The sequence below is a fragment of the Dyella sp. A6 genome (assembly GCF_036320485.1).
GTDB lineage: Bacteria > Pseudomonadota > Gammaproteobacteria > Xanthomonadales > Rhodanobacteraceae > Rhodanobacter_A > Rhodanobacter_A aluminiiresistens.
In genome coordinates, this window is sequence record NZ_CP132911.1 from 1,200,639 (window position 1) to 1,258,309 (window position 57,671).

The window sequence follows — 57,671 nt, forward strand, 5'->3', positions numbered from 1 at the left end:
GGGGCGCAGCCTGCTGCAGCGGATCGGCGCGATGTTCACCGACGTGCATACCTGGACCACGCTCTGCTACATGTGGCTGATGCTGCCGCTGGGCATCCTCTATTTCACCCTGACGGTGACGCTGCTTTCGGTGGCGGTGAGTTTCCTGGGCATGCCCTTGCTGATGCTGGTTCACCCGGACTGGCTGCAGGGCCTGTATGTGCACCACATGTTCATGGTGGACTGGGGTTACGGTCCGCACGTGCCGGGCTGGGGCGAGGCCATCGTGATGGGCGTGGTCGGGCTGCTGCTGCTGTTCGGTACGCTGCACCTGGCGCGCGGGCTGGGGCGTCTGCACGGTGCACTCGCCAAGCACATGCTGGTGCCACGGCAGTCTGAAAGCTGAGTCGTGGCGGCGGGTCCGTGCCGCCTCAGACCAGCCCGAGGTCGCCCGGTTTCGCCCGAGGGAACACCTGCTGCAGCTGGTTTGGGTTGAGTCCCCACATCCGTCTGAACATGCCGCCCAGCATGTCGCGGTAGTTGTTCAGCACGGGGTAGTCGCGGTTCTGCAGCAGGTTGGGCTGGTTCACGGCGACCTGTTCGCCGGCCAGACGGCCGCCGCTCACCTTGCCGCCGAGCACCCAGTGCACGGTGCCATGGCCATGGTCGGTGCCGTGGTCGCCGTTTTCGCGGAAGGTGCGGCCGAACTCCGACAGCACCACCACCACGGTGTCGTTCCAGTCGTTGCCCATGGTGTCGGCGAAGGCGGCCAGTCCGGTGCTCAGGTTGTGCAGGTTGTTGGCAAGGCCGCCGCGGGTGTTGCCCTGGTTGACGTGGGTGTCCCAGCCGCCCACGTCGACGAAGGCGAGCCGATACTTGTCGCGCATCAGTGTCGCGATGCGGCGGGTTTCCATGGCGAAGTTGTTCGGGCCCGGCGCTCCGCGGCTGGCCTGGATCATTTCGTCGCGCAGGTCGGCCGACAGCGAGCGCGGCAGCGCCAGGCCGTCGGCGGTGGCGGCGGCCAGCGGCGTGCCCTTGTACATGCTGGCCAGGATTGCCGACTGCCGCGGGTTGAAGCCGGCGCGCGGGTTGGCGCGCAGCGAGATGTTGGGAATGTCGTGGCCGGCACCCTGGAAGCTCAGCGGCAGCTCGTTGGTGAAGGCGATGGCGGGCACACCGGTAAGCACCTTCGACAGCCGCGCAAGGAAACCGGAACGGTAGTTGGTGCCGGCCCCGTCGGGTTCGCCGCGTTCGATATGGTCCTGGGTCTCGAAATGACTGCGGCTGAGGTCGGTGGTGCCGGCGAACGGCACGAAGGCGAGCTGGCGGCGTTGCCACAGCGGCATTAGTGCGTCGCGCACCACCGGATTGAGGCCCCAGTCCGCATTCAGCGCGACCGCGCTTTCGGGGTTGCCGGGATCCGGCCGGGCAATCGCGATGGTCGGGCGTGACGCGTAGTAGAAGTCGCTGCCGCAGGGCACCAGCAGGTTGTTGCAGTCGTAGCCGCCGCGCAGGAAAACCAGCAGGAAGCGCGGTGAGCCGGGCGGCGCGGCGAACAGCCGGCTGGAGAACGAGAGCATGGGGGCGGCAGCGACCGCACCGGCGGCGAACAGGAACTGGCGACGGTTCATGGCGAAACCTCAGCGTTCATTGAAGTCGGGTGACGACAACAGATAGGTGTTCCATTGCTGCGGCGACCGGGCCTGGGCCAGCGCCTTGCGCGTGGCGGCGGACAGGTGCGGAGCGAAGCTGGCGCGGAACAGGGCGGTGTTCTGGATCGTTGGCGGCATGTGCGGCGTCATCGGCGTCATGCGGTCGGGGCTGTTGGTCGGGGCGGGGTCGAACAGTCGGTTGTGACCGCTGCCGATGGCGCGCGCCACCACGAAGCGTTTGGCCATCTGTCCCGAGCCGGACCAGCTTGCCGAGTCGAGCGGCCAGCCGTCCGGCGTGATGCGCCCGTATGGCGCCTCGCCCATCTGGCGTACCCAGTTCACCAGTGGCGCGGCATTGCGGATCGGCTGGCCGTCGTAGGCCAGTCGCATCGACGACACCACGAAGCGGAACGGGTCCTTGAACTTGCGGCCATAATCGGCGGTGACCGCCTTGGAGGTGAACAGCGTGCGCAGCACTGCGGCGATGTCGCCGTCGCTGTGCTGGAAGGTGCGTGCCATGGCGTCGACCAGCGCCGGCGGCGGCTTGTCGGCGACGAAGTACTCGGCCAGCTGCTGCGAAATGAAGTGCGCGCAGGCTGGCTGCCGCACGATCAGGTCGATCGCCTGCTCGATCTCGTCATAGCCGCTGCCGCGGATGGTGTGGCCCAGGAACACCTTGTTGCTGAAATCGTGCTTGTTCGGGTTGAACACGAACATGCCGTCGCGCACGAAGCCGGGGCGCATGCGCCGGCCATGCCAGCCGGGCCGGGCGAACGGCGCGATGCCGGCGCCGGTGAGAATCGCCATCAGTTGCTGCACGTCCTGTTGGGTATAGCCCGAGCCCACGCCAAGCGTGTGCAGCTCCATCAGTTCGCGGGCGTAGTTCTCGTTGGTCTTGCTCTTCACGTTGTGCACGTTGTCCAGATACACCAGCATGGCCGGGCTCTGCAGCACCGCCATCACCAGGTCCTTGAACTTGCCCAGCGCGTGCGGGCGGATCACGCGGTCTTCGTAATCGGTGGCGAACAGCCCGACCGGGCCTTTCGGCGCATAGACACTGAAGTGGTTGAGCCAGAACCAGACCATCTGTTCCTTCAACTGGTTGCCGCCGTAGACGGCGTGCAGCATTTCCACTTCGGCGTCCTGCAGGAACAGCTGGCGACGGGTTTTCAGCAGGGCCTTCTTGGCCGCGTTCTTGGCGTCGCCCGCCGGCATGTCGCGGACCGACTTGAAGCGTCGTCGGAACTCAACCAGCAACTGGTCCGGCGGTGTGTTCACCACGGTGTAGCTGTCGAGCAGGTGGCGGATCGCCGGCGGCAGGCTGTCGTCGTCACCGGCCAGCTGCCGGTCGAGGAAGCGGCGCCGGCCAAGCTGCTCGTAGCGGGCGATGGTCTGGCTGTCCAGGCCGAAGCCGTCGCGGCGCAGCCAGGCCAGGTCGCCCTGGCCCAGTGGCTTGATGTCCTGCGCGCCCGCCGACGTCGCCAGGCCGAGCCCCAGCAGCAGGCCGCACAGCATGTGAAGGGGGCGAACGCGCAACGTGGCGGCAGTGGGCATGGGGCGGTTTCCGGCGGGACCTGCTGCAGCAAACGCCCGTGCCGGGGTTCGGCTGACATGGGGCAGGCGGGCGATGCAACGGATTATGGAACAGTTCACCAAACCCGGCCGGTACCGGTTCCACGTGCGGTGAGGGCGCCGTCGCCGGCCCGCCGGGGTGACGGAACGGCTACCGCTTGCCTACCCTGAGTGCGTGCACCGGACTGATTGCATCACGCAATCAATCAGCATCGATCAGGTTGTCGCCCGATATGATCAGCGTGTGGCCGGCAGCGACTGACCCAAAACAGACACGCATCGATCGAATTGGGGGTGATGCATGGATCGCGAGGGACTGATTGGCCAATTGCTGCGTTACGAGCAGCCACTGCCCCATGTTCTCGCCGGCTTGGCTGCGTATGGCTGGGATTGCGATTGGCCACTTGCAGAATTGAGTTCGTCGCACATCCGTCATGCACTACACCGATACCTCGATGCGGAGCTGTCAGCTGTGCAGGTTGAAGAGTGGGCCAATGCCATCGAGTGTAGAGAGGATATAGCTTACGAGCCGTGTTCGCCGGTGGGGGAGACACTATTCGAACTGGCGAATCCAGAGCTGACCTCGCCACTCAGCCTGGAGCGGGCGGAAGATCTGCTACAGCTACTATCCGCCGATTCATAATGTCTACCTCATGTCTACCTCCGACCCAAAGCTGCCGTTCCAGGGCCGGCCCCTCTGTCCGGCTTTGCGTTCGGTTGTTAGTCGGATGCCGCGCAGATAGGCTTCAGCAAGATCAAGGAGTTGCGTGAATATCTCTTTGCGCAACCTGGGATGTATAACCGGACAGGCTTGTCCGTATATTCAGTGGTTAGGGGTTGCGTGTGAAGGTTGTCGACGAATTGATGCAAACTGCCGTCGCGGATACCGAGCTGCTTCGCAAGCTCGACGCTCAGGGCGATCAGTTCAGTGTCACACGCGACGTTGAGTTTCTCTTGCGTGCACCAACAGCGGACAAGGCAAGAACAGCTGCATCCTTCATCAACGACTACCAATACGGGCTGGCGACACCACAGGACCTCGAAACCTCGCCGAGCGTTCTAGTTATCGTTCGCATGCCTGTCGAGCAGCATATTCTGCAATCGGTGTCAGGATTTATGGCTTGCGTTTGCCAGCTGTTTGGCTTGGAGTACGACGGGTGGGGTTGCGTCGTGCAAGCGGCGGACTCCTAACAACTCGGTCAAGCGGACCGGGTTCCGCGGCCGCTTACCTCAGGCGTTATTGGCCGTCCGCTTCTGGCCGCGTGTGGCCCTTGCGGCCTCGATTGCGGGTGAGCAAGCCGTAGAGTCTTTCATCTCGTTACATTTCTGCGTGCAAAGCCGATTTTTTTGTTTTTTCTTCAAGAAGATTTGTAGGCGAAGACCAAAGAGAGTGAAATTATGTTCACAGGAATGACATATATTCTGACTAGCCTGACCTTGGCGATCTTGATGCCCCTGTTGTTGGCTGGATCCGGTCATCAGGAGATCGGTAAAGTTGCAACTTATCGCTATCCGAGAGGTGTTTGTTGGTTTTTCCTTGGCGCACTTCCGGTCTATGGCGCGATGGGTATTTTTATATATTCGACGATGTCCCCTCAAGATAAATCAAGCATCCCGAATATGGCTACCTTTGGCACAGTATGGATATGCATATTGGGACTGATTGTATTCGCCTACTTTTATTTCAAGCACTATCGCATCCAGATCGATGATCACCTACTCACCCTAAACTCGATACTGGGGAAAAAATTCATTTCGCTTGCGAGCGTTGCTCAAATCGCCGTTCTAAGGGGGCGGGCGACAGATCTTATGCTATTCGGTAGTGACGATCATTTATTGATTAAGATCGGTGGCTCGCTGCAGGACTTCGAATCATTTCTGTCCCAATTGAAGCTTCGGACCCGCTCACCTCAGGTTACGTTGTTCAAATGGGATCGATCTGGCAAGTGGTACGAGGCAATAAACAGCGGCGCCGAACATTGGGTCGATAGCAAAGGGCCGAAACGCTTTCGAGATATGAATAGGCATCTCAAATTTATTCTAATCACTGGCCTTCCGCTTATCGCGATCGCCGCGCTGGTTGCTTGGTTTAACAGTCGAAGTTAAGTGTTTTTCTACGAAATGGACAAGACCATAGGGAGGAGCCAATGCAATTGGTGACAAGATTTGCAGCGACCCTTGCCGTCTGCTATTCCATCGGCGCTTTGGCCACCAATGACCATTTGAGCAAAATTGATATTCTCAGATTGGCCAAAGCCGAAGCCGCGAATTATTGCACTCATGGTGCCCTTGGCCCCTTCCCAAAATTAGGCTCTTTAACCAAAATCGGCTGCGACTACGACGCCAATTTTGATGGCAAGAGCTGGGCTGTGATAGCTCATTCTCTCTATCAGGACAAAGAGGGTCGGCCAGTGCTCGTTCAAGGTGCAGACAGGATCTATGTATTTTTCGTCTCAGGCAAATTGCTCCAGGAGCTGTCTGGCGAGTAGGTCTTACAAAATGGTGCATGATGAGAGTAGGGGATGTCCGCTTCTGGCCGTTTCCGGTCCATGGACCAACGATGATCGAGAGGACGGCTACTGTCACGACCAGTTTGCTCAATTGATCAACTTCGTCGGTGTGTGCACCATGAGCGGTCTGCCTGGAGTCCGATGCATGCCCAAGACCTACGACCGCGCCTATTTCGACAAGTGGTACCGCGATCCCGAACATGCGGTGGGATCGTCGGCGGTGCTGAAGCGCAAGGTGGCGCTGGCGGTGGCGCAGGCCGAGTACTACCTGGGCCGGCCGATCCGCACGGTGCTGGACGTGGGGTGCGGCGAGGCGGTGTGGCGTGCGCCGCTGCGCGCGCTGCGGCCGGGCATCGAATACCGCGGGCTGGATGCCAGCGAATACGTGGTGGCGCGTTACGGCCGCAGCCGCAATGTGGGACTGGCGCGATTCGGCCAGTTGGAACACCTGCGCTTCGAGACCCGCTTCGACCTGATCGTCTGCAGCGACGTGCTGCATTACCTGAAGCCGGCAGAGATCCGTGCGGGACTGGTCGGCATTGCCGAAATGGTCGAGGGTGTGGCGTTCATCGAGGTGTTCACCAGCCGCGATGGCGTGGATGGCGACCTGGAAGGTTTCCATCGACGTGCGCCGGACTGGTACCTGCAGCGTTTTGTCGAAGCTGGCCTGCTGCCGTGCGGCTCGCACTGCTATCTGGCGCCAAGGCTGGACCGGCGCATCGCGGCGCTGGAGCTGGCGCGGCTGCCGCGTTGAGACGCGAGCCGGGCCGTCGAGCGCAGCCTAGACCAGGGTGACCTCGACCCCGGCACCACGCAGTGTCTCGATCATCTCGTCCGGTGCGCTGGCATCGGTGATGACCTGGTGCAGCTGGTTCACGGGCGTGATCACCGAGAGGCTGCGCTGGCCCAGCTTGCTGGCGTCCAGCACCGCAACGGTCTCGCGCGAGACGCGGATCATCAAGGCATTGAGCGAGGCTTCCAGCGGGTCGGGCGTGGTCACGCCCACGGCCGGGTCCAGTCCGTCCACGCCCAGGAACAGGCGGTCGGCCGACAGCTTGCCCAGCGCCTGCTCGGCATCGGGGCCGACCAGCGAGTAGGAGGTCTGGCGCAACATGCCACCCAGCATCATCACCCGCACGTTCGGCAGGCCGGAAAGTTCCAGCGCCACGTTCAGTGCGTTGGTAATCACCGTCAGCGATTCCAGTTTCATCTGGCGGATCTGCCGGGCGATCTCGGCGGTGGTGGAGCCGGAGTCGAGAATGATGGTTTCGCCGTCGCGGATAAGCCGGGCCGCAGCCTGGCCGATGCGCACCTTCTGCGCGTGGCGGCGGGTTTCCTTGATGCTCAGCGGGGTGTCGTTGGAGACCGGCGTATGCACGGGCAGCGCACCGCCGTGAGAGCGGGCGACCAGGCCCTGGCGGGCAAGGGTTTCCAGGTCGGCGCGGATGGTGACGGCGGATGTGCCGAATTCGTTTGCCAGTTCCTCGACAGTGGCGCGTCCTTGCTTTGCTACGAGTTCAGCGATCAGACGCCGACGCTCTTCGACCAGAAGGCGGCGGTGGGGCTCGGCAGTTTTTGTTTGGCTCATGTCTGAATGCGCAGGAGTCGTGCAGCGTTGTCGTGATACACCTTGCGCAAGATGGCGTCCGGCAGATTTAGACCGTAGATCGACCAACGCCCCTGCGGAGGTATCGTTGACGGAGCATAGTCGAAATATTCGTCTTCGGTTTCCAGAAAGCGGAAGTAGATCTCATAAAGTTCGTCGCCGAACAGTTGCTGGGGCACATCGTCGCCCCACGGCGACGGCACCGCGTCGGTGCCGAACAGGATCCGGTCCTGGAAGCGGTCGAAGAAACGCTGGGCGATGCGTGGCTGCCGGCCAAGCTCGCCGATGCGGGCGCTGATGTCGACCAGGGTGTTGGGGTAGCGCTGCAGACAGTCGGTGACCGCGGCCAGGTTTTCCGCGTTGTTGCCCACGTGCAGCAGCACGAAGGTGGTCTGCGGATGGCGCGCGATCATGCGGTTGCGCGCGTCGATCAGCTCCTGGTGGCTGGGGAACTCCGGGCCGTAGAACGACCAGTCCGGGTGCTGCGCCAGTTCCTCGTAACGTTCGTTGTCGCCGTCGGTGGGCAGGAAGAACGCCTCCGGGTCGGACACGTGCAGGAATACCGGCATGCCGTGTGCGGCGCAGGCTTCCCACATTGGGTCGAAGCGACGGTCGTCGACGCCCACCAGCGGGCCTTCGTCGATACGCTCGCGCAGGTACAGGCCCAGCGTCTTCAGCAGTTTCAGTCCGCGGGCGCCGACCTTGTGGGCATGCGCGATCGCGTCGGCCTGGCGCTGCGGGTAGTCCGCTTCGGGGAATGCCGCGAAGGACGGTTCGGTCAGTGTGAGGAAGCGGCCGGGCGCGGCCTGGTCGAACAGCCGGATGCTTTCCTCCAGGCCCTTGCCGACGCCGCCGGTCAGATTGACCAGGGTGCGCACGCCCTTGCGATCCATCACTGGAAGCAGTGCTTCGGGCGTGCTGAACACGGTGATTTCCTCACCCACCGACACGCCGTTGCGCACGTTCTTAGACCAGGTCAGGTGGGCGTGTACGTCGATCACCGGGAAGCGCGGTCGCTCCACCCGGGTCTTCGGCACGTGCAGCATGCTGCGTGGCTTGAAGTCCTTAAGCCGCAGTCCCGCCTTGCCGGCGTCGGGCGCGGTCTGCAGCGGATTCTTGCTGCTGCCCTCGACGCGCACGGTGCCCGCGCCGGTGGGCGGGGCACAGCAGAGGCAGGATTTCTGGTCGGTCATGCTGAAACTACCTGTTCTTGGCGTCTTGCGCCGGACAAAGTACACCGTGGCAAGCCTGGTGTATCGGGAACATGCCGTGCCCTGCGGACGTTCCATCCCCGCCATCCCGGTGCAGGCAGGGATGGCGGGGTGCGGCGGCGCTTCTCAGCGCGGGTACTTCGCCATGATGTCGTGCACCTGCCGGGTCAGCGCCAAGGCCTGGTCGAACGGGCGCAGCCACATGTTGCGACCGAACATCACGCCGCTGGCGCCGGACTGCATGTAGAACTCCACCTTGCGCAGCACCGCCGCGTCGTCGTCGTTCTTCTCGCCGCCGGAAAACAGCACCATGGTGCGACCGGCCGAACGCACCACCCGCGCGCAGCGAGCGGCGGCGTCTTCCTGCAGCGTGTCGTACGGTGCGGGCACGTTGGCCACGCTGTCGTTCGGTTCGTGCAGCTTGACGATGTCGGCACCCAGCTCCAGTGCCACGCGCGCGGCGTAGTCCTGCGCATACAGCGTGTTGGTGCCGCCCTTGGCATTGACAGCGCCACCGCGCGGGTACGACCACAGCACCAGCGGCATGCCGAAGCGTTCGCAGTCGCGGCGCACCTGCTCGAACTGGCGGAATTCGTCATGCTGGCGCGGCGAGCCGACATAGATGGTGTAGCCCACGGCGTCCGCGCCCAGACGCACGGCGTCCTCCACCGAGGCGAACAGCGGCGAGGTGGCCTCGGCGTCGCTGGGTATGTTGGTCTTGCCGTTGAGCTTGAGGATCAGCGGCACGCGGCCGCAATACTCGGTCATGTATTTCTCGGCCAGGCCGATGCCCAACGCGATGGCCGAAAAACCGCCGGCTTCGGCCAGGGCGAACTGGTAGCCGGGATCGACTGCGGGCGGATGGGGAAAGAAATCGGTGGGGCCATGTTCCAGTCCCTGGTCCAGCGGCAGTACAAGCAAGCTGCCGTTGCGCGGACCATGGCCGTACAGCAGGCGCCAAAGGCGGGTGCGCTTGCCGTGCGACAGGGGCCATTTCGAAAATCTTTCGGAAGCTTTCGAAGGGGCTTGTAAGCTTTCTTTCATTTCATATACTCTGCTGGGGTGATCGAATGATTTCACATTCGAGCGAATTGGACAAAATGTCAATAGATGATAAGAAAACGAAAGTTGGTCCGGGACTGACCGATCTGCTTGCCAGTGACGAGGCAGGCCAGCGTGCAGCCGGCTACGCCGACACCTTGCGCGAGATCCTGCAGCAACCGGTGACCTGGTGCGACACGGCGCGCCTGCTGCACGACGATACGCCGCGGGCCGTCCTGGCGCAGGCGCTGGCTGCCACCACCGGTCCGATTGTGCTGACCGGGTCCGGCAGTTCGATGTACATCGGCGAATGTCTCGCCCCGGTACTGCAGGAAGGGCTGGGACGCGAGGCGCGCGCGATTCCTGCGGGAACCCTGCTGACCCACTGGCGTGGCACCTTGCCGCCGCAGCCCGGCCTGCTGATTTCGCTGGCACGTTCGGGCGACAGTCCGGAAAGCGGTGGCGTGGTCGACCGTCTGCTGGCCGAGGCGCCGGAGTGGCGGCACCTGATGATTACCTGCAACGCCAACGGCCACCTGGCCACGGCGTACCGCGACGACCCGCGCGTGAGCGTGCTGGTGCTGGACGCGCGGACCAACGACCGCAGCCTGGTGATGACCAGCAGCTTCAGCAACCTGCTGCTGGCCGGCAGCGGCCTCCCGCCGCACAGCGACACGGTAACGGTGGCCGGACGCGCGGCGGCGGCCACGCAGACCTTGATCGATACCCATGCCGATGCACTGGCGGCGCTGGCACGGCGCGACCTCGGCATGGCCGTCTATCTGGGCAGCGGTGCGGCGCTGGGCGTGGCCCAGGAAAGCGCGCTGAAGATGCTGGAAATGACCGGCGGCCGCGTGCTCACCATGGCCGAGACCTTCCTCGGTCTGCGCCATGGCCCGATGTCCAGCGTGCGCGACAACACGCTGGTGGTGGCGTTCCTGTCGCCGGACCCGCTGGTGCGCGCCTACGAGCACGACCTGCTGCGGGAGTTGTCACGCAAGCAATTGGGCATGGCCAGGCTGATCATCGGCGAAGGCATCCCCGGCGAGCTGGTCGGCCCCGACGACGTGGCCATCGATCTGGCGCTGGGCGGCAGTGCAGTGTCGTCGATGCTGGCGCAGGTGGTCAGTGGGCAACTGCTGGCCTTCTTCCGCTGCCTGCATCTAGGCGGTACCCCCGACGCACCGGCGCAGGGCGTGCTCACCCGGGTCGTGGAAGGCTTCGTGCTGCACGGGGCGCGCGCATGAACGCCGTGGCGGCCGGCAAACGCATCCTGGTCGCGGGCGAGGTCAACGTGGACCTCGTGTTCAAAGGTTGCCGCGCGCTGCCGGAGCCCGGTCAGGAGGTGCTGGCCGAGGACTTCGCGACTACCCCCGGCAGCTCGTCGATGATCTGCGCGATGGGGCTGGCGCGGCTGGGCGATCCGGTCAGCTTCCATGGCCGGCTGGGCATCGACAGCTGGGGCGTGTTCTGCCTCGATGCATTGCGCGATGCAGGCATCGACACGACCACCATGGTTCCGGACCCGTCCCTGCGCACTGGTGTCACCGTGTCGCTGTCCACGCCGCAGGACCGCGCGCTGGTCACCTTCGCAGGTGCCATCGGCGAGCTGCAGGAAAGCGATATAAGCGCGGCCATGCTGGCGCGTGCGGACCACCTTCACGTGTCCTCGTACTACCTGCAGCGTGCACTGCGGCCGGGTTGCCGCGAGCTGTTCGCGCGTGCCCGTGCGGCAGGGCTCAGCACCTCGCTGGATCCGGGTTTCGACCCGGCACAGCAGTGGGGCGCGGACATCATCGAGGTGCTGCATGACGTCGATGTGTTCCTGCCCAACCAGGAGGAACTGTTCGCGATCACGGCCGCGTCCGATCTGTCGACGGCGTTGCACGCGCTCGACAACGGCCGCACCCGCACCGTGGTCAAGCGCGGCCGCGACGGCTGCGCCACCCTGCACGAAGGGAAGTTGCTGGAGATCCCGGCCTGCGCGGTGGACGCGCTGGACAGCACCGGCGCCGGCGACTCCTTCGATGCCGGTTTCCTGCATGCATGGCTGCGCGACATGCCGTTGCGCGACTGCCTGCGCTGGGGCAGCGCCTGCGGCAGCCTGTCCACCCGCGCGGTCGGCGGTACGCCCGGCCAGGCCACGGCCGCCGAGGTCGAAGCCCTGATGGCGCAAACCCCATGATCACGGTCGCCGGCTTCAACACGGCGATCGACCGCCTGATCCAGATCGACACGCTCACGTCCGGTCAGGTCCATCGAGCCAGTGCGGAGCAGGTCTACCCCGGCGGCAAGGGCGTGCATGTGGCGCAGACGATGGCCGCGCTCGGCGAGCGTGTGCAGCTGGTCGGGCTGGTCGATGCCGCGCACCGCAACCTCGTCGGCCGGCGCATGAGCGAGCGTGGCGTGTTGTTCCACGGTGTCGAGGTGGCGGGCGAACTGCGTCACTGCATGGCTTTGCGCGAGCGCGACGGGCGCATGACCGAGATCCTGGGGCAGGGGCCTCAGCTCAGCCCCGACGAGCGCGACCGCCTGCTGCGCGATTTCCAGCGCAGTGTCGACGAAAGCGAACTGGTGATCCTGTCCGGCAGTCTGCCGCGCGGGTTTGCCGCCGATACCTATGCCGCGCTGGTGCGGCTGGCGCAGTCCGCCGGCAAGCGATGCCTGGTCGATGCCAGCGGGGAGCTGCTGCACCACGCACTGGAGGCTCGTCCATTCCTGATCAAGCCGAACCGCGATGAAGTACAGGTGCTGCTTGGTCGCGATATCGATGGCATCGCGGCGGCCGTCGATGCGCTGCGAGAGATCGCCGCGCGCGGCGTGTCGATGCCGGTGCTGAGCCTGGGCGCGGACGGTGCGGTCGGCCTCGACGGCGATGGCGCATGGCACGCCTCGGTCGAACTGGAGCAGGTACGCAACGCGGTGGGCTCGGGCGACTGCTTCCTGGCCGGCATGGCAGTGGCATTGCGCCGCGGCCAGCCGATGCGCGAGGCCCTGCGGCTGGCGGTTGCCTGTGGTGCGGCCAACGCAATGGAGACGGAAACCGGTTACGTGCATCCGGACCGGGTCGAGCACCTGCTCGGCCGGGTCCAGGTGAGGGCGTGGATGCACTGAATCCAGGAGCGGAAAAGCAGATTGCCGACGGCGGAGTGAATTGTCGGTGTTGAACGTCGCGCGCGATGCGGGGAGCGGAGTCGCGGACATCCAGACGTGAATCATACGGTCAGAGGGGAGCATATGAGATTCGGCAAGAACATTCCGCTGCGGCGTACCGGGCTGGCCTCGGCACTCGGTCTGTTGCTGGCATCGACCGCGGCCTATGGCCAGTCGACCACTAGCAGCATCTACGGTCATGTCCCTGTGCAGTCCGGCGAAAGTGTCGTGGTCAGCAACCGTGCCGGCCTGTCGCGCAGCATCCGTGTCGACAGCCAGGGCAAGTACAGCGCGTCGCAGCTTCCGGTCGGCACGTATTCGGTGAGCCTGATGCGTGACGGCAAGGTGGTGCAGCATCGCGACAATGTGCTGCTGCGTGTCGGCGTCGGTGTCGATGTCTCTTTCAGCGAGCAGGCGCCCGCGGCGAGTGCCGCGAACGCGACGCAGCTGTCGGGCGTGACGGTGACCGCCAACTCGCTGCCGCCGATCGACGTCAGCTCGGTGGACTCGCGTACGGTCATCACCGCCGACCAGTTGGCGAAGCTGCCATTGGGGCACACCGCGGAGGCGGCGGCTCTGCTGGCGCCGGCGGCCGCAGCAGGTGCCGGTGGCGCAGCCAGTACCACGGGAGAGCCGCTGGTCAGCTTCGGCGGTTCGTCGGCTACCGAGAACGCGTATTACATCAACGGCTTCAACACCACGGACCCCAACCTTTCGCAGGGCGGCATCACCTTGCCGTACGGGTCCATCGACCAGGAAGAGGTCTACACCGGCGGCTACAGCGCGCAGTACGGACGCAGCGACGGTGGCGTGCTCAACATGATCGGCAAGAGCGGCACCAACGAATGGCACTTCGGTGGGCAGCTGCTGTACGAGCCGTCGGCGCTGCGCTCCAACCAGCGCGATACCTATTATGCGAACGGCCTGCCGCCGACGCCGGTAGCCGGTCGGCTGTACGACCCCAACAGCAAGAACAACCACTGGACGTCGGTGTACGACGCCTATGTCGGCGGACCGCTGATCAAGAACCGGCTGTTCTTCTTCGCCTCGGCAGAGATGACGCGGGAGCAGGGCAACACGGTGGGCAGCGTGAACTCCGGCACCGACACCCACTACAAGAACACGGTTCCCAAGTGGTACGCCAAGGTCAACTGGAACATCACCAACAACAACCTGCTTGAGCTGACGGGTGCATCCGAGAAGTTGGAGACCAGCGGTTCGATCTACAACTACGACTACAACAACCTTGGCGACGGCAGCTTCAAGGCGCTGGCGAACAACACCAAGCACGGCGGCGACATGTGGTCGGCCAAGTTCACCAGCTACATCACCGACAAGCTGACGCTGACGGCGATGTACGGCAGCATGAAGACGCGCAGCTACAGCGAGCCGGGCAATTACGATCCCAACCTGACCTACATCACCGGCTATGTCTCGCAGAATCCCGCGCTGAACGGCGGCACGCCGATCACCAACAACCAGACCGTCAGCGAGATCACCAACCCGGGCATGAACTTCGTGACGACCAATCTGCGGGTCGCACTGACGTACGTGATGGGCGATCACACGATCACGGCGGGTATCGACAACCTGAAAACGGCAGCGAGGGACCAGGACGAGCTGACCTCCGGTCCGGGCTACTACTGGTCGTACGGCTATACCGACCATCCGAACCAGCCGCTGGTCGCCGGCCTGGGCGTGGGCGCGCTGGACAACTACGCCAACGGCTCGAGCGGCTATTACGTCAGCAAGAATATCTTCAATCAGGGCGGCAACCTGTTCTCGAGCGAGCGGGCCGAGTACATCGAGGACCAGTGGCAGTTCAACGACCGGCTGCTGCTCTCGCTGGGTCTGCGCAACGACGGCTTCACCAACACCAATGCCAGCGCAAAGGCCTATATGCGGCAGACGAAGCCGCAGTGGGCACCCCGTCTGGGCTTCAGCTGGGATGTGTTCGGCGACAGTACGTTCAAGGTCTACGGCAACGTCGGGCGCTACTATCTGGGCTCGCCGATTGCCCCGGGCGACCCTGCCAACGGCTATGTCTCGACCCAGCAGTACTTCACCTACAGCGGTATCGCCGCGGACGGTACGCCGACCGGCCTGACCCAGGTTTCCGCACCGGTGTCGGCCGACGGTGCCTACGGCCAGACGCCCGATCCACGCACCATGACGGCGCGCAGCCTCAAGGCGATGGACCAGGACGAGTTCATCCTCGGCTTCACCAAGTCGGCTGGCAAGCACTGGATCTACGGCGCCAAGATCACCCGTCGCATCCTGCGCCACGTGATCGACGACTACTGCGACGCGCAGGCGGTAGTGAACAAGGCGGCATCGGAAGGCATCACCGACGTCAACAATGCCACCTGCTATTACATCAATCCGGGGCAGGCCAATACCTTTGCCGTGCAGGACCCGAGTGGCGCGTTCCACAACGTGACGCTGAGCAATGCCGACATGGGCTTCCCGCATGCGAAGCGCAAGTACTACGGGCTGGAAACCTTCATCGAGCATCCGTTCGACGGACGCTGGTACGGCAAGATCGACTATGTGTTCTCGCGCAGCTACGGCAACAGCGAAGGCCAGGGCCAGTCCAACATCCGCGCGATCGGCGGTACCCAGAACGTCGACTGGGATTTCCCGGCGATCATGGTCAATTCGAACGGGCCGCAGGGCAACGACCACACGAATCAGATCAAGGCCTACGGCTACTACCAGCTCTCACCGGCATGGCTGGTCTCGGCCAACCTGAGCCTGATTTCGGGCGGGCCGAAATACTGCCTTGGCCTGTACGGTGCCAATCCGCTGAACACCGCCACCAACGATCCGGTCGGTTATGGCTCGCTCTATCACTGGTGCAACGGCATGCCGTCTCCGCCGGGGGCGACCGGCCGCCTGCCGTGGACCAAGCAGCTCGACGTGGGCGTTCATTACCGCCCGGCGTTCGCCGAGCGCAAGCTGGCCTTCAGTCTGGATGTGTTCAACGTGTTCAACGGCCAGTCCGCGCTGAATCTGTCGCCCGAGCTGTACTCAAACAGCACGGGCACGATGAACCCGCTGTACGGCACGCCGATGGTGCTGCAGCAGCCGCGTTACGTGAGGTTCGGCGTCACGTACGACTACTGAGCACGGCAGGCGGCGATAGTCGCCGCCTGGTATCGCTATTGCCGCCCGGTCCGGCCGGGCGGCATATTCGAACGGGTCGACGCCGCCGCCATGCTGCGGCAACGTCGACACCATGAAGTCACTGGTCACTACAAGAGGCCGTCATGTCCGCCTGGCATTTTGATTTTCGTCTCCCGTCGTCTTCGGCCCGCATCGCTTCATGCCTGATCTTCGCATTGGCGGGGCTGGGGCTGGCGCATGCCGGGAGTTCCGCGCCGACCTTTGCCCGGACCGCGGGCGAACAGAGCTTCGGCAATGCGGCAGTCGCCGCGACATGGAGCCTGAAGGGCGGCGTGCTTGCACACATGGCGGTGGAGGATCGCCTCAATCACCGCGCGTTCGACGTGTTGCAGCCGTTTGCGCTGGTGATGGCCGACAAGCAGGTGCTGACGACAGCCGACATGCACTTGCTGAGCGCGCCGAAGGTGGTGTCGCTGCCGGTCGACCACCAGGCTGCACGCTTGGCGGCACGCCTTCCCGGCAAAGCCGTGGAGGCCAGCTTTGGTGATGCCGGCGGCCGTTTCCGGGTGGACTGGAAGCTGGTCCAGCGGCAGGGTTCGGACTACCTGCGCGAAATCGTCACGTTCACTGCGCTGAAGCAGGACGAGCACCTGGCGAAGATCGAACTGCTGCAGACGCATGCGGACGATGCCGACGTGGACGGCACCACCAAGGGCTCGCCGGTGGTGGCTGGGGACGACTATTTCGGCTTCGAGCAGCCGCTGTCCGACAGTCAGGTCTGGGACAAGCGCATCACCCTGTGGATCGACCAGAGCCTGCCGCTGCGCAAAGGGCATTCGGTGACCTATTCGGCGGTGTTCGGCGCAACGCATCCGGGCCAGCTGCGGCGCGATTTCGCCACCTACATCGAGCGCGAGCGTGCCCATCCTTACCGGCCGTTCCTGCACTACAACTCGTGGTACGACATCGGCTATTTCACGCCGTACACCGAGCGCCAGGCGCTCAACCGCATCAATACCTTCGGTCGCGAACTGGTGGTGAAGCGCGGCGTGAAGATGGATTCGTTTCTGTTCGACGACGGCTGGGATGACCTCAGCGGCAGCTGGAATTTCAGCAAGGCCTTCCCGCACGGCTTCGTGCCGCTGCGCAAGGCGGCTGCCAAGTACGGTGCCGCGCCCGGCATCTGGTTGTCGCCCTGGGGTGGCTATGGCAAGCCGCATGATGAGCGCATCGCCAACGGGCGCAAGCTGGGCTACGAGATCATCAAGGATGGTTTCGCGCTGTCCGGTCCCAAGTACTACAAGCGCTTCCACCAGGTGGTGATGAACCTGCTCAACAAGGACGGCATCAACCAGTTCAAGTTCGACGGTACCGGCAATGTCGACAGCGTGTTTCCCGGTAGTCTGTTCAACAGCGATTTCGCGGCGGCGATCCAGTTGATCGAGGACATCCGCAAGGATAAGCCAAACACCTTCATCAACCTCACCACCGGTACCTGGGCCTCGCCGTTCTGGCTGCGCTACGCCGACTCGATCTGGCGCGGCGGCGAGGACGACTGGCATGCCGGCGTGGGCACCCGGCGCGAGCAGTGGATCACCTACCGCGACCAGCAGACCTACGAGAACATCGTGGTGCCCGGGCCGCTGTTTCCGATCAATTCGCTGATGCTCCACGGCATCATCTACGCGCAGAAGAACCCGCGTCTGAATACCGACCCGGGGCATGACTTCGCCAACGAAGTGCACTCGTACTTCGCCACCGGCACGCAGCTGCAGGAGATGTACATCACCCCGTCGCTGCTCACCACGCAGAACTGGAACACCCTGGCGCAGGCCGCGAAGTGGTCGCGCGCCAACGCGGACGTGCTGGTCGACTCACACTGGATCGGTGGCGATCCGGGTCGGCTGGATGTGTACGGCTGGGCCGCGTGGTCGCCGAAGAAGGCCATCATCACCTGGCGCAACCCGGACTCGAAGCCGCAGCTCGCGATGGTCGACCTGCAGCGCCAGCTCGAGTTGCCGCCGGGCGCCGCACGCCGCTTCAGCGTGCGTGATGTCTGGAAGAGCGGTGGCAGGAATGTGCCGAAGCAGCTCGACGCCGACCATCCGGGCACCATCCGCCTGGCGCCGTTCGAAGTGCTGACGCTGGAGCTGACTCCGCTGGCGAAACCGTAAGTCGCAGCGAACGCCGACACCGCGCCGACACACCCGACGAGGAACCGTGACATGACCGACGCATCACGCCGCAACTTCCTCAAGGCTGCCGCCTGGTTACCGCTGGTGGCACCGCTGATGCGCAACGGCTCAGCGGTGCCGGGCGCGGGCGGTGCGGTGACACGGGCAACGTTGCGACTGGGGTCCGGGCCGGTCGGCCGTCGTGCCGACGGCGCGCTGGCCAGCCTCAGCTACGAGACCCTGCAGTTGTCCGATCCGGCCTTCTTCTCGGCCGACAACCGGCCACTGGTCGAGCTGTTCCGGCAGCTCAACCCGCAGGGCGTGCTGCGCATTGGCGGCAACACCAGCGACTCGACGGTATGGAGCGGTTACCGTGGGCATCTGCCCGAACCGCGTCCACGCAAGTACGGTCCGAAAACCAACCCGACCTACGTGCTGCATCCCGAATCGCTGCACCGCCTGGGCGGCTTCCTCGATGCGACCGGCTGGAAGCTGGTGTTCGGCGTCAACCTGCGCATCGGCGTGCCGGCGATGGCGGTGGAGCTGGGGCGCGCGGTACGCGAGGCTGTGGGTAGTCACCTGCTGGCCATCCAGATCGGCAACGAGGCCAACGATTACGAGCCGGATGACGCGGCTTTCCGCGCCGCGTGGCTGCCGTACGCGCATGCGCTGAGCCAGGCCGGCCTGCCGCTGGGAGGCCCCGACACGGGAGCGAACACCGACTGGGTGATCGACTATGCCAGGCGCTATGCCCGCGACAACGTGCTGGTGAGCCGCCACTATTACCGCGACGCGGCTTCGAGAGGTTCGATCCCCGACATGCTGTCGGGCGATCCCGGTTTCTACGCGCAAGTCGAGCGGATCATGCAGGTGGCCGATGCGGTGCGGCGACCGTTCTATCTCACCGAGGCGAACTCCTACTATTCGGGTGGCCGCGATGGCGTCAGCAATGTCTTCGCGGCGGCATTGTGGGGCGCGGACTTCATGCTGGCGCTGGCACAGCGCGGCGTATCCGGTATCTGCTTTCATGGCGGCACCCTGCATTCGGTGGAGACTTCGCTGAACCGGGCAACGCCGGCGCATGCTCCCGAAGCGACGGACCTGACCTTGCGGCGGATGGCGGTTACCTCGCGCTATGCGCCGATCGCGGGCGACCTGGTAACGGGCTTCCAGCCGCAGCCGCTGTTCTATGGCATGCAGCTGGCCCAACGTTTCGCCGGTGCCCGTTTCCTGCCGCTTCAGCTGGACAGCGGCGGTGCCAACCTCCGTGCTTACGCGGCACAGCGGGGCGATGCGTACATGGTCGCGCTGATCAACAAAGACATGCATCGCGACGCGGACGTCGCGATCCGCGGCATGCCCGGTTACCGGCTGCAGCGCATCACGCGCCTGACGGCTCCGGCGCTGACCAATCGCGAGCAGATCGTGCTCGACGATCATGGTCATCAGGCGGTCGCCGGCATGGGCGACCATCCGGATGTGAACGTGAAGCACGGCAGTGCGGCGGTGTTGTATCTGGAACGCATGCGGGCATAGCCCTGGCCGACGACGAACTGCGGCCCACGTGTCACGGGAGACAGGCCCTTGCAACGACGAACCTTCCTGCAACTGAGTGTTCTTGCGCCGCTTGCGCTGGGCACGGCGAAGCGGGCCCATGCGGCGGAGACGCCGGCATACAGTCGAGCCCTGCCGGACGGGCGTGCGCATCGCTTCGAACTGGCCGGCCGGCAATTCCTACTCGACGGCAAGCCATTCTGGATCCGCAGCGGCGAGATGCACCCGATCCGCATTCCCGCCGAATACTGGCGGCACCGCATCCGTATGGCCAGGGCGATGGGGCTCAACACCATATCGCTGTACCTGATGTGGAACGCGCTGGAGCGGGAACCGGGCGAGTTCGATTTCGAGAGCGGCAACCGTGACTTCGTGCGCTTCATACGGTTATGCCAGGACGAGGGCATGTGGGTGTACCTGCGCCCGGGTCCCTACATCTGTGGCGAGTGGGATTACGGCGGCCTGCCGCCTTATCTGCTGCGCACGCCCGGCATCCGCGTGCGCGACCGTCGCGATCCGCACTACATGGCTGCGGTGCATCGCTACATGGACGCATTGGCGCCGCGCATCGCACCGTTGATGGCCAGCCGGGGCGGGCCGGTGCTGATGGTGCAGGTGGAAAACGAATACGCTTCGTTCGGCCACGACCTGGGGTATCTCGAACGGCTGCGTTCGATGTGGCGCGAGCGAGGCGTGGAGGGTCCGTTCTCGATTTCCGATGGCCTGGGGCAGATCCGCAAGCAGCACACGTATCTGTCCGGCGCTGCGCTCGGCCTGGATGGCGACACCGATTTCGCCGGCGGCCAGGCGATCGCCGGCGAGATGCCGGTGTGGATGGGCGAAGGCTATCCCGGCTGGCTGACGCACTGGGGCGACAAGAGTTTCGCCGGCAACGACTTCATTGCCACCTTGCGCCAGCTGCTTGCCGAGCGGCGCTCGTTCAACCTGTACGTGGTACATGGCGGTACCAATTTCGGCTTCGGCGCGGGTGCCAACGCCCATGGCGATTACTCGCACTTCGAGCCGGTGATCACCAGTTACGACTACGGCGCGCCGATCGACGAGCGCGGCGTGGCGACGCCCGCCTACCACCGCTTCCGTGCACTGCTGGCACCGCATGCGGACCACCGCTTGCCAGACGTGCCGCACGCGGCGCCGGCGATCCGTTTCGCTGCGGTTACCGCCGTGCCGCATGCCTCGCTGTGGGACAACCTGCCCGCACCGAAAGCGGTGACTCGACCGCAGCCGAACGAGCTGCTGTTCGCGCAGGATCACGGCATGGTGATGTACCGCAAGCGGCTCGACGGTGGCGGCCATCTGTCCATTGATGGCGTGCGCGACTATGCCACCGTGTTCCACGACGGGCATTACCTGGATCGCATCTCGCGCGTGCGCAAGGCGGGCCTGCCGGGCGAGCGGCCGCTGGCCATGCCTGCGGAGGGTGGCACCCTCGACATCCTGGTCGACAGCTTCGGCCACATCGGCTACGGCCAGGCCATGGTCGACCGCAAGGGCATCGTCGGCAGCGTGCAGATTGATGGCCGTGAACTGCGCGACTGGCAGGCCTACAGCCTGTCGCTGGAGCCGCACTACATCGCGGCGCTGCAACCGCTGCGCGACCCGGTCCGGCGCCCCGGCGTGTTCTTCAGGGCCGAGCTGCTGCTGGACGAGCCCGGCGACAGCTACCTGGACATGAGCGCGTGGGACAAGGGCTATCTGTGGGTCAACGGCCACCTGCTGGGGCGCTACTGGTCGATCGGCCCGCAGCAACGGCTGTACTGTCCGGCCAGCTGGTTCCGGCCTGGCCGCAACGAACTGCTGGTGTTTGACATGCATCGCACCGAGGGTGCGCCGATCCAGGGCGTGGAGCGCCTGCACGACTGAGCGCTGGAACCGGTCCGTGAGGTGCTATCCCCGGACCAGTGCGTACACCGACCAGTTTGACCATCTGTACCGATCCATCGTGATCAGCCTGCCGATGCTTAGGAGGCAGTTGTCACAGGCAGAGATCGGCCATGAGCGGACAGCCAACGGCTAGGTTGAGTGACGCGTGTGGTGACGTTTGAGCATCACCCGTTATCCTTTGCGTCCGTCTCGAATTAAATGCGATGCGCGCTATGGGTGGATAATTGCATAGGTGCTGATCTCGCCGTCTTTGTCGCGCATGACAAGCTTTGAGTCTGACGCACCAACTAATGCCTCTCCTTCTCCAGAGGCGTACCCAATCTTTAGACGATTCCCTTCAATTTTCCAAACGGTCAAAGGACTCGTACAGTAGTCATGATCACAAATATCGAGTGCAAGATATTTTTTTGAAAACCGAAGATCTACGGAATGACCGGGCCTGTTGGGTGATAACAATGATAAGTGCATACCCGGTAAGTGAATGCTGCTCCAAGGCAAATCGTGAGCTGTTTGACTGACTTGTACGGAATGACAGCTAAGAAGAGCTGTTGCAATCACAGCCAATGCAAGGGTGCGGGACGCATGGGGCACGGAAGCACCTAATCAGGAGTTAAGCGGCGCCCGTCAGCGGGTCCACTAGGACGAAGCGGGTCCACTAGGACGAAGCGGGTCCACTAGGACGAGTGTTAGACAGGGGGCTCATTTCTGCAACACCACTCGAGCATTCACCTTACCTGCCATAGCCGCTTCGACAGCTTCTTGCCACTCACTGACAAAAGCCAGGTCCATGGGGAGGGCATCGGCCAGGATCTGTCGACTCCCCGTAATCTTGATCCAGGCATAACTGGAGGTCTCCGGGCAAACTAGCCCCAAGGAGACCGAAGATGCGCAAGAGCAAGTTCACCGAAAGTCAGATCGTCGCGACGCTGAAGCAGGTCGAAGGCGGTCGGCAGGTCAAAGATGTGTGCCGCGAGTTGGGCATATCGGACGCCACGTACTACGTGTGGAAGTCCAAGTACGGCGGGATGGAAGCGTCCGACATACAGCGGCTGCGCGACGTCGAGGCGGAGCACGCCAAGCTCAAGCGGATGTATGCCGAGCTGGCGATGGAGAACCACGCGCTGAAGGATCTGATTGCAAAAAAGTTGTAGACCCGGCGCACAAGCGCCCGCTGCTGACGTGGTTGATGAATCACTACGGCTGGAGCGAGCGCCGGGCCTGTCTGGCGATGGGCTTGTCGCGATCAACGGCGCGTTACCGCCGCCGACCGGATCGGGACGAGGAAGTGATTGCGCTGCTCGCTGAACTGGCGGAACGGTTTCCTGAGCGTGGCTTCGGCAAGCTGTTTCAGCTGATTCGACGCCGCGGTCTGGTGTGGAACCACAAGAGGGTGTGGCGCGTGTATTGCCGGATGCAACTCAATCGCCGCCGACGCGGCAAGAAGCGTGTACCGAACCGGCATCCGATGCCCTTGGCGGCTGGCGAGCAGATCAACGCTAGTTGGTCGATCGACTTCATGTCCGACGCCCTGTGGGATGGGCGGCGCTTCCGGACGTTCAACGTGATTGACGACTTCAGTCGCGAAGCACTGGCCGTCGAGGTCGACCTCAACCTGCCCGCCACGCGTGTCATCCGCACGCTGGAGCGGATTGCGGCCTGGCGCGGCTATCCGGCCAAGCTTCGCCTGGACAACGGGCCGGAATTCATCGCACTGGCGCTGGCCGAATGGGCCGAGCGCAAAGGCATCACTCTGGACTTCATCGAGCCCGGCAGGCCCATGCAAAACGGCTTCATCGAGCGTTTCAACGGCAGCTTCCGCCGTGGCGTGCTCGACATGTACATCTTCCGCACGCTCACCGAAGTACGTGAGCACGCGGAACGGTGGCTGGCCGACTACAACAACGAGATTCCCCACGACAGCCTCGACGGGCTCACGCCCGTCGAATTCCGACTTCAGAACGACCCGGCAACCTCTAATTTAGCTTGGCACTGATTTACGGGGAGTCGACAGATCGACATGGCGCTGAGGAGGCCGCAAAGCCCTCTCCACCCGACGTCCCCCCCGGTTTTGAGTAGCACGGCCGTTTGGAGTCCAATCCCCCAACCGAAGGAGATTGGACGTGAAGAAGCGCTTTTCCGAAGAACAGATCATCGTCTTCCTGCGTGAGGCGGATGCCAGCCTCCCTAGCCAGGAAGGCTGACCACTGACTTGAAGCCGCCAAAGATCATGCGCTTGCCATCGAAAGGACAGTCAGCGGCGGCTTCCATGCGCGGATCTTGCATAAATTTCGCCATGCCGGCATCGCGAACGGCCTTGTCGGGCCACTCGACCCAGGAAAACACCACGGATTCATCCTGCGTCGCCTGCACAGCGCGGCGAAAGTCGGTGAGCGTGCCATCGGGCACGTTGTCGCCCCAGCACTCCACCACCCGGATAGCGCCGTACTCCACGAAAATAGCGTCAAAGGTGCGGGCGTGCTCGATAAACTTCTCGCGGTTGGCGTTGGGTACGGCGATCACGAAACCATCGATGTAGGACATGATTGTCTCCTTGGCGTGAAACGTGGCCGGTTTGGTCAGCTTCATGCGCGCGACGAATCAGCGCCTACGGGATCGACACGGGGCCTCTTGAGAAGCTGTCCGCTACGGGTCGGTCGCTGCTGGTCACAGGCTGATCATATCGGGCGGCGATCTGATCGGTGCTGATTGGTTGGGTGATGCAATTAACTCGGTGCGCGCAGGTCGGACCGGCTGCGGCAACTGCCGGGTGTGTACCCGGGTATCGAAAAGCCTCGGGTCTGTCGAATTCCGATGGTGTCGTTCGTTGTTCCCGGGCAGACTGCATGAATTGTCTGCAATTGGGCGCCGGCTCGTGTGCATGAGCTTGGCGCCATCCCGTCGAAACCCGAAAGGCATCATCAAGGAGTCACGCATGAGCAGACAGATATTCATCAGCCTACCGGTCGCGGACCTGTCGAAATCCACGGCTTTTTTCGAGGCGCTGGGCTTCGCGCGCAACCCGCAGTTCTCGAACGACGATGGCACATGCATCGTCGTCAGCGACACGATCGCGGTCATGCTGCTCACCCATGCCAAGTTCCGTGACTTCACACCCAAGGCCGTCTGCGACACTAGCAAGTCGGTCGAGGCGCTGTTCTCGCTGAGCTGCACGAGCCGCGAAGAGGTCGACAGCCTCGTCGCCAGGGCGCTTGCCGCGGGCGGCACCACCTACGACGAGCCCGAGGACCTGGGCTTCATGTATTCGCATAGTTTCGTCGACCTGGACGGTCATGGCTGGGGTGTGCTGCACATGCCCGGTGCGTCGGCGGCGTAGAGCGCAGGGCCGGCCCGGAGTGTGCAGGGCCATCGTTCGAACCCGGTATCCGGGCGATGGCGGCGCACGATAGCGGGGGAGATTGGCGGGGTAGGGGCTGCGCGATCCGTCCACTTGCCAGTCGCGTCCGTGACGTGGCGGCGGATGACGACAGGCACACTTGGGCGGCGCTGCGTTCCACTACGCTAGGGTGCTGTACTCGGGTTCCTGCACACTTCCTAGCCAAAAGAGGTCGGCCATGAAAGCGCTACTTTCCCTGATCCTGCTGACCACGGCGGCACCTTTTGCCGTCTCTGCGGCATCCGTGCCACGCGCACCCAATGCGGTCATCAAGATGCCCGGCGGCGCGCATGGCATCGGCTTCGACGACATCGGTTACGCCACGCAGCTCGGTCGCGTCACGGTGCCGGCGGGCACCACCGGCAACCTGGTCCTGATGGACCCGGCAACGCATGCATTGACCGTCATTCCGGGTATCAGTGCAGCGCCGAAGGTCAAATCATTCCGCGAAGGCACCACTTCGGCGGTGTATGCCGAAGGCTACCTGTTCGCCAGCGATCACGACCCGGCCGAAATCGTGACGATCGACCCGAAGACGCATGCGGTGATCGGGCGCACCCCATTGCAGAGCGGGCCTGACTACGTCCGCTACGTGGCACGGACCCATGAAATTTGGGTAAGCGAGCCCGGCAAGGCGCAGATCCAGGTATTCAAGCTGGCACTTGGTCCCAAGCCCGAGCTGACGCCGGCAACGGTGATTCCGGTCAAGGGCGGGCCGGAGTCGCTGGAGATCGACAATCCGCGCAACCGGGCCTATTCGAACCTGTGGAAGAACAAGACGGTGGAGATGGAGCTCACCACGCACAAGGTGCTCGCCGAGTGGCCGAACACCTGCAAGGGTTCCAACGGCCTGGCCATCGACCACGCCCATGACCACGTATTTGTCGCCTGCGGCGAAGGCAAGGTGGTGACGCTGGCGCCGGCCGAACATGGCAAGGTGCTGGCGAGCGCACCCGCCGGTGCTGGCATCGACATCATCCGCTACAGCTCGAAGCTGCATCACCTGTACGTGCCCAGCGCAAGGGCAGCCACCTTCACCATCTTCGATGTGGCCGCCTCGGGTGCGCTGAAGCCGGTGGCGCTTTACAAGACCGCGCCGCACGCGCACTGCGTCGCCGACGACAACAACGGCCACGTGTTCGTGTGCGATCCGCGTGCCGGTGCGATCCTCGCGATCAACGACCGCTGACGGCTGTTTGCCGGGTGCTCATGGTAGCCGCCGGGCGTCTCGATGGTGCCCGGCGGATTGAACGATTGAGCGCCATGCTGGACCGGGACGGCTGCAAGGCATGAGCCGCTCCACATCGAGTCGCCCACAGATCGGAGAGACCGTCGACCTGACCCTGTTCACTGGAGATTTTCATGGACATGCTCAGCAAGCTCAGCCATATCGCCCTGGTTGTCCGGGACCCGTTGCGCACGGCATCGCTGTTTGCCGAACTGTTTGGCGCGAAGGCCATTCGCCGCGTCGACGAAGACGGTCACGACGAACATTTCCTGCGCCTGGGTGAGACATGGTTTGCCCTGGTGCAGGCCGACGTCGAGCGCCCGCTGACGGGCGATCACATGGCGTTCCTGGTGTCGCCCTCCACGTTGAGCGAAGTCGCGGAAAAGCTGCGCGCCATAGGGCATGCATACCAGCTGGCCCGGTCGGACACGGCACTCTACTTCCAGGACTTCGACAACCACCTGTTCGAGCTGGATACCGTCGGCGTGGAGCTTGAACCAGGCGGCTGAAGTGCACTGACCCGGTGAGATGCGCGTATCGGTGCGATTTCGTGCAAGTGATAACGCAAAGCACAACATCATGGATACGGATGCCGGTAATGGTGGGCTTGTATTCCGGCAATGCTTGATCAGCATGCTGATGCTGATAAGGACGGCTGGATCGGGCTGCTGGTGCCTGGCGGTATCCTTTCGTGGTGCCGGAAACGACAATGCGGACCGTTCGGCGAGGGTGCATTAGTTTCTGGTGGATTGGGGTGAGTTCCGTCAGGCAAACAGCGTGTGACGAGAGGCGAAGTGAGGCATGACCAAGTCTTCACTACAAGGACAGGAATACCGCAGCGCCTTCACGCTCTACAGCGCGGACGGAAAGCGCGCCGCAGAGGTCCTGGAGTTCCGCAACGGTGAGACCTATCTCGACGAGCGGGAATGGCTCGAAGGCACTTCGTTCGTGAATAGACACGCGGGCGATTTGGTCGGTCCCTTTGCTTCGCCTGAAGATGCGCGCAACTTCATCGTTGCGACTTCCTGGTTTCGCGGCAACAACGGGTAAGCTTCAGCTTCCGATGCCCAAAGCAGTCACTCAAAGAAGCGACTGGATGCCGGTAGCCTGCTACAAGCTCTGCGGAGGTATCAGTAAATGAGTTCCGGTACTTGGCCGCGCGGGCGGCCCTTTACACCCTCACCGATTCCCGCTTCTCGACCAGAAAGTCCATGAGTGCGCGGACCTTCGACGGCATCTGCTCGCGGCTCGGCACGTAGAGATAGAACCCCGGGAACGGCTTGCACCAGTCTTGCAGGACACGGACCAGCGAACCGTTATCCAGGTACTTCCGTACCGAGAAATCCATATGCTGCACCAACCCGACGCCTTGCAGCGCTGCCTGGATGGTTTCCTCATCGTCGTTGGAAACGAAGTTGCCCGAAGGTTCGAACGCGAGGTCATGGCCCTCGATCTCGGGTGAGGTGAACTCCCAATCGAACAGCGCGCCACTCGATGTATGCCGATAGCCGATGCAGTTGTGCCGGACGAGGTCCTCGGGAGTGACCGGTGTGCCGCGTCTCGCCAGGTAATCGGGGCTGGCGACCACCGCCATCGACAGCATGGCCGTGATCGGCACGGCCACCATATGCGCCGCGAGGCTTTCGCCAAGACGAATGCCTGCATCGCAGCCGTCGGCGATGATGTTGGAGAGGCCGTCGTCCATCTCCAGCTCCAGCCGGACCTGCGGGTAGCGACCGAGGAACTCGGCAAGGTGCGGCTCGATCAGCGCCTTGGTGGCGATCCTGGGTGCATTCACGCGAAGCAGTCCGGTCGGTTCACCAGCCAGCTCACCCAGGCTGCGCACCGCGCGCTCGATCGAGCCCAGCGAAGGACGAATCGCGTCGTACAGATGCTGCCCCTCTTCGGTCAGCGACATGTCGCGCGTCGTGCGATAGATCAGCTTCACACCGAGCTGGCGTTCAAGCGTCTTCAGGCTCTGCGATAGCGCGGGCCGCGACACCCCCATCTCCGCAGCCGCCTTCGTGAAGCTGCGATGCCGGGCGATGTGCGCGAACCAGGCCAGGGATGGGAGCAGGGAGGGATCCATGGCCTATTGGTAATCCATGATTACCACTGTGGTCAATATTGACCGCTTTTTCCATCCCAATCATCGGCCTACAGTTCGCCCACCCCAACGGAGACCGCCGAGGTCAAGAAGCCCGGCAGTCCTCCGGCACCCAGCAAAACTGGGGCGCCTCAGTCCCAGATCCTTTACCAGCGAGGTCATTCCTATGAAAACCGTGAGCTTCCGCAACCGCGACATGTATTGGGACATCGCTGCGGACATCCACTTCCCGCCGAATTTCGACGACAAGCGGAAGTATCCCGCCGTCATTACCGCGCACCCGATCGGCAGCTGCAAAGAACAGGCTGCAGGCAACGTCTACGGCAAGGCATTGGCCGAAGCCGGATTCGTGGTCATCGCCTTCGACCGTAGCACCCAGGGTTCCAGTGGCGGTGAAGCGCGCTACATCGAAGATCCGGCGTTGGCCGTCGAGGACTTCCGCCATGTCGTGGACTACGCGGTGACGCTGCCTTACGTCGACGCCGATCGTATCGGCGTGGTGGGCATCTGCGGTGCCGGTGGTTACGCCATCAACGCCACCATGACCGAGCGCCGAATCAAGGCACTCGCAAGTGTCACGGGCGTCAACTACGGGCGTCTGTTCCGCGAGGGCTTCAGCGGCTTCGACCCGATCGGTCAGATGGAGGCGATGGGCCAGCAGCGCACTGCCGAAGCACGCGGCGAGGCGCCGAAGGTCGACGTGTTCGTCCCGCTGTCGATGGATGCAGCCAAGGCCGCCGGGGTGACTGATATCGACGTTCTGGGTGCCACCGACTACTACCGTAACCGCTGCGTCAACGACAACGCCGGCACGCGCGCACTGTTCTCGCACAGCCCGTCGGCGATCGGTTGGGATGCCTTCCATCTGGCGGAGACGCTTCTGACCACTCCCATGATCGTCATCTTTGGCGACCAGCCGGGCGGGTTCGGCGCCTATCGCGATGGCATGGAGATCTACGGCCGGGCAGCGTCGAAGGACAAGGAAATGGTGGTCGTACCGGGGGCCTCGCATTACGAGCTCTATGACCAGCCCGAGCCCGTGCGTCAGGCACTCGAGAAAATGATCCCCTTCTTCAAGAAGCATCTTGGCGCCAGCACGAGTGTGCAGACCGCCACGCACTGATATGGGCTGACAGCCCATCCAATAACCACCAGTGCCTCCTACGCGGGGGCGATATCCAGGAATTCAAACGTCATGAACAAGATCAGCATCAACAACGCCAACGGCGCTGGCATCACCTTGTCGGCCATCATCAACTTCCCGCCGAACTTCGACGCGTCGCGTACCTATCCCGCGATCGTGGTCGCCCACCCCGGCGGCGGCGTGAAGGAGCAGACCGCGGGCCTGTATGCAGGCAAGCTGGCCGGGCAGGGCTTTGTCTCCATCGCCTTCGATGCGTCCTACCAGGGCGAGAGCACCGGCGAACCGCGCCAGCTCGAGAACCCGTACGTTCGCACCGAGGACATCAGCGCGGTGATCGACTACCTCACCACGCTGCCCTACGTGGACAAGCAGCGCATCGGCGCGATGGGCATCTGCGCCGGCGGTGGCTACACCGCCAATGCGGCGATCAACGACCGTCGCATCAAGGCCATGGCCACGGTCAGCGCGGTGAACATCGGTCAGATGTTCCGCAACGGCTGGGACAACAACATCAAGGATGCGGATGCGACCCCCGCGCTGCAGGGCGGCTCCGAGGCGCGTACCGCGGAAGCGAACGGGGCGGACATCGTGCAGATCCCGCTGGCCCCGCTACGCCAGGAAGATGCTCCCAACAAGGAGCTGGAAGAGGCCTGGGAGTACTACCACACGCCGCGCTGCATGTACTCGACCGCGCCGGGTTATGCGACCGCCCGCAGCCTCAACCAGATCATCACCTACGACGCCTACCACAAGGCCGAGGCTTTCCTCACCCAGCCGTTGTTGGTGATCGCCGGCAGCGTGGCGGGCAGCAAGTGGATGAGCGACGACCTGTTCGCCCGTGCCGCCAGCCAGAACAAGCGGTTCCACGTGATCGACGGCGCCAACCACATGTCGCTGTACGACGTGCCGAACTACGTGGACGAGGCGTCCTCGGAGCTGGGCACGTTCTTCCAGGCCAACCTGTAACAAGCATCCGTCGACCCGATGGGGCCGCACGCGGCGCGCTGAAAGCCCCGCTGCTGTCCCATCGGGAACGCGGAACATCTCGCCTCCCTTGGGAAGGTGGCCCGAATCTCCAGATGGTGAATCACATGACCAGGGTCCTGATTCTCGGCGCCGGGGGACAGATCGCCCAGCGGGCGATCGAGATGCTCGCGAACCGGACCGGCATCGAGCTCACACTGTTTCTCCGTCATCCCCGCAAGCTGTTGCACAAGCCTCCACTCAATTCCCGGGTGATGCAGGGTGACGTGATGGACGAGGAGCAGTTGGACGAGGCCATGGCAGGCCAGGACATCGTCTACGTCAACCTGGCGGGCCGCGTCGATCTCCAGATGAAGCGCACAGTGACCGCCATGGAAGCGGCCGGCGTGAAGCGGATTGTCTTCGTGGCTTCCCTTGGCATCTATGACGAAGTGCCAGGGAAGTTTGGCGAGTGGAATCGTCGCGAGATAGGTCCCTACCTGGGCCCCTACCGGAGAGCCGCTGACTTGCTAGAGGCGTCCGGGCTGGATTACACGGTCCTTCGAGCTGCCTGGCTAACCGACACCGATGAAGTTGACTACGAATTGACCCGAAAAAACGAGCTCTTCAAAGGCACCGAAGTATCCCGGAAGAGCGTAGCGGCCCTTGTCGCCGACATCGTGCTCTCGCCCGAGCTGTTGTCCTGCGAAAGCGTCGGCGTGAACAAGCCGGGCACCGACGCGGATCGCCCTGTATTCGTCTGACACCTGCTCACAAGCCCCTAGCTCGGAAGCGGACATCTGGACACGCCAGACACGCTGGTCTCCACCATTTATCGCGGTGAGCCTTTGCCACCAAGAGGTATTGTCATGACTGCTCTCTTTTCGCCCTTCCAGATCAAGGGTGTCACTTTGCGCAACCGCATCGGTGCCCCGCCGATGTGTCAATACGCCGCCGAGGACGGCTTCGTCAGCAACTGGCATGTTCCCCATTACGCCATGCTGGCCCGGGGCGGTGCGGGATTGGTGGTCGTCGAAGCGACCGCCGTGTCGTCGGAGGGGCGAATCACTCCGGGTGACCTTGGCCTATGGCGAGACGAGCAGATGGAAGGCTTGGCCTCCATCGCGCAAGTCATCAAGGAAGGCGGTGCAGTGCCTGGAATTCAGCTCGCGCACGCCGGCCGTAAGGCGGGGTGTGCTCGCCCCTGGGACGGTGGCGCGCCGCTGGATGCATCGGATCCGCAGGCTTGGCAACCGATCGCACCGAGCTCAGTGCCGTACATGCCTGGCTCTTCTCACGTGCCGCGGGAAATGAGCTTGCAGGACATCGAGCAAACCCAGCGGGATTTCGTTGACGCGGCGCGCCGCGCCGCGATGGCCGGATTCCAGTGGCTGGAACTGCATTTCGCACACGGCTTTCTCGGTCAGAGTTTCCTGTCGCGATCGTCCAACGTGCGTACGGATCGTTACGGCGGCTCCCTGGTGAATCGGGCGCGCTTTCTTGTCGAAACCGTCGCGGCCGTTCGTGCGGTCTGGCCGGAACCCCTCCCGCTCAGCGTCCGCATCGGCACCACGGAATTTGGCGAGCAGGAAACGGAAGCGTTCGAGGAAACCGTGTTCGCCCTGCGGCTTATGAAGGATGCCGGGCTTGACCTCGTTGACCTCTCGTTGAGTCTTTCGACACCCGGTGAGCCTGTTCCCTGGAGCCCAAACCTTCTCGTGCCCTATGCGGAAATCGTGCGCAACGAGGTAGGCCTTCCGGTGACCACAAGTTGGTTGATCACTGACGCCAAGGCAGCGGACAACTTTGTTCGGGAAGGCAAGGCCGACCTGCTCCTGTTTGGGCGGACCCTGCTGGCTAACCCGCACTGGCCTCGGCTGGCGGCGAAAGCACTCGATAAGGAACGCCCCGATTGGGTCTTACCCGCTTCCTACGCGCACTGGTTGCAGAACTGGTAACCCGTTTGCCGATCGGATACCGCATATGGCCTTTGCGGCATGTGCGCTGACTGGGTGGGGAACCCCATGGATTGGTGATGAACCGGACGCATCTTCAACTAGTGCCCGGTCTGAGCGAATATGCTCTCTATGAATCACCCGCCCACCGAGAGACCCGGAGTCCATCATCATCCTTTGCGCATGAGTGGTAGGGACCCGTTGGAACACCATCGGGTAGCGACGCCGCTTGAACTGCTGTTCGATCTGACATTCGCGACAAGTTTCGGACTCGCCGCTGCCAGGTTTGCTCATGAGACCGCAGCGGGACACGTTGGCGGAGGGCTATTCGGCTTCGCTTTTGCCGCGCTGGTGATCTGTTGGGCCTGGGTCAACTTCTCCTGGTTCTCGTCGGCTTACGACACGGATGACTGGGTGTTCCGCGTCGCCACGATGGTGCAGATGGCAGGCGTCCTGATACTCGCGATCGGCCTTCCTCCGATGTTTGACTCGATCGAACACGGACTCCATCTGAACGTTGATCTCATGGTCTACGGCTATGTGGTCATGCGCGCCGCGATGGTCTTCCAGTGGCTACGCGCGGCCCGCCAGGACCCGATCCACCGGCGCGCATGTCTCACCTACGCATTAACCATCTTCATCGCCCAGCTCGGCTGGGTGGGAATGATTTTTGTTGAAAAGACTCCTTTGGAAGGCGCGGCAATCGTTATCGTCCTGTGGCTGATCGAGTTTGCGGCGCCGGCGATGGCCGAGCGGAAGGACGGTGGAACGCCCTGGCATGCACATCACATGGCAGAACGCTACAGTCTGTTCATCCTGATCGCGCTAGGTGAGGGTGTCGTTGGAACCGTTGCGGCCATTTCTGCGGTCATCCAGTCGCACGGATGGACACAGGATGCGGTATTGCTGTGCGTCGCGGGCATGGGCCTTACGTTCGGCATTTGGTGGCTCTACTACCTCATACCCTCTGCACCCGCTTTGCATGCCAAGAGATCACGTGCCTTCACGTGGGGATATGTGCAAATCATCATGGTCGCTGCGATTGTTGCTATGGGGGCAGGGATGCACATTGCTGCCTACTACATTGAAGGCAAAGCAGCGATCGGCGACTTGGCTGTGGTGCTTTATCTCGCTGTGCCTGTTGCCGTCTTCATCGGCCTCGCCTACATGCTCCATTTCTATCTGACGCGGCGATTTGCTTTGTATCGAGCGTTCCTTCTCCTGGCGACACTTGCGACTCTCGTGGTGGCAACGTTCGCGGCTAGCCAGGGGTTCGATGTCGCGACATGTCTCGTGATTGTGGCTCTCGCGCCAGCCATATCGGTCATCGGGTACGAAGTGTATGGGTACCGCCACCAGACACTTCGCTGAGCCCATATGGCCGTGACCTGGTGGAAGGCTTGAGCACGACGAATGATCGCCACAGGTCATCCTTTGCGGGTGGCGCCAACCTGGCAGCCATCACGACAAACCAGTGCGGATGGCCAACGCGCAATGGCGTTGTTCCATGACCAAGTGTCGGCTCCCGACAATCTGCTAGGCGGCAGGACCTAAACGAGCTCGATCGCTTCCCGCTTTTCAACGAGAAAGTCCATGAGCGCCCGTACTTTCGAAGGCATCTGCTCGCGCGTATGCGTGTAGAGGTAGAAGCCGGCTTGAGTGTAGGTCCAATCGCGTAGTGCGCGGACCAGGCGCCCCTCAGACAGGTGCTCGTGGATCGCGATGTCGATGTTCTGGATGAGCCCGAGACCTTGAAGCGCGGCTCGGGTCATGCCCTCATCATCGTTGGTGATCAGGTTTCCGGTCACGGCCTGTGTGAAATGAAGCCCATGCTTGCCGGACTCGTTGAAATCCCAGTCGTGGATCGCGCCATTGCCGGAATACCGGTAGTTGATGCAGTTGTGATGCACCAGGTCGGCCGGCGTTTTGGGTACGCCATGGCGCTCGAAGTACGCGGGTGTTCCCACCACGGCCATCGACAAGACCGGAGTGATCGGCACGGCGACCACATGATCCGCCAGGCTGCGACCCAGGCGGATGCCTGCATCGCAACCGTCGGCGATGATGTTAGACAGAGGCTCGGCCATGACCAGCTCCAGCCTGACCTTTGGATAGCGCGCATAAAACTCGGGCAAGTGAGGTTCGATCAGGGCCTTGGCGGCCATGCGAGAGGTATTGACCCGGATCAGGCCGGATGGCGTTCCGGCGATGTCACCCAGGTTTCTGACAGAGTGTTCGATTTCGCCCAGTCTGGGCTGCAGGGTATCGAACAGATGCTGACCGGCCTCGGTCAGCGACATATTGCGCGTCGTGCGATACAGCAGCTTGACGCCGAGCTGCTTCTCCAGCGCCTTCAGGTTTTGCGAGAGTGCGGCGCGTGACACGCCCATCTCCTCGGCCGCCCGGGTAAAGCTGCGGTGGTGGGCGATGCGGGTGAACCAGGCAAGGGATGGCAGTAGAGAGGAGTCCACTCTCTGATTGTAAAGATGTGCTTACTACTGATGTGTTAAATGCCGCCTTTTTGCGACTCAAAGAGGCGCGTAGTCTCTATGGACCTAGCCAAGGTTGGCTAGCTAAGCCAGGAGACTAAGGATGCACTCCATCAAGTTCCGAAACCGCGACATGGCCTGGGATATCGCAGCCCTGATTTTGTTGCCGCCAGCCTTCGACGAAAGCAAGCCGTACCCCACGATTGTCAGCGTGCACCCATTCGGCAGTTGCAAGGAACAGACGTCCAGCAAGGTCTACGGAGCGGCACTGGCGAAGGAAGGCTTCGTGGTCATCGCGTATGACGCCAGCTTCCAGGGTGATTCCGGTGGCGAACCACGCTGGATCGAGGACCCGACCCAACGGGTTGAAGACATCAGCCACGTTATCGACTATGCGGTGACACTGCCCTACGTGGATGCCGATCGCATCGGTTTGATAGGCGTTTGCGGGGGCGGGGGTTACGCGCTGAACGCGACCCTGACCGAGAAGCGGATCAAGGCGGTGGTCGGCGTGACTCCAGTCAACATCGGCCGGCTGTTCCGCGAAGGCTTCAGCGGCTACGACCCGCTTGGCGCATTGCAGGCGATGGCCACGCAGCGCACCAGCGAAGCACGTGGCGGCGAATTGCAGGTCAACGAGTTGCTCCCGGCCAGTCCAGAGGCCGCCAAGGCCGCCGGCTTGACCGAGCGCGACGTGTGGGAAGCCACCGACTACTACAAGACGCCGCGCGGCCAGCAGCCTGGCGGCTGGACCCGGATGCTGTTCAGCCATGCCCAGAATACGCTGGGCTGGGACGCGCTCGCCTTCACCGAAATGCTGATGACCCAGCCGATGATGGTGGTGATCGGCGACAAGGTCGGCGCGTTCGGTGCCTATCGCGATGGCTCGGAGGCCTACGGCCGCGCGACTGCCTCGAAGGATCGGCAATTGGTCCTGCTCGACGGTTGGTCACACTACGACATCTACGACAAGCCCGAGCCGGTCAAGCTTGCGTTGGATCGCATGGTGCCGTTCCTGAAGAAGCACCTTTCAGCCTGAGCCGCACGCATGAAGATCATCCTGTTCGGCGGCAGCGGCATGGTGGGCCAGGGCGTACTGCGCGAATGCCTGCGCGCCGACGGCGTGAGCGAGGTGCTCGCCATCGGCCGCGCGCCACTGGAAGCCAGGCATCCGCGACTGAAACAGCTGGTGCAGGCCGACCTTTTCGCGCTGGCGCCGCTGCAGGCGCAGTTCGATGATTTCGATGCGTGCTTTTTCTGCGTTGGCTCGTCGGTCTCTGGTGCGGATGAGGACGCGTACACACGCATCAACCACGATCTGCCGCTGGCCGTGGCGGCCGTGTTGGCAAGAGCCAATCCGGGCATGGCGTTCACCTATGTCTCAGGGCAGGGCACCGATGCCAGCGAACGTGGCCGAACGACGTGGGCGCGGATCAAGGGGCGGACCGAAAATGCGCTGCAACAGCTCGGGTTCCGCGCTGTGTACCTGTTCCGCCCCGGCCTGATCTTTCCGTTGCACGGCGAAACGTCCAGTACGCGGCTCTACCGCATGACCTATGCCGCGCTTGGCTGGCTGTCCCGCCCGTTGCGCCGGCTTTTCCCGAACTCAGTCCTCGACACCGAACAGATTGGCGAAGCCATGTTGCAGGTAGCACGCAGCGGTGCAGGCAACCATGTGCTGGAAAGTACCGACATCCACCGCCTGGCCATGGCTTGGCGTAGCAATGACATCCGACGAGAACACGCAAGATGAAGCAACTGCTTGAAGGCAAGACAGCCATCATTACCGGTGCAAGCAAGGGCATCGGCCTGGCGACAGCGAAGCTTTTCGTCTCCCAGGGCGCCAATGTCGTACTGACGGCCCTCAATCAGGGGGAGCTTGATGCAGTGGTCGATGAGATCGCAGCAGGGGGCGGCAAGGCCATCGGCCTGGCGGCCGACTCGGCAGATCCCGCATCGCCGAAGCGCGTATTTTCCCTGGCTATCGAAACGTTCGGTCAGGTCGACGTCCTGGTCAACAACGCCGGTTACGGTGACATGGTGTCCATCGAGGAGTGCAGCGACGAGCACTTCGACAAGGTGGTGCAGATCAACTACGCCGGGGTATTCCGCTTCTGTAGAGAGGCTACACAGCACTTCATGCCACGAAACGAAGGGGTGATTGTCAATGTCACCTCGATCAACGGCTCGTTACCGCTGGGGGGCGTTGCCTATACCTCGACGAAAGCCGCGGTAAATGCCATGACGACCAACATCGCGGTGCGATTCGCCGGCACCGGCATTCGCTGCAATGCAGTCGCGCCGGGCAACACCGACACGCCAATGGCCCAAGCCTGGGCGGCGGGAAAGCTGCCTGGCGGAACGAAGATGGTCGAGTACGCGGCCAAATACTCGAATCAGGCGCTGCCCTACACCCAGCCGATCGACCAGGCCAACGCCATCCTCTATCTCGCGAGTGACCTTGCCCGCGCCGTCACCGGTCGCGTGCTGGTCGTCGACAACGGCGCCTATGTCGGGGCCTGAGACGGAGAGAACAATCCCCCAAGCCGTCCACATGCAGCCGTTCGGCCCTGTTTGAACCTTGCCCACGAAAAGATGGCAACCCGGAGGAGAAGCATCAATGAAAAATGTCCTCATCCTTGGCGCAGGTGGACAGATCGCCCGCTGGGTGATTCACGACCTGGCGAATGCAAATTCGGTCAGGCAGACATTGTTCCTGCGCCACCCACGTAGGCTGCATAGCGCGGTGCCGACCAATGCGCGAGTCCTCGAAGGTGATGTTCTGGACAAGGCTGCCTTGGCCGGGGCCATGGCCGGACAAGATCTGGTGTATGCCAACCTGACCGGAGATGACATCGACGAACAGGCCGCGGCAGTGGTCACTGCTATGAAGGCCTCCGGGGTAAAGCGTCTAATCTTCGTGACCTCGCTCGGCATCTACGACGAATTGCCGGGCAAGTTCCAGAAGTGGAACAAGTCGATGATCGGCGAGGCACTGAAGCCGTTCCGTCGCGCGGCAGATGCCATTGAAGCTTCGGGCTTGGATTTCACGATCCTGCGCCCGGCATGGCTGACCGATGAAGACGAGGTCGACTACGAAACCACGACCAAGGGAGAGACCTTCAAGGGCACGGAGGTATCACGCCGCAGCGTGGCCGATCTGATCGCGAAAATCATCGCAGACCCCTCCCAGCACTCCAGAGCAAATCTCGGCGTCAACAAACCCGGCACCGAAGGCGACAAGCCTGCGTTCTATTGATGGCGAGCCGTCACCCTACCCACGATCACAGGAGACACGTCATGGAATCCAAGAAAATCGACATCCCCAACCGCAACGGCAATGGCATCACGCTGTCGGCCGTCATCAACTTCCCGGATGGCTTCGATGAAAAAGGCAGCTTTCCGGCAATTGTGGTGTCGCATCCAGGCGGTGGTGTGAAGGAGCAAACAGCCGGCACCTACGCAAGGAAGCTGGCCGAACAAGGCTTCGTGACCATCGCCTTCGATCGCTCCTACCAGGGCGAAAGCACCGGTGAACCGCGTCAACTTGAGAACCCCTACGTCAGTACCGAAGACGTCAGCGCAGTCATCGACTATCTCGACATCCAGCCCTACGTAAACCAGGACAAGATCGGTGCGATGGGCATCTGTGCCGGCGCCGGCTATACCGCCAATGCTGCAATCAACGACAAGCGCATCAAGGCGGTCGGCACCGTTAGCATGGTCAACATCGGCCAAATGTTTCGAAACGGCTGGGACAACAACATCAAGGATGCCGACGCCATCCCGGTGCGGGACATGGGCGCTGATGCGCGCCGCGCCGCAGCCGATGGCAGCAAGAATGGCATTTTTCCGCTGGCACCGATGCGCGAGGAAGACGCTCCCAATGCGGAGTTGCGCGAAGCCTGGGAGTACTACCACACGCCACGTGCGCAGTACCCCACGGCGCCCGGGTACATGACTGCGCGCAGTCTTGATCAGATCATCACCTACGATGCCTATTTCAAGGCCGAGGCATTCCTCACACAGCCGCTGCTGACCGTGGTGGGTAGCCAGGCCGGCAGCAAATGGATGAGCGACGACCTGATGAAGCGCGCCGGAACTTCCGACAAGCGGCAGTACATCGTGGAAGGCGCAAACCACATGTCGATGTACGACGGCGAGAAATACATCAACGAGGCGATCGGGCAGCTCGCGCCGTTCTTCAAGAGCAAGATGTAAAACGTGAGCATCTGTGCCGATGGTGAAATGGCGTCTGATAGCAGCGCCCATTCAACCATCGCTTCCAGTCGGCGGCCTTGTTGACGTTTTGCAGCATCGAGGCCGCCGCACACTAGTCTGCCGTTGTGGTTCCGTCTATAACAGCGTGTCGTCGACACCAGCGCATTGCTCAGCTATTGCCGACACAGTGCGTGTTGAACCGGAGACGCATCATGGACCTGAAGGCGGCTGAATCGACGAGTGTTCTCGTCTGCAAGATCACGGCTGCGCTCGATGCGCAGTTGGCGAGCATCCGGGAAGGCTGTGAACCTGATGAGTTCAGGCGTCAGCGCCGGTTGTTCGCGACGGCGATGGCCGGCCTGCTGGAGATCGCCAACACGATCCACGGCGAGCACCCGGACCTCAAGCCTGTCCAGATGGGTGGCTCGTACGTTCTGCCATGGTCCGTGATCGAGCGGAGCGTTGCCCAACTGCGCGGCGAGACCTGACGGCGCGCAAGCTTGGGTGGTCGCCCCGGGCAATGGCTTGCGCGATGGCTCTCTTGCCCGGTTGCGGGCCTGTCGGATGACCGGCTTCAAAAGGCGTAAGGCTACCTTGCGAATGCGGGGTGTTTCATCCTTCTTCATGCCCGACTATCTTGCTGCGACGTGGCAGCCACGTCCGCCATGCGGATACGTTCATTGAGTAGTTGGCTTTCAGAATCCATTCTTTCGAGGTCGTTGCGTGAGTCAAGCATCCTGGTCGTCTGTAGACGCTTATTTTTCGAAAATGCTGGTTCCAGAGGATGGCTGTCTGAAGCAGGCGTTGAGTGATAGCGAAGCGGCTGGGTTACCTCCCCACAACGTTGCACCCAATCAAGGCAAGTTCCTGCATTTGCTCGCAAGGGTTCAAGGCGCCAGGAGGATTTTGGAGATCGGCACGCTGGGTGGTTACAGCACAATATGGTTGGCGCGTGCTTTGCCGGACGAAGGCAGGCTGGTGACTTTGGAGGCGGATCCGAAGAACGCTGCGATTGCGTCGGCCAATATCGAGCGCGCGGGGCTGTCCTCTGTCGTGTCTGTCTGCGTAGGGCCGGCGATTGACTCTCTTCGCACGATGGTTGCCGCGGGAGAGTCGCCCTTCGACTTCATCTTCATTGACGCGGATAAACCGAACAACCCGGCGTATCTTGAGCTGTCGCTCCAGCTGTCCCGCCCGGGGACGGTGATCATTGGGGATAACGTGGTGCGTGAAGGTGAAGTGGCGAACGCGATGTCCAGTGACGCCAGGGTTCAGGGCGTCCGCTCGTTCTTAGAGATGATGTCGGCTGATCCACGGTTGTCTGCGACGGCCATACAGACGGTCGGCAGCAAAGGCTACGACGGCTTTTCCATGGCAGTCGTTGAAAGCTAGCAATGCATGGTCGTTGCACGTTCCCGGCGTCGATGGATGCGGCCGTTGAACGACGGTTGCATCCGGGCAGCTGGCTGGGATCGGAGCAGTGCTTCGCACAGTGATGTGGTCAGCATGACAGCAGCGGTTCCGTGCCAGTCGTGGATGATCGGAAAACGGATCGTCTGAAAACAGAAAGCCGCCTTGCGGCGGCTTTCCGGGTGTTGCCTGGCGGGTTCCTCAGGCCGAGCGCGAGGCGCGCTTGCGGTCGTTCTCGGTGAGGTGCTTCTTGCGCAGGCGGATTTCCTTCGGCGTCACCTCGACCAGCTCGTCGTCGTCGATGAAGTCCAGTGCCTGTTCCAGGCTGAACTTGGTGGCCGGGGTCAGCTGGATCGCGTCGTCCTTGCCCGAGGCGCGCATGTTGGTCAGCGGCTTGGGCTTGATCACGTTGACGGTGAGGTCGTTGTCCTTGGCGTGGATGCCGACCAGCTGGCCTTCATACACGTTGTCGCCTTCGGCGGCGAACAGCTTGCCGCGTTCCTGCAGCGGGCCGAGCGAGTAGGCAGGGGTGGTGCCGCCGGCATTGGCGATCATCACGCCGTTGGGGCGCTTGGCGATCTGGCCTTCTTCCTTCGGACCGTAGTGATCGAACACGTGGAACAGCAGGCCCGAACCCTGGGTCAGGGTCTTGAACTGGTTCTGGAAGCCGATCAGGCCACGCGCCGGGATCAGGTATTCAAGGCGCACGCGGCCCTTGCCGTCGGGCTCCATGTTCTTCAGCTGGCCCTTGCGGATGCCGATGCGCTCCATCACCGGACCCTGGTGGATTTCCTCCACGTCGATCACCAGCTGTTCGAACGGCTCCATCTTCTGGCCGTCGATTTCCTTGATGATGACCTCGGGGCGCGACACGGCCAGCTCGTAGCCTTCGCGGCGCATGTTCTCGATCAGCACCGACAGATGCAGCTCGCCACGGCCGGAAACCAGGAACTTGTCGGCGTCCGAACCCTGCTCGACCTTCAGCGCCACGTTGTGCACCTGCTCGCGGTCCAGGCGGTCCTTGAGCTGGCGGCTGGTCAGGAACTTGCCGCCGGACAGGTCCTTGTTGCCGGCAAACGGCGAGTTGTTGACCTGGAAGGTCATCGAGATGGTCGGCTCGTCCACGGTCAGTGCGGGCAGCGCCTCGGGGGCGTCCAGCGCGCAGACGGTGTCGGAAATGGTCAGCTCGGCGATGCCGGAGATGGCGACGATGTCGCCGGCCTCGGCGCTGTCCTGCTCGATGCGCTCAAGACCCATGAAGCCGAGCACCTGCAGCACCTTGCCCTGGCGCTTCTTGCCGTGACGGTCGATCACCGCTACCGGCATGTTCTTCTTCAGCGTACCGCGCTGGATGCGGCCGATGCCGATGACGCCCACGAAGTTGTTGTAGTCCAGCTGGCTGATGCGCATCTGGAACGGGCCTTCCGGGTCCACGTCGGGGCGCGGTGCGTGCTGCATGATCGCTTCGTAAAGCGGGGTCATGTCGCCTTCACGCACGGTCTCGTCGAGGCTGGCGTAACCGTTCAGTGCCGAGGCGTAGACGATCGGGAAGTCCATCTGCTCGGGCGTGGCGCCGAGGCGGTCGAACAGATCCCACACCTGCTCCACCACCCACTCCGGACGCGCACCCGGGCGGTCGATCTTGTTGACCACCACGATCGGCTTGAAGCCCATCGCGAAGGCCTTCTGGGTCACGAAGCGGGTCTGCGGCATCGGGCCGTCCATCGCGTCGACCAGGATCAGCACGGTGTCGACCATCGACAGCACGCGCTCCACCTCGCCGCCGAAGTCGGCATGCCCGGGGGTGTCCACGATGTTGATGCGGTTGCCCTGCCAGGTGATGGCGGTGTTCTTGGCCAGGATGGTGATGCCGCGTTCCTTTTCCTGGTCATTGGAGTCCATCACGCGTTCGGCCAGCACGGTGCGCTCGGCGAGCGTGCCGGACTGCTTCAGCAGCTGGTCGACAAGAGTGGTCTTGCCGTGGTCGACGTGGGCGACGATGGCGATATTGCGCAGATTTTCGATGGACATGGGTAAACGCTCGGCGGGCGCCGTGGGGGCCGCCTGATGGGTGGGCAGAAGGAATAACCACCGGATTATACGGACTTGTGTGACAACTTGCTGGACTGGGCAAGAAAAAGGTTCAGCGAGGTGCCGGAAACGGCGCGATGTGGCGGCGTGCATCGCGCCGTTTCCGGGTGTCTGCACGGCGCGGGCATGGGCGTGCCGCATGACGTCGAACACTGTGCCGGGTGCGGCCTGTCCGCGGAGATGCGTAGGATGGGCATCGCGTAGGATGGGATCGGGGCAGGCACGGTCTGCCTTATGTCGAACGGCACAGGAGACGGCGATGGCTTGCCCGGAATTCCTCGTCAGCGATGTCCGCGCCACCGAACATCGGGGGCTGGACGACCTGCTGAGCGCCGGCCTCGGCCTGGCCGGACTCGCCGGTGCGCCATCGCCATTCGCCGATGCGGCCCGACCCAGTCCGGCCGAGCTGCGACGGCGCGCGATCCAGACCAGTTGGAAGGGCATTGCCGACCTGGGACCGCTGGGCGGTTACGGCACCGTTTACGGTGGTGTGCCCGACGTGCCCGGTCGCGAATACCAGGCGTTTGCCCGCGTGCCGGGTGCCAGCCAGCCGCACCGCGTGCTGCTGCAGGTGCCCGACCACCTCGACCCGACGCACCGCTGCCTGGTGGTGGCGCCGTCGTCCGGTTCGCGCGGGGTATATGGCGCGATCTCGCTGGCCGGTGCCTGGGGGCTGCCGAAAGGTTGCGCGGTGGCCTACACCGACAAGGGCACCGGCGCGGGTTACTTCGACTACGCCGACGACAGTGGCGTGCAACTGGACGGTACCCGTGCCCGGCGCGGCGAGACCATGCTGGAGTTCGAGCCGGAACCGGCAGCGACCGACGCCGGCGTTGCCGTGAAGCAGATGAACTCGCGCGACAACCCGGAAGCCGACTGGGGGCGCGACGTGATCCAGGCGGCGCAGTTCGGTCTGGCCATGCTCGACCGCGCGTTCCCGATGCTGGCGCCGTTCACGGCGCAGAACACGAAGATCATCGCCGCCGGGCTGTCCAATGGCGGCGGCGCGGTGCTGCAGGCGGCGGGGCTGGACGACGGGCAGCTGTTTGCCGGGGTGGTGGCGCTGGAGCCGAATGTCCATGCAGCGGGGCAGGGGCGGCCGCTGTACGACTACGCCACCGAGGCGGCGATCTGGCTGCCGTGCGCGCTGGCCACGTCGCGCTTCGCCGCGGTGCCGTTCGGGCGCGCGCCGGACGGTTCGATCCCGCCGGCGCGGATCCAGCGCTGCGCCAGTCTGCATGCCGACGGCCGCCTGCCGGGTGCGACGCTGGCGGCGCAGGCCGATGCCGCCTACGAGCGCCTGCGCGCGCAGGGCTGGACCGACCTGGCCATGGCGACCGCGGCCAGCACCACCTCGTTCGATCTGTGGCGGGTGATCGTGGCCGGCTATGCCTCGTCCTACGCGCGGACCGGAGCTGCCGACATGCCGTGCGGTTTCCATTACGTCACCATCGACAGGAACAACCAGCCCGCGCCGGCCGATGCGGCCACCCGCGCCGCCTGGTGGGCGGACGGTTCGGGCATCCCGCCGGGCAACGGCATCGCGCTGCGCGGCGGCATGGATCATTCGGATGACCCGACGCTGGCTGGTCTGGACGGCCTGCGCAATCTTTGGACCGGTGATGGCGGCGGCGCCCGTGACGTGCGCGCCAGCATCGCCGCCAGTGCGGTGCAGCTGCCGCGCGCGGACCTGCCGCTGTGGGTGCTGCATGGTGCCGGCGACGGGCTGCTGCCGACGGCCTTCGGTTCCGAACCCTATGTCGCCTGGCTGCGCAGCGACGGACGCGCACCACTGTACTGGCGGGTGCCGCATGCCCAGCATTTCGACGCCTTTCTGGCCGTGCCCGGTTTCGGTGCCGCGCATGTGCCGCTGATGCCCTACGGCTATGTCGCGCTGGAGCGCATGTGGGCGCATCTGTTCGAGCAGGTGTCGTGGCCACGGGATCTGCCCACGCCGCAGGCCACGCCACGGGGCGAGGGCATGCTGCGGCGGGAGATGCTGGACCTGCCCTGAGATGGCATCCGGTGGTCGGCGCATGCCGGACGGCTGGGTTATCCTTGGTGGCCATTGCCACCGTGCCATCCGGCGCGGCGGATCCACCGAACCCAAGGATTTCCCATGTCCATCCAAGTGACGTTCCAGACCAACCGTGGCTCGATCCATATTCGCCTGTACGAGGACAAGACGCCGGTGACGGCAGCCAACTTCGTCAATCTGGCGCGTCGCGGCTTTTACGATGGACTGAGCTTCCACCGCGTTATCGCCGACTTCATGATCCAGGGCGGCTGCCCGGAGGGCACCGGCCGTGGTAACCCGGGCTATCGTTTCGAGGACGAGTTCAACCCGTCGCTGCGCCACGACAAGCCGGGCGTGCTGTCGATGGCCAACGCCGGTCCGGGCACCAACGGCAGCCAGTTCTTCATCACCCATGGCGCCACGCCGTGGCTGGACGGCAAGCACAGCGTGTTCGGCGAAGTGATCGGCGCGGAAGACCAGGCCGTGGTCGACGCGATCCAGCAGGGCGACACGATCGAGAAGGTCACCGTGGAAGGCGACGTGGACGCGCTGCTGGCCGCCCAGGCCGACCGCGTGGCCGAGTGGAACAAGACGCTGGATGCCCGCGGCTGAGCCTTCGGCATGCATGATCCGTCGTCCGGTGGCTGCTGTCCCGGACGACCATCGCGCGGGTCCAGCATGATGAGGCCATGACAGGAGATTCCATGCGGGTACGTCTCGAAGATGTGGCACGCGAAGCCGGCGTTTCGCCCAAGACCGTGTCGCGCGTGCTCAACGACGAGGCCAACGTCAAGGACGACACGCGCCAGCGGGTACTGGCCGCCATGGAGGCGATGGATTATCACCCGCACCCCTCGGCGCGCAGCCTGGCCGGCAATCGCTCCTTCGTGGTGGCGATGCTGTACGACAACAACGACAACCCGACCTCGTCCTATCTGGCCGAGATCCAGGACGGCGTGCTGGAAGCCTGCGACGAGTATCACTACAGCATGATGGTGCGCCCGCTGCGGATGGGTGGCAGCGACTTCATCCAGCGCATCGACACCCTGATTTCCCGGCACCATCCCGACGGCGTGGTGCTGACACCGCCGATTACCGATTACGCGCCCCTGCTCAAGCGCCTTGGCGAGCGCGGCGTGCCGTATGCCAGCGTGTCGCCGGTGAAGCGGCGTGGCTGCATCGGCGTGACCATGGACGAGCGCCAGGCCGCACGGGCGATGGTGGAACACCTGATCGGGCTGGGACACCGGAGGATTGCCCACGTGCTGGGCATCGCCAATCACGGCGCCAGCCGCTGGCGCCTGGCGGGTTATCGCGACGCCCTGGCCGCGGCCGGCCTGCCGGAAGACCCCGAGCTGGTCGTGCAGGGCGGCTTCACCTTCGGTTCGGGTGTGGCCGCCGCGCGCCAGCTGCTGTCGTTGGGCAAGCGCAAGCGCCCCACCGCGGTGTTCGCCGCCAACGACGACATGGCTGCCGGGGTGATGTGGGTAGCCGGCGAATACGGGTTGAAGATGCCGCGCGACCTGTCCGTCTGCGGTTTCGACGACACGCCGCTGGCCAGCCAGTTGTGGCCGGCCCTGACCACGGTCCGGCAGCCCAGCCGCGAGATGGGACGCCTGGCCGCCCTGCAGGTGCTGGACAGCTTGCGCGGCCGCGGGCCGGGTCGGCTGGTGGAGGTGCCTTACTCGCTGGAGCTGCGCGATTCGACGGCCGCCGCGCCCTGATATGCTTCGGAAGCTGTCCGACGGTCACGGATTCGATGCGGCGGCATGGCAAGCAGGGGGCCTAGAACCGGGTTTTCCATTTTCTTTTCGATAAACAAGGAGCGTAACCATGTCCTTTCTCAATGATTTGCTGGGCGGCGGCCAAGGCAATGCCGCCGGTGCCGGCTCGCTGGTCTCGCTGGCTGGCGACCTGATCCAGAAGGCGGGTGGCGTCCAGGGACTGGTGTCCATGTTGCAGCAGCAGGGGCTTGGCCAGGCGGTGCAGTCCTGGGTGGGCACCGGCGCCAACCAGGCGGTTTCCGGTAGCCAGCTCGGACAGGCATTGCAGAGCGGCGGCATGGGTTCGCTGCTCGAATCGGCGGCGAGCAAGCTGGGCGTGGACCAGAGCCAGTTGCTCGGCCAGTTGTCGCAGGTGCTGCCGCACGCGGTTGATCATCTGACGCCCGACGGCCAGGTGCCGGCGCAGGGCCAGGGTGGCGGGCTCGACCTGGGCGCGCTGGAAGGTCTGGCCGGCAAGCTGCTGGGCGGTCTGGGCAGCTGATCCGGCTTGCCGGGTTGCTGCCTGGCCATCATGGATGTGAAAAAGGCGCCGGCGAAGCGGAAAGCTTCGCCGGCGCCTTGCGTTTCAGGCGGTGCTTTTCAGGGTCAGGACGACTTGCTCTTGAACACGGCGTGGTAGATCACCAGCAGGACCACGGCACCGCCGATCGAGGCGATGAAGTGCATCAGTCCGACCGGTCCCCACCAGTGGAGATGTTCGCCGACCCAGGTGGCCAGCACGGAGCCGCAGATACCCAGGATCGCGGTGATGATGAAGCCGCCGGGGTCTTTTCCGGGTGTGATGAGCTTGGCGACGATGCCGACGACCAGACCGACGATGAATACCCAGAGCCAATGCATATCCGTGTGTCCTCTTTGTGGCTTGAAGTGTCTTGCGGTGGTCCCCTGTTGACGTGTCGGGCGCCGCGTCCAGCGAGCCCTGCACCGCGACCGGATTCGATGTAAGCCCGGCCGGTGGCGTCTGCATGATGCAACGGCCGGGCAGGGAATGCACCCCGTCAATGCGACTTCGGTCGTGGTGATGGGTGATGCGCCGCCGCATGCTAAAATCCCCCGGTTTGCGTTCCCTCGTCCCCACGATCCAGAGGAAGCCATGCCCCAGCTCGCCCAGCGTGTCGGTCGCGCCAAGCCCAGCGCGATCATGCTGATTGCCGCCAAGGCCAAGGAACTCAAGGCCGCCGGCCGCGACATCATCAGTTTTTCCATCGGCGTACCCAATTTCCTGCCCGGCGAGCATGTCTATGCGGCCGCGCGCGAGGCGCTTTCGCACGATTCCGGCCAGTACGGCAACAATCGCGGTGCCGTGGCGTTGCTGGAAGCGTTCCTGAAGCACATCGAGGCGCTCGGCTTTTCCGGCTATGGCCACGAAAACCTGTCGACCGGCATCGGTGCCAAGCAGGTGCTGTACAACCTGGCCGAGGCGCTGCTGGACGAGGGTGACGAGATCGTCTTCGCAGCGCCGTATTGGACCACCTACCGAGACATCGCCGACATCGTGGGTGCGCGGGCCAACTTGCTGCATTGCGGTCCGGATCAGGCCTACAAGCTGACGCCTGCCCAGCTCGACGCGGCGCTGGCGCGCAAGCCCAAGGTGTTTCTGTTCAACAACCCGTCGAACCCTACCGGCATGGTCTACACGCGCGAGGAAATCGCAGCGCTGGCCGACGTGCTGGTGAAGCATCCGGACACCTGGATCGTCACCGACGACATCTACAATTCGATGGTGTTCGACGGCATCGGTTACCACAACTTCGTGTTCGCGCGGCCGGAATTGCGCGAGCGGTTGATCTTCGTCGACTCGGTGTCCAAGACCTACGGCATGCCGGGCTGGCGCGTGGGCCTGATGGCGGGGCCGGAAGCCGTGGCCAAGGCCGTTACCACGCTCAATTCGAACCACATCACCAGCATTCCGGAAGTGATCACCGCTGCTGCCGTGGCGGCGCTGTCCGGTCCGCAGGACGTGCCCGCGGCCAAGTGCGCCGAGTTCGCCGCCAAGCGCGACACGGTGGTGGCCGCGCTGAATGCGATCCCGGGCGTGACCTGCCCACGGCCGCAGGGCGCGTTCTATGCGTTCCCCGATATTTCCGTGGCCTTCGGCAAGAGCCACAACGGCACGAAGATCGGTAACGACGTGGAGTTGTGCGCGGCGCTGCTGGAAGCCAAGGGCGTGGCCTGCGTGCCGGGCTCGGCCTTCGGCGAACCGCGTGCCCTGCGTATTTCCTACACCTGTCCGACCGCGCAGCTTCAGCCCGGCCTGGACCGTATCGCGGAGTTCTTCGCCGAACTCGCCTGATCCATCGCAAGGTGGGTCGCGTACCCGCCGCTTACGTTTCGGTGGGCTCTGCCCACCCTGTCATCTGTTGAGGAGTGGAAGTGATGAAAGCACCCGTTCGCGTTGCAGTTACCGGCGCCGCCGGCCAGATCGGCTATGCCCTGCTGTTCCGTATCGCCGCTGGCGACATGCTGGGCCCGGACCAGCCGGTGATCCTGCACCTGCTGGAAATCACCCCGGCGCTGCCCGCGCTGCAGGGTGTGGTGATGGAGCTGAACGACTGCGCCTTCCCGCTGCTCGCCGGCACCGTGGCCACCGACGACGTCAACGTCGCCTTCAAGGACGTCGACTACGCACTGCTGGTCGGCGCGCGTCCGCGCGGCCCGGGCATGGAGCGCAAGGACCTGCTGGAAGCCAACGGTGCCATCTTCGGCCCGCAGGGCAAGGCACTGAACGATCACGCCAAGCGTGACGTCCGCGTGCTGGTGGTCGGCAACCCGGCCAACACCAACGCGCTGATCGCCCAGCAGAACGCGCCGGACCTGGATCCGAAGTGCTTCACCGCAATGGTGCGCCTGGACCACAACCGCGCCATGAGCCAGCTGGCCGAGAAGACCGGCAAGCACAACACCGACGTCAAGAAGATGATCATCTGGGGCAACCACAGCTCTACCCAGTACCCCGACCTGCACCACGCCACCGTCGACGGCAAGCCGGCGCTGTCGCTGGTCGACCAGGCCTGGTACGAGAGCGATTTCATCCCGACCGTGCAGCAGCGTGGTGCGGCGATCATCAAAGCGCGTGGCGCCTCGTCGGCCGCCTCGGCCGCCTCGGCCGCGATCGACCACATGCGCAGCTGGGCGCTGGGCACCGCCGAAGGTGACTGGGTGTCGATGGGCATTCCGTCCGACGGCTCCTACGGCATCGAGCCGGGCGTGATCTACGGTTACCCGGTGACGGTGAAGGACGGCAAGTACGCCATCGTGCAGGGTCTGGCGATCAACGAGTTCTCGCGTGCGCGCATGGACGCCACCCAGAAGGAACTGCGCGAGGAGCGCGCAGGCGTCGAGAAGCTGTTCGCGAAGTAAGCTGGCTCGTTTGGGCTTGAGGGAAGGGCGGCTTCGGCCGCCCTTTCTTGTTTAAGCGGGCGTGCGCCGCAGGCAGCTACAGGAATCGCACGTAAGAAAACATCCACCTGATTTCTCCGCTACGCCATCCATGCAAGCGATGCGAAGCGAGCCTTCACCGGGTCCCTTCGGGAGTCGAGCGGGGCGGGACGAAAAGGCCCGAAGGGGAACGGGCAGGACGCCTGTTCCTTTTCGTCAGGGCAGGAGCCCTGTCGAAAAGCCCGGCCCGACCCGCGTGCCCGCAGCGCCCAGCGGCGCGGAGGGACGACGGACGCAGGGTGCCGTTCTCTTTGGTTGGCGGTGTCAATCTAGAAGTGCACCATCGATGGCATCGGCCAGATCATCTCTGCCCATGGCACGGATGAACATTTCTGCAGGGCAGTGGTAATCGAGAGTGGCACGTGGCCGGAGGTTCATGCGTCGGGCGATCGCGTCGAGCTGCTTCTGGCTGTAGACCGACAAGTCCGTACCTTTAGGCAGGTATTGGCGCAGCAGGCCATTGGTGTTCTCGCAGATGCCGCGTTGCCAAGGGCTACGTGGGTCGGCGAAGTAGATCGCTAATCCAGTGCGCTCCGATAGCGTCCGGTAGAGCGCCATTTCCTTGCCCTGATCGTAAGTCAGCGTCTGGCGCAGTTCCGGTGGCAGCGGCCGGAATGCGCGGCTGAAGCCTTTCAGCGCATCCTCCGCCGAACACCCCTCCATCTTCACCAGCTTCAGGAAACGTGTCCGACGATCCACCAGTACGCCCACCGAGGATCGGTTACGGGCGCCTTTGATGAAGTCGCCTTCCCAGTGGCCGGGCAACAGCCGTTCATTGGCTTCGAGTGGACGATCATGAATGCTCGGCAAGTCGTGCATCCGGCCGCGCCGGTTCGCACCCTGACCACGCGGCCGACGCGCACATTTGTGCTGCCGCAGAAGTGCGACCAGGCCCGCCGCAGTTCGCCGCGTGGCGCGGCATAGATCGCGGTGTAGATCGTCTCGTGCGACACGTGCTTGGCTCGCTCATCCGGGTGATGACGCCGCAGTGTGCGACTCACCTGTTGAGGTGACCAGCCCTTGCCCAGCAAGCGGCGCACGAGGCACCACAGCTGACCGTCCCGCCGCAATTTGCGCTCGCGCCGCGGCTTACGTGCCAGGCGCCGGGCGCGTTGGCCGGCTCGACTGGCGTCGTAGCTCAACCTTGGCCGACCCATCCGAGGCAGGACGGACGGTTCCTGGTGACCATTGCGAGCCAGCTCCCGCGAAATCGTGCTGGGTGAGCGACCCAGCATCAGGGCGAGCTGCCGGGCACTCTCCCCCCGAGCCTTGCCGACCATGATCGCGCCCCGTTCTTCGGCGCTCAGATGTCCATAGTGCTGACCCATGCATCACCTTGTCGTGGGGTGGTGCACTTGATCATAGAAACCGCCGTTACTTTCTCTTGGGCAAGCAAGAGAAAGTGACTCGGCGGCCGAAGGACGTCAAAACCGCTTTTGACTGAGGTGCAGATGTACGTCGCCGAGCGTGCCGCTGCCGGGGACTTCGCGTCGCGACCAGGCATCAGCCCGTGCAAACGGTGCGATACACGCAGCGCCGCGAAATACAAGGCAGCGCAACGCGCCCCCAATCCCTAAAATGCCCGGCCGTTTTGCATGGTTGGACACGCCCCGCATGAACATCGTCGTCAACGAAGAGCTGAAGGCCTATATCGAACCGATGACGCCGGAGGAGTACGAGGCGCTGGAACGCAGCATCCTCGCCGAAGGCTGCCGCGACGCGCTGGTGTTGTGGGGTGAGATCCTCATCGACGGCCATCACCGCTACGCGATCTGCCAGCAGCATGGCCTGTCGTTCCAGACCATGCAGCATCCGAATTTCCGCTCGATGGATGACGTCCACCTGTGGATGATCGACCAACACCTGGGGCGGCGCAGCCTGTCGGTGTTCCAGCGTGGCGAGTTGGCGTTGCGCAAGCGCGACATTCTTGCCGCGCGTCGTGCGCAAGCACGGGTGAAATTGCCACCATTGCCGCCGATTCCGGAGCACGCGGAAGTCGTCGCCGGAGATGAGCCCGCGGCTATTGAGCGGGAAGCCAGCGCACCGGAGACGTCGGTCGAGGCACCACCCAGTCGCGAGGCGATGGCGAAGGCGGCGCGTCTCAGCAACGCCCAGGTGGGCCTGATCGAGAAGATCCGCAAGCAGGCCGCCCCCGAGGTGGTGGAAGCGGTGAAGGCGGGCACGATCTCGATCAACGCTGCCGCCGCGGTGGCCAGCCTGTCGCAGGACGAGCAGCGCGCGGCTGCCAGCGCCGGCGACAAGGAATTGAAGGAGGCGGCCAGGCGGGTGCGCGAATCGCGGCGCAAGCCGAAGGATGCGTCTGGCGCGGCCGATGAAGAGAGCGAGCTGCTGCAACTGCGTCGCCGCGTAACCGAGCTGACCGCCGAGGTGGCCTCGCTGCGACAGCAGCTGGCCGAGCTGCAGGGCGGATAGGCGGCGCACCAGCCTTTGCCGGTGGTCACCCGAGGCGTCAGCTGGAATGGCTGCCCGCGCTTGCCGCAGCCTTGCGCACGTAGGCGAGCAAGGCATCGTCGACCGAGCTGCCGCTGCGCAGCTCGGGCTCTTTCGCATAGGCCTCGCGGATCTTCGCGTGGGTGGCGGGGTCGTCGCCGGCGTATTCGCGGAACAGCGTCATCCAGCGTTGCGCCATCGCCTTCACGCTGGGGTCGTCCGATGGCACGCCGTCGGCGAGCGCGCTGTGCAACGCGGCGATGAGTTCGGGCCAAACATGCATCTGCCTGCCGTAGTGCTGGCGCATGCGCCGCATCTCGTGCGCGTCGAGGTAGCGGGCAAAGATCGCCAGTCGTACAGCGACCAGCGACTGCTCCACGAAGCGCTCCAGCTCGGGCGTGATGCCGCTGCGTTCGCGCATGCCGGGTTCGCTTTCGGTCATCGAACGCAGGCGCAGCAGAAAGGCCGGGTTGTTGCCGGTGCCGCGGCCTATCATTTCCATCCATCGCAACGCGAGGGTCTGTGCGTCGTGGTCGTCGGGCCTGGTACCGCGGTCCATCGCCGATTGCACGGCGGCAACCAGGGCGCTCCATTCCGCAAGCACATCCGGGTCGGTGTGCAGCGGCAGGCGTTCCAGTTCCTCGGGCGAAAAATACTTCTCGTACATGGTCATCAGCTCCAGCGTGTCCAGCCAGTCGGCCAGGTCGGGTGACTGTCCGGATGTCAGTTGCGTGCGCAGATGCACCAGCCGCTCGCGCAGGCGGGCGCCGGCGGCAAGGTCGCGGTCGAGCTGCGCGATCTGGCGGTCGATCAGCTTGGCCAAGGGTGCCTGCGGCCCGGACAAGGCGGTTCCGATGTCGGCCAGTGAAAGACCGAGCTGACGCAGCGCCTGGATGCGGTGCAGCCGCTCGATGTTCGCCTTGTCGTACAGGCGGTAGCCGGCAGCGGAACGCACCGCGGGAACCAGCAGGCCGATGGCATCGTAGTGGTGCAGGGTGCGGACGGTGAGTCCGCTGCGCCTGGCCAGTTCGCCTACGGTCATCGGCATGGTGGAGGTGCTCCTTTGGTGCGTGCAGATGGATGCTGCGGGCTGACGTAACGTGAGGGTCAAGCGTGCATACGACCATTGTCGTGCTGCCGCCTGCCGGGTGCGAGGCTAGGCTGTGAGCGGATACTGATGGAGGCGGGCATGGACTACGAAACGTTCTACCGGCAGTCGATCGAGGCGCCGGAAGCGTTCTGGGCCGAACAGGCACGGCGCATCCACTGGGACACCCCGCCGCAGCAGATTCTCGACGCCTCGAATCCGCCGTTCCGTCGCTGGTTCGTCGGTGGCACCACCAACCTCTGCTACAACGCGCTGGATCGTCACCTGAATGAGCGCGGCGACCAGCGCGCGCTGGTCGCGATTTCCACCGAAACGGATATCACACGCGAGTTCAGCTACCGCGAACTGCATCGCGAGGTGAACGTGTGCGCCGCGGTGCTGCAGTCGCTGGGCGTGGGGCGTGGCGACCGTGTGGTGATCTACCTGCCGAACATTGCCGAGGCGGTGTTCGCAATGCTCGCCTGCGCGCGGCTGGGTGCGATCCACTCGGTGGTATTCGGCGGCTTTGCGGCGCACAACCTGGCCCTGCGTATCGACGATGCGCAGCCGAAGCTGCTGATCTGCGCGGATGCCGGCATGCGCGGGGGCAAGGTGATCCCATACAAGCCGCTGGTGGACGCGGCGCTGGACGAAGCCTCGGCGCCGCCGCCGCATGTGTTGATCGTCGACCGCGGGCTGGATACGCAGATGCTGCGCGTGCCTGGCCGCGATACCGACTACGCGGAACTGCGCGCGAAGTACATTGGTGCCGACGTGCCGGTGGTGTGGCTGGAGTCGAACGAACCCAGCTATCTGCTCTACACCTCCGGCACCACCGGCAAGCCCAAGGGTGTGCAGCGCGACACCGGCGGCTATGCCGTGGCGATGGCGATGTCGATCCGCTGCATTTTCGACATCGCGCCGGGGCAGGTGATGTTCTCCACCTCGGACGTGGGCTGGGCGGTGGGGCATTCCTACAACGTGTACGGTCCGCTGATCGGCGGCGCCACGTCGCTGCTGTACGAGGGCCTGCCCACACGGCCCGATCCGGGCGTCTGGTGGGGGCTGTGCGAGAAGTACGGCGTGCGCACGATGTTCTCCTCGCCGACCGCGATCCGTGTGCTGAAGAAGCAGGACGCCAGCTGGCTGAAGAAGCATGACCTGTCCGCGCTGAAGTGGCTGTTCCTGGCCGGCGAGCCGCTGGACGAGCCCACCGCGCAATGGATCAACGACGCGCTGGGCGTGCCGGTGATAGACAACTACTGGCAGACCGAAACCGGCTGGCCGGCGATCACCCTGATGCCCGGGCTGGACCTGAAACCGGCGAAGCTGGGTTCGCCCGGCCTGCCGGCTCCGGGGTACCGGATGAAGGTGATCGACGAGAACAGCGGCAAGGAAGTGCCGCCGGGCAACAAGGGCGTGCTGGTGCTGGAGCCGCCGCTGCCGCCGGGCTGCCTCAGCACGATCTGGCGCGACGACGACCGCTACGTGCACAGCTACTTCAGCCATTTCCGCGAACAGCTCTACAGCTCGCTGGACTGGGCGATCCGCGATGCCGATGGTTACACCTTCATCCTTGGCCGTACCGACGACGTGATCAACGTGGCCGGACACCGGCTGGGCACGCGCGAGATCGAGGAGTCGGTCTCCGGCTATCCGGCTGTGGCCGAAGCGGCGGTGATCGGCGTGAAGGACGCGCTGAAGGGGCAGGTGCCGGTGGTGTTCGCCACTCTGAAGCAGCAGGTCGCCGACGACTCGGCCACGGCCGCACGCGGCATGCAGCAGTGCGTGGTGGATCAGCTGGGCAGCGTGGCCCGACCGGCACGGATCTACGTGGTCAACGCACTGCCCAAGACGCGTTCGGGCAAGCTGCTGCGGCGTTCGCTGCAGGCCTTGGCCGAGCAGCGCGATCCGGGCGACCTGTCCACGCTGGATGATCCCGCTGCGCTGGAAGAAATCCGGCAGGCGCTGGAGCGCGGGCCGGACCAGGGTGCCTGACGCGGTCGGGACTCCCGGCTGGGACGTCCCGACCGCTTGCCTGCGCCGCCGGACTCAGGCCGAGGCGGCTTCGGTTGCCGGCGCCGAGCTGCGGATCAGGTGGTCGAACGCGGCCAGCGCAGCGGTGGAGCCTGCACCCATCGCGATCACGATCTGCTTGTACGGCACCGTGGTGGCGTCGCCCGCGGCGAATACGCCGGGCAGCGAGGTCTGGCCGCGGTCGTCGATCACGATCTCGCCGCGCGGTGACAAGGTCAGCGTGCCCTTCAGCCATTCGGTATTCGGCAGCAGGCCGATCTGCACGAAGATGCCTTCCAGTTCCAGGCTGTGCATCAGGCCGTCGGTGCGGTCCTTGTAGACCATGCCGGTGACCTTCTGGCCGTCGCCCAGTACCTCGGTGGTCTGCGCGCTGACTACCACGTCGACGTTGGGCAGGCTGTGCAGCTTCCTCTGCAGCACCTCATCGGCGCGCAGCTTGCCGTCGAATTCGACCAGGGTGACGTGGGCAACGATGCCGGCCAGGTCGATGGCCGCCTCGACGCCGGAGTTGCCGCCGCCGATCACCGCCACGCGCTTGCCCTTGAACAGTGGGCCGTCGCAGTGCGGGCAGTAGGCCACGCCCTTGTTGCGATAGGTGTCCTCGCCGGGCACGCCCATCTGCCGCCAGCGTGCGCCGGTGGAAAGGATCACCGTCTTCGACCTGAGGCTGGCGCCGTTTTCCAGCTGTACCTCGATCAGGCCACTGGCCGATTCGGTGGCCGGGACCAGTTTGGTGGCGCGCTGCAGGTTCATCACGTCCACGTCGTATTCGTGCACGTGCTGCTCCAGCGCCGCGCCCAGCTTCGGACCCTCGGTATACGGCACGGAGATGAAGTTCTCGATGCCCATGGTGTCCAGCACCTGGCCACCGAAGCGTTCGGCGGCGACGCCGGTGCGGATGCCCTTGCGCGCCGCATACACGGCCGCCGCCGCTCCGGCCGGACCACCGCCGACCACCAGCACGTCGAACGCATCGCGGGCCTTGATCTTCTCGGCCTCGCGCGCGGCGGAGCCGGTGTCCAGCCGGGCCACGATCTGCTCCAGGCTCATGCGGCCCTGGTCGAACATCTCGCCGTTGAGATAGATGGTGGGTACCGACATCACCTGGCGCTGTTCCACCTCGTCCTGGAACAGCGCGCCATCGATGGCGACGTGCCGGATGTTGGGGTTGAGCACGCTCATCAGGTTGAGCGCCTGCACCACGTCCGGGCAGTTCTGGCAGGACTGCGAAAAATACGTCTCGAAGCGGTATTCCCCGTCGAGATTGCGTACCTGCTCGATGGTCTCGGCGGCGGCCTTGGACGGATGTCCGCCGACCTGCAGCAGGGCCAGCACCAGCGAGGTGAATTCGTGGCCCATCGGGATGCCGGCGAAACGCACGCTGATGTCGGTACCGACGCGGTTGATCGCGAACGAAGGCTTGCGCGCGTCGCTGTCGTCGCGGCGCAGCGAGATCCTGTCCGACATCGCGGCGATTTCGGCCAGCATGTCGTGCAGTTCGTGCGACTTGGCGCCGTCGTCGAGCGTCGCGACCAGTTCGATCGGCTGGGTCAGTTTTTCCAGGTAGCCCTTCAGCTGGGCCTTGATGGCTTCGTCGAGCATGGCAACCACTCCAGGAGAGGATGGATGGGCGGAAACGCAGGGAATTTTCGATGGGACGCTTGTGGAAGCGGCCTGCGCCTGCGGGGGGAGATGGGCAGGCGGGGGAGCAGTGCCCGGCGCAGGCCGCTGACACAAGCATCCCTGGCGGGAGGTGGAACCGGGCGTGGCCACGCCCGGTTCCGGTACAGCGGTTGGATCAGATCTTGCCGACGAGGTCGAGCGAGGGAGCCAGGGTCTTCTCGCCTTCCTTCCACTTGGCCGGGCACACCTCGTTCGGGTGGGCGGCCACGTACTGCGCGGCCTTCAGCTTGCGCAGCGTTTCGGCGATGTCGCGGGCGATCGCGTTGTCGTGGATCTCCAGCGTCTTGATCACGCCTTCCGGGTTGATGATGAAGGTGCCGCGCAGGGCCAGGCCTTCCTCTTCGATGTGCACGTCGAAGGCACGGGTCAGCTGATGGGTCGGGTCGCCGACCAGCGCGAACTTGGCCTTGCCCACCGCCGGCGAGGTCTCATGCCACACCTTGTGCGAGAAATGGGTGTCGGTGGTGACCACATACACTTCGGCGCCGGCTTTCTGGAACTCGGCGTAGTGCTCGGCGGCGTCCTCGACCTCGGTCGGGCAGTTGAAGGTGAACGCAGCCGGCATGAAGATCACGACGGACCACTTGCCCTTGAGATCGGCGTCGGTCACTTCGATGAACTCGCCGTTCTTGAATGCCTGGGCCTTGAACGGCTTGATTTCGGTGTTGATCAAAGACACTGGGTCGTCT

At 63.8% G+C, this 57,671-nt stretch carries 51 protein-coding genes and 1 pseudogene (1 of these 52 only partly in view); 38 read left to right on the forward strand and 14 right to left on the reverse strand.

The features are described from left to right. Positions 1-385, forward strand: the final stretch of a protein-coding gene (locus RA164_RS05170; protein WP_329742899.1) for a sensor domain-containing protein. 542 nt of this gene lie to the left of the window's left edge; 385 of the gene's 927 nt are visible here — the last part of the coding sequence; its start codon lies off the left edge, out of view; it ends in the stop codon at positions 383-385. A 25-nt stretch (positions 386-410) separates the two neighbouring features. Here RA164_RS05170 and RA164_RS05175 read toward each other — a convergent pair whose 3' ends face one another. Continuing rightward, complete coding sequence (locus tag RA164_RS05175; protein ID WP_329742900.1) at positions 411-1,610, reverse strand: DUF1501 domain-containing protein; 1,200 nt, start codon at positions 1,608-1,610, stop codon at positions 411-413. Between the two features lie 9 nt (positions 1,611-1,619). Beyond that, positions 1,620-3,185: a DUF1800 domain-containing protein gene (locus RA164_RS05180; protein ID WP_329742901.1), complete on the reverse strand. Its 1,566-nt coding sequence runs from the start codon at positions 3,183-3,185 to the stop codon at positions 1,620-1,622. 319 nt (positions 3,186-3,504) lie between these two features. On the opposite strand from RA164_RS05180, the gene RA164_RS05185 reads away from it, so the two are divergent. The 5 genes from RA164_RS05185 (at position 3,505) to RA164_RS05205 (ending at position 6,467) form a co-directional block, all read left to right on the forward strand. Further along, positions 3,505-3,846 (forward strand): hypothetical protein, encoded by a 342-nt coding sequence (locus tag RA164_RS05185; protein ID WP_329742902.1) that lies wholly within the window; start codon positions 3,505-3,507, stop codon positions 3,844-3,846. A 200-nt stretch (positions 3,847-4,046) separates the two neighbouring features. After that, entirely contained in the window at positions 4,047-4,394 is a 348-nt protein-coding gene (locus tag RA164_RS05190; protein ID WP_329742903.1) for a ribonuclease E inhibitor RraB, read from the forward strand. 219 nt (positions 4,395-4,613) lie between these two features. Continuing rightward, positions 4,614-5,309, forward strand: a complete 696-nt coding sequence (locus tag RA164_RS05195; protein ID WP_329742904.1) for a hypothetical protein — start codon at positions 4,614-4,616, stop codon at positions 5,307-5,309. A gap of 41 nt (positions 5,310-5,350) precedes the next feature. Further along, entirely contained in the window at positions 5,351-5,692 is a 342-nt protein-coding gene (locus RA164_RS05200) for a hypothetical protein (RefSeq protein ID WP_329742905.1), read from the forward strand. Positions 5,693-5,858: 166 nt separating this feature from the next. Further along, positions 5,859-6,467 carry a class I SAM-dependent DNA methyltransferase gene (locus RA164_RS05205; RefSeq protein ID WP_329742906.1) on the forward strand — a complete coding sequence of 203 codons (609 nt, stop codon included), beginning with the start codon at positions 5,859-5,861 and terminating at the stop codon, positions 6,465-6,467. Positions 6,468-6,494: 27 nt separating this feature from the next. Here RA164_RS05205 and agaR read toward each other — a convergent pair whose 3' ends face one another. The 3 genes from agaR to RA164_RS05220 form a co-directional block, all read right to left on the reverse strand. Continuing rightward, positions 6,495-7,301: a transcriptional repressor AgaR gene (gene agaR, locus RA164_RS05210; protein ID WP_329742907.1), complete on the reverse strand. Its 807-nt coding sequence runs from the start codon at positions 7,299-7,301 to the stop codon at positions 6,495-6,497. Then, complete coding sequence (locus RA164_RS05215; RefSeq protein ID WP_329742908.1) at positions 7,298-8,512, reverse strand: amidohydrolase family protein; 1,215 nt, start codon at positions 8,510-8,512, stop codon at positions 7,298-7,300. The genes agaR and RA164_RS05215 overlap by 4 nt, the downstream gene beginning before the upstream one ends. A 144-nt stretch (positions 8,513-8,656) precedes the next feature. Continuing rightward, positions 8,657-9,574: a class I fructose-bisphosphate aldolase gene (locus RA164_RS05220; RefSeq protein WP_329742909.1), complete on the reverse strand. Its 918-nt coding sequence runs from the start codon at positions 9,572-9,574 to the stop codon at positions 8,657-8,659. 56 nt (positions 9,575-9,630) lie between these two features. Between RA164_RS05220 and RA164_RS05225 the strand changes: the two genes are divergently transcribed. The 8 genes from RA164_RS05225 to RA164_RS05260 all read left to right on the forward strand — a co-directional run bounded on the left by RA164_RS05225 (position 9,631) and on the right by RA164_RS05260 (position 23,476). Continuing rightward, positions 9,631-10,818, forward strand: coding sequence for an SIS domain-containing protein (locus RA164_RS05225; RefSeq protein WP_329742910.1), 1,188 nt, complete (start codon positions 9,631-9,633; stop codon positions 10,816-10,818). Further along, a complete protein-coding gene (locus tag RA164_RS05230) occupies positions 10,815-11,756 on the forward strand; it encodes a carbohydrate kinase family protein (RefSeq protein WP_329742911.1) in 942 nt (313 codons plus the stop codon). Before RA164_RS05225 ends, RA164_RS05230 begins: the two co-directional genes overlap by 4 nt. Further along, a complete protein-coding gene (locus RA164_RS05235) occupies positions 11,753-12,685 on the forward strand; it encodes a 1-phosphofructokinase family hexose kinase (protein WP_329742912.1) in 933 nt (310 codons plus the stop codon). The genes RA164_RS05230 and RA164_RS05235 overlap by 4 nt, the downstream gene beginning before the upstream one ends. A 123-nt stretch (positions 12,686-12,808) precedes the next feature. Beyond that, complete coding sequence (locus tag RA164_RS05240) at positions 12,809-15,850, forward strand: TonB-dependent receptor (protein ID WP_329742913.1); 3,042 nt, start codon at positions 12,809-12,811, stop codon at positions 15,848-15,850. A 143-nt stretch (positions 15,851-15,993) separates the two neighbouring features. Continuing rightward, the gene (locus RA164_RS05245) at positions 15,994-18,024 is read left to right on the forward strand and encodes an alpha-galactosidase (protein WP_329742914.1); all 2,031 of its coding nucleotides are present in this window, start codon (positions 15,994-15,996) and stop codon (positions 18,022-18,024) included. Positions 18,025-18,075: 51 nt separating this feature from the next. Next, positions 18,076-19,560: a hypothetical protein gene (locus tag RA164_RS05250; RefSeq protein ID WP_329742915.1), complete on the forward strand. Its 1,485-nt coding sequence runs from the start codon at positions 18,076-18,078 to the stop codon at positions 19,558-19,560. A 48-nt stretch (positions 19,561-19,608) separates the two neighbouring features. Then, positions 19,609-21,462, forward strand: a complete 1,854-nt coding sequence (locus tag RA164_RS05255; RefSeq protein ID WP_329742916.1) for a beta-galactosidase — start codon at positions 19,609-19,611, stop codon at positions 21,460-21,462. A 905-nt stretch (positions 21,463-22,367) separates the two neighbouring features. Further along, positions 22,368-23,476 (forward strand): IS3 family transposase gene (locus RA164_RS05260; protein ID WP_329742895.1). Its coding sequence is split into 2 segments (ribosomal slippage): positions 22,368-22,629 and positions 22,629-23,476, totalling 1,110 coding nucleotides; the frame shifts between segments, so codons are not numbered across the junction. A gap of 191 nt (positions 23,477-23,667) precedes the next feature. On the opposite strand, the gene RA164_RS05265 is transcribed toward RA164_RS05260, so the two are convergent. Continuing rightward, positions 23,668-24,024 (reverse strand): DUF1428 domain-containing protein, encoded by a 357-nt coding sequence (locus tag RA164_RS05265; protein ID WP_329742917.1) that lies wholly within the window; start codon positions 24,022-24,024, stop codon positions 23,668-23,670. Between the two features lie 391 nt (positions 24,025-24,415). On the opposite strand from RA164_RS05265, the gene RA164_RS05270 reads away from it, so the two are divergent. The 4 genes from RA164_RS05270 to RA164_RS05285 all read left to right on the forward strand — a co-directional run bounded on the left by RA164_RS05270 (position 24,416) and on the right by RA164_RS05285 (position 27,155). Further along, a complete protein-coding gene (locus RA164_RS05270) occupies positions 24,416-24,817 on the forward strand; it encodes a VOC family protein (RefSeq protein ID WP_329742918.1) in 402 nt (133 codons plus the stop codon). Between the two features lie 238 nt (positions 24,818-25,055). Continuing rightward, on the forward strand, positions 25,056-26,066 hold the full coding sequence (locus RA164_RS05275; RefSeq protein ID WP_329742919.1) for a YncE family protein: 1,011 nt from the start codon (positions 25,056-25,058) through the stop codon (positions 26,064-26,066). A 173-nt stretch (positions 26,067-26,239) separates the two neighbouring features. Further along, positions 26,240-26,614: a VOC family protein gene (locus tag RA164_RS05280; RefSeq protein ID WP_329742920.1), complete on the forward strand. Its 375-nt coding sequence runs from the start codon at positions 26,240-26,242 to the stop codon at positions 26,612-26,614. A gap of 292 nt (positions 26,615-26,906) precedes the next feature. Continuing rightward, positions 26,907-27,155, forward strand: a complete 249-nt coding sequence (locus RA164_RS05285) for a hypothetical protein (protein WP_329742921.1) — start codon at positions 26,907-26,909, stop codon at positions 27,153-27,155. A gap of 121 nt (positions 27,156-27,276) precedes the next feature. Here RA164_RS05285 and RA164_RS05290 read toward each other — a convergent pair whose 3' ends face one another. Beyond that, positions 27,277-28,194: a LysR family transcriptional regulator gene (locus RA164_RS05290; RefSeq protein WP_329742922.1), complete on the reverse strand. Its 918-nt coding sequence runs from the start codon at positions 28,192-28,194 to the stop codon at positions 27,277-27,279. Positions 28,195-28,378: 184 nt separating this feature from the next. On the opposite strand from RA164_RS05290, the gene RA164_RS05295 reads away from it, so the two are divergent. From RA164_RS05295 to RA164_RS05315, 5 genes are all read left to right on the forward strand, one after another. Further along, on the forward strand, positions 28,379-29,335 hold the full coding sequence (locus tag RA164_RS05295) for an alpha/beta hydrolase (RefSeq protein ID WP_329742923.1): 957 nt from the start codon (positions 28,379-28,381) through the stop codon (positions 29,333-29,335). Positions 29,336-29,356: 21 nt separating this feature from the next. After that, positions 29,357-30,322: an alpha/beta hydrolase gene (locus RA164_RS05300; protein ID WP_329743484.1), complete on the forward strand. Its 966-nt coding sequence runs from the start codon at positions 29,357-29,359 to the stop codon at positions 30,320-30,322. Between the two features lie 125 nt (positions 30,323-30,447). Next, positions 30,448-31,083 (forward strand): SDR family oxidoreductase, encoded by a 636-nt coding sequence (locus RA164_RS05305; RefSeq protein ID WP_329742924.1) that lies wholly within the window; start codon positions 30,448-30,450, stop codon positions 31,081-31,083. A gap of 105 nt (positions 31,084-31,188) precedes the next feature. Then, positions 31,189-32,277, forward strand: coding sequence for an NADH:flavin oxidoreductase/NADH oxidase (locus tag RA164_RS05310; protein ID WP_329742925.1), 1,089 nt, complete (start codon positions 31,189-31,191; stop codon positions 32,275-32,277). A gap of 129 nt (positions 32,278-32,406) precedes the next feature. Beyond that, positions 32,407-33,645 (forward strand): low temperature requirement protein A, encoded by a 1,239-nt coding sequence (locus tag RA164_RS05315; protein ID WP_329742926.1) that lies wholly within the window; start codon positions 32,407-32,409, stop codon positions 33,643-33,645. Between the two features lie 179 nt (positions 33,646-33,824). Here the strand turns inward: RA164_RS05315 and RA164_RS05320 are convergent, their stop codons facing one another. Continuing rightward, positions 33,825-34,745 (reverse strand): LysR family transcriptional regulator, encoded by a 921-nt coding sequence (locus RA164_RS05320; protein WP_329742927.1) that lies wholly within the window; start codon positions 34,743-34,745, stop codon positions 33,825-33,827. A 121-nt stretch (positions 34,746-34,866) separates the two neighbouring features. Here RA164_RS05320 and RA164_RS05325 point away from each other — a divergent pair, with 121 nt between their 5' ends. From RA164_RS05325 to RA164_RS05355, 7 genes are all read left to right on the forward strand, one after another. After that, entirely contained in the window at positions 34,867-35,802 is a 936-nt protein-coding gene (locus tag RA164_RS05325; RefSeq protein ID WP_329742928.1) for an alpha/beta hydrolase, read from the forward strand. A gap of 9 nt (positions 35,803-35,811) precedes the next feature. Beyond that, positions 35,812-36,516 carry an NAD-dependent epimerase/dehydratase family protein gene (locus tag RA164_RS05330; RefSeq protein WP_329742929.1) on the forward strand — a complete coding sequence of 235 codons (705 nt, stop codon included), beginning with the start codon at positions 35,812-35,814 and terminating at the stop codon, positions 36,514-36,516. Beyond that, positions 36,513-37,286: an SDR family NAD(P)-dependent oxidoreductase gene (locus RA164_RS05335; RefSeq protein ID WP_329742930.1), complete on the forward strand. Its 774-nt coding sequence runs from the start codon at positions 36,513-36,515 to the stop codon at positions 37,284-37,286. Before RA164_RS05330 ends, RA164_RS05335 begins: the two co-directional genes overlap by 4 nt. Positions 37,287-37,383: 97 nt before the next feature. Continuing rightward, positions 37,384-38,022 carry an SDR family oxidoreductase gene (locus tag RA164_RS05340; RefSeq protein ID WP_329742931.1) on the forward strand — a complete coding sequence of 213 codons (639 nt, stop codon included), beginning with the start codon at positions 37,384-37,386 and terminating at the stop codon, positions 38,020-38,022. 41 nt (positions 38,023-38,063) lie between these two features. Further along, positions 38,064-38,984: an alpha/beta hydrolase gene (locus RA164_RS05345; protein WP_329742932.1), complete on the forward strand. Its 921-nt coding sequence runs from the start codon at positions 38,064-38,066 to the stop codon at positions 38,982-38,984. Positions 38,985-39,196: 212 nt separating this feature from the next. Beyond that, a complete protein-coding gene (locus RA164_RS05350) occupies positions 39,197-39,472 on the forward strand; it encodes a hypothetical protein (RefSeq protein ID WP_329742933.1) in 276 nt (91 codons plus the stop codon). A gap of 235 nt (positions 39,473-39,707) precedes the next feature. Further along, a complete protein-coding gene (locus tag RA164_RS05355) occupies positions 39,708-40,376 on the forward strand; it encodes an O-methyltransferase (RefSeq protein WP_329742934.1) in 669 nt (222 codons plus the stop codon). 219 nt (positions 40,377-40,595) lie between these two features. On the opposite strand, the gene typA is transcribed toward RA164_RS05355, so the two are convergent. Further along, complete coding sequence (typA, locus tag RA164_RS05360; protein ID WP_329742935.1) at positions 40,596-42,425, reverse strand: translational GTPase TypA; 1,830 nt, start codon at positions 42,423-42,425, stop codon at positions 40,596-40,598. A gap of 319 nt (positions 42,426-42,744) precedes the next feature. Here typA and RA164_RS05365 point away from each other — a divergent pair, with 319 nt between their 5' ends. The 4 genes from RA164_RS05365 (at position 42,745) to RA164_RS05380 (ending at position 46,767) form a co-directional block, all read left to right on the forward strand. Continuing rightward, on the forward strand, positions 42,745-44,499 hold the full coding sequence (locus RA164_RS05365) for a 3-hydroxybutyrate oligomer hydrolase family protein (protein ID WP_329742936.1): 1,755 nt from the start codon (positions 42,745-42,747) through the stop codon (positions 44,497-44,499). Positions 44,500-44,604: 105 nt separating this feature from the next. Then, entirely contained in the window at positions 44,605-45,114 is a 510-nt protein-coding gene (locus RA164_RS05370) for a peptidylprolyl isomerase (protein ID WP_329742937.1), read from the forward strand. Positions 45,115-45,206: 92 nt separating this feature from the next. Further along, entirely contained in the window at positions 45,207-46,226 is a 1,020-nt protein-coding gene (locus RA164_RS05375) for a LacI family DNA-binding transcriptional regulator (protein WP_329742938.1), read from the forward strand. A gap of 109 nt (positions 46,227-46,335) precedes the next feature. Next, entirely contained in the window at positions 46,336-46,767 is a 432-nt protein-coding gene (locus RA164_RS05380; RefSeq protein WP_329742939.1) for a YidB family protein, read from the forward strand. A gap of 104 nt (positions 46,768-46,871) precedes the next feature. On the opposite strand, the gene RA164_RS05385 is transcribed toward RA164_RS05380, so the two are convergent. Continuing rightward, positions 46,872-47,126, reverse strand: a complete 255-nt coding sequence (locus RA164_RS05385; protein WP_329742940.1) for a GlsB/YeaQ/YmgE family stress response membrane protein — start codon at positions 47,124-47,126, stop codon at positions 46,872-46,874. Between the two features lie 253 nt (positions 47,127-47,379). Between RA164_RS05385 and RA164_RS05390 the strand changes: the two genes are divergently transcribed. Both RA164_RS05390 and RA164_RS05395 read left to right on the forward strand, forming a co-directional pair. Beyond that, positions 47,380-48,579 (forward strand): aminotransferase class I/II-fold pyridoxal phosphate-dependent enzyme, encoded by a 1,200-nt coding sequence (locus tag RA164_RS05390; RefSeq protein ID WP_329742941.1) that lies wholly within the window; start codon positions 47,380-47,382, stop codon positions 48,577-48,579. 83 nt (positions 48,580-48,662) lie between these two features. Continuing rightward, entirely contained in the window at positions 48,663-49,646 is a 984-nt protein-coding gene (locus RA164_RS05395) for a malate dehydrogenase (RefSeq protein WP_329742942.1), read from the forward strand. Between the two features lie 342 nt (positions 49,647-49,988). Here RA164_RS05395 and RA164_RS05400 read toward each other — a convergent pair. Next, positions 49,989-51,052 (reverse strand): annotated as a pseudogene (locus tag RA164_RS05400) (IS30 family transposase). A gap of 286 nt (positions 51,053-51,338) precedes the next feature. Here RA164_RS05400 and RA164_RS05405 point away from each other — a divergent pair. Further along, positions 51,339-52,157 carry a plasmid replication/partition related protein gene (locus tag RA164_RS05405; RefSeq protein WP_329742943.1) on the forward strand — a complete coding sequence of 273 codons (819 nt, stop codon included), beginning with the start codon at positions 51,339-51,341 and terminating at the stop codon, positions 52,155-52,157. A gap of 37 nt (positions 52,158-52,194) precedes the next feature. Here the strand turns inward: RA164_RS05405 and RA164_RS05410 are convergent, their stop codons facing one another. Then, complete coding sequence (locus RA164_RS05410) at positions 52,195-53,223, reverse strand: MerR family transcriptional regulator (RefSeq protein ID WP_329742944.1); 1,029 nt, start codon at positions 53,221-53,223, stop codon at positions 52,195-52,197. Positions 53,224-53,364: 141 nt separating this feature from the next. Between RA164_RS05410 and prpE the strand changes: the two genes are divergently transcribed. Next, positions 53,365-55,260, forward strand: coding sequence for a propionate--CoA ligase (gene prpE / locus RA164_RS05415; RefSeq protein ID WP_329742945.1), 1,896 nt, complete (start codon positions 53,365-53,367; stop codon positions 55,258-55,260). 54 nt (positions 55,261-55,314) lie between these two features. Here the strand turns inward: prpE and ahpF are convergent, their stop codons facing one another. Both ahpF and ahpC read right to left on the reverse strand, forming a co-directional pair. After that, on the reverse strand, positions 55,315-56,901 hold the full coding sequence (ahpF, locus tag RA164_RS05420) for an alkyl hydroperoxide reductase subunit F (RefSeq protein WP_329742946.1): 1,587 nt from the start codon (positions 56,899-56,901) through the stop codon (positions 55,315-55,317). A gap of 196 nt (positions 56,902-57,097) precedes the next feature. Next, a complete protein-coding gene (ahpC, locus tag RA164_RS05425) occupies positions 57,098-57,661 on the reverse strand; it encodes an alkyl hydroperoxide reductase subunit C (protein ID WP_329742947.1) in 564 nt (187 codons plus the stop codon). Positions 57,662-57,671 lie beyond the last annotated feature (10 nt).

Coding starts and splice junctions, on each gene's coding strand:
- RA164_RS05245 (WP_329742914.1), top strand. CDS start 15,994: ATGTCCGCCTGGCATTTTGATTTTCGTCTCCCGTCGTCTTCGGCCCGC.
- RA164_RS05180 (WP_329742901.1), bottom strand. CDS start 3,185: ATGCCCACTGCCGCCACGTTGCGCGTTCGCCCCCTTCACATGCTGTGC.
- RA164_RS05235 (WP_329742912.1), top strand. CDS start 11,753: ATGATCACGGTCGCCGGCTTCAACACGGCGATCGACCGCCTGATCCAG.
- RA164_RS05240 (WP_329742913.1), top strand. CDS start 12,809: ATGAGATTCGGCAAGAACATTCCGCTGCGGCGTACCGGGCTGGCCTCG.
- prpE (WP_329742945.1), top strand. CDS start 53,365: ATGGACTACGAAACGTTCTACCGGCAGTCGATCGAGGCGCCGGAAGCG.
- RA164_RS05390 (WP_329742941.1), top strand. CDS start 47,380: ATGCCCCAGCTCGCCCAGCGTGTCGGTCGCGCCAAGCCCAGCGCGATC.
- RA164_RS05285 (WP_329742921.1), top strand. CDS start 26,907: ATGACCAAGTCTTCACTACAAGGACAGGAATACCGCAGCGCCTTCACG.
- RA164_RS05185 (WP_329742902.1), top strand. CDS start 3,505: ATGGATCGCGAGGGACTGATTGGCCAATTGCTGCGTTACGAGCAGCCA.
- RA164_RS05280 (WP_329742920.1), top strand. CDS start 26,240: ATGGACATGCTCAGCAAGCTCAGCCATATCGCCCTGGTTGTCCGGGAC.
- RA164_RS05310 (WP_329742925.1), top strand. CDS start 31,189: ATGACTGCTCTCTTTTCGCCCTTCCAGATCAAGGGTGTCACTTTGCGC.
- typA (WP_329742935.1), bottom strand. CDS start 42,425: ATGTCCATCGAAAATCTGCGCAATATCGCCATCGTCGCCCACGTCGAC.
- RA164_RS05350 (WP_329742933.1), top strand. CDS start 39,197: ATGGACCTGAAGGCGGCTGAATCGACGAGTGTTCTCGTCTGCAAGATC.
- RA164_RS05250 (WP_329742915.1), top strand. CDS start 18,076: ATGACCGACGCATCACGCCGCAACTTCCTCAAGGCTGCCGCCTGGTTA.
- RA164_RS05365 (WP_329742936.1), top strand. CDS start 42,745: ATGGCTTGCCCGGAATTCCTCGTCAGCGATGTCCGCGCCACCGAACAT.
- RA164_RS05275 (WP_329742919.1), top strand. CDS start 25,056: ATGAAAGCGCTACTTTCCCTGATCCTGCTGACCACGGCGGCACCTTTT.
- RA164_RS05410 (WP_329742944.1), bottom strand. CDS start 53,223: ATGCCGATGACCGTAGGCGAACTGGCCAGGCGCAGCGGACTCACCGTC.
- RA164_RS05265 (WP_329742917.1), bottom strand. CDS start 24,024: ATGTCCTACATCGATGGTTTCGTGATCGCCGTACCCAACGCCAACCGC.
- RA164_RS05290 (WP_329742922.1), bottom strand. CDS start 28,194: ATGGATCCCTCCCTGCTCCCATCCCTGGCCTGGTTCGCGCACATCGCC.
- RA164_RS05340 (WP_329742931.1), top strand. CDS start 37,384: ATGAAAAATGTCCTCATCCTTGGCGCAGGTGGACAGATCGCCCGCTGG.
- RA164_RS05345 (WP_329742932.1), top strand. CDS start 38,064: ATGGAATCCAAGAAAATCGACATCCCCAACCGCAACGGCAATGGCATC.
- RA164_RS05385 (WP_329742940.1), bottom strand. CDS start 47,126: ATGCATTGGCTCTGGGTATTCATCGTCGGTCTGGTCGTCGGCATCGTC.
- RA164_RS05330 (WP_329742929.1), top strand. CDS start 35,812: ATGAAGATCATCCTGTTCGGCGGCAGCGGCATGGTGGGCCAGGGCGTA.
- RA164_RS05195 (WP_329742904.1), top strand. CDS start 4,614: ATGACATATATTCTGACTAGCCTGACCTTGGCGATCTTGATGCCCCTG.
- RA164_RS05175 (WP_329742900.1), bottom strand. CDS start 1,610: ATGAACCGTCGCCAGTTCCTGTTCGCCGCCGGTGCGGTCGCTGCCGCC.
- RA164_RS05335 (WP_329742930.1), top strand. CDS start 36,513: ATGAAGCAACTGCTTGAAGGCAAGACAGCCATCATTACCGGTGCAAGC.
- RA164_RS05325 (WP_329742928.1), top strand. CDS start 34,867: ATGCACTCCATCAAGTTCCGAAACCGCGACATGGCCTGGGATATCGCA.
- RA164_RS05225 (WP_329742910.1), top strand. CDS start 9,631: ATGTCAATAGATGATAAGAAAACGAAAGTTGGTCCGGGACTGACCGAT.
- RA164_RS05205 (WP_329742906.1), top strand. CDS start 5,859: ATGCCCAAGACCTACGACCGCGCCTATTTCGACAAGTGGTACCGCGAT.
- RA164_RS05375 (WP_329742938.1), top strand. CDS start 45,207: ATGCGGGTACGTCTCGAAGATGTGGCACGCGAAGCCGGCGTTTCGCCC.
- RA164_RS05315 (WP_329742926.1), top strand. CDS start 32,407: ATGAATCACCCGCCCACCGAGAGACCCGGAGTCCATCATCATCCTTTG.
- RA164_RS05395 (WP_329742942.1), top strand. CDS start 48,663: ATGAAAGCACCCGTTCGCGTTGCAGTTACCGGCGCCGCCGGCCAGATC.
- RA164_RS05270 (WP_329742918.1), top strand. CDS start 24,416: ATGAGCAGACAGATATTCATCAGCCTACCGGTCGCGGACCTGTCGAAA.
- RA164_RS05380 (WP_329742939.1), top strand. CDS start 46,336: ATGTCCTTTCTCAATGATTTGCTGGGCGGCGGCCAAGGCAATGCCGCC.
- RA164_RS05215 (WP_329742908.1), bottom strand. CDS start 8,512: ATGACCGACCAGAAATCCTGCCTCTGCTGTGCCCCGCCCACCGGCGCG.
- RA164_RS05405 (WP_329742943.1), top strand. CDS start 51,339: ATGAACATCGTCGTCAACGAAGAGCTGAAGGCCTATATCGAACCGATG.
- RA164_RS05230 (WP_329742911.1), top strand. CDS start 10,815: ATGAACGCCGTGGCGGCCGGCAAACGCATCCTGGTCGCGGGCGAGGTC.
- agaR (WP_329742907.1), bottom strand. CDS start 7,301: ATGAGCCAAACAAAAACTGCCGAGCCCCACCGCCGCCTTCTGGTCGAA.
- RA164_RS05200 (WP_329742905.1), top strand. CDS start 5,351: ATGCAATTGGTGACAAGATTTGCAGCGACCCTTGCCGTCTGCTATTCC.
- RA164_RS05305 (WP_329742924.1), top strand. CDS start 30,448: ATGACCAGGGTCCTGATTCTCGGCGCCGGGGGACAGATCGCCCAGCGG.
- ahpF (WP_329742946.1), bottom strand. CDS start 56,901: ATGCTCGACGAAGCCATCAAGGCCCAGCTGAAGGGCTACCTGGAAAAA.
- RA164_RS05370 (WP_329742937.1), top strand. CDS start 44,605: ATGTCCATCCAAGTGACGTTCCAGACCAACCGTGGCTCGATCCATATT.
- RA164_RS05220 (WP_329742909.1), bottom strand. CDS start 9,574: ATGAAAGAAAGCTTACAAGCCCCTTCGAAAGCTTCCGAAAGATTTTCG.
- RA164_RS05295 (WP_329742923.1), top strand. CDS start 28,379: ATGAAAACCGTGAGCTTCCGCAACCGCGACATGTATTGGGACATCGCT.